This is a genomic window from Pseudomonas alliivorans (assembly GCF_017826695.1).
Taxonomy (GTDB): Bacteria; Pseudomonadota; Gammaproteobacteria; order Pseudomonadales; family Pseudomonadaceae; genus Aquipseudomonas; species Aquipseudomonas alliivorans.
Genome location: NZ_JAFFZW010000003.1, coordinates 621,892 through 679,562, shown reverse-complemented (window position 1 = coordinate 679,562; position 57,671 = coordinate 621,892). Strand labels below are relative to the sequence as shown.

Genomic DNA, 57,671 nt, shown 5'->3' with positions numbered 1-57,671 from the left:
AGCGCGCCTTGAAGGCTTCGACGAACGCCAGCGGGTCTTCGGACTCGTGAGTTTCGATCTCGACGCCGTCGTGGGTAATGCTGACGCGATGCCCATGGACGCGCATCACGGTGCGGCATGGCAAACCGATGATCGAGTAACGCCCCCACTTCTCGCCGCCCTGCACAGACTCCAGCAAATAGGAGTTCGGCTGATCGGCAAGCTTCAGGTAGATCGACAACGGCGTGTCGAAGTCAGCCAGGGTTTCGCGGGCAAGCGGGATGCGGTTGTAGCCGTCAGCGGCCAAACGCAGGAATTCTTCACGGTTCATGAGCAACCTCGTGGTTTGAGGATAAAACGGTCAGTAAGGCAACGTACCGGCAGGCCGGCCAGGAACAAGTCAGGCGCGCCAACGCCAGCGGGCCAGGGCCTTCATGACTTTCATCCAGAGTTTGCGAGTGACCACCACGATGGAATCTCTAAAGGAGGGACGTTCGATGTCGGGCAACAGTATCTCAGCGTCCTGATCCAGGCAACCGGGAATCAGCTTGCGCAGATCATCGATCACCATCGCCGGACACTCCTCGGCAATCGGACGCCCGTGGTTGTAGCCATAGCTCAACGCAACGCAGGCTACACCGGCAGCCTTGGCAGCCTGTACGTCGGTCCGCGAGTCGCCTACAAACAGAGACTGCGAAGCCGGAACACCCGCCATCTTCATGACGAAAAACAACGCCGCAGGATCAGGTTTTTTCTGGGGCATGGTGTCGCCACCGACGATCCAGCGAAAGAACCGGCCCAGCTTCATTTCATCGAGCAACGGCGCGACGAAGCGCTCCGGCTTGTTGGTGATGAGCGCCATCTGCACGCCCATTTTCTGCAACCATTTCAGGGTTTCACGAACGCCTGGATAGACCACAGTGAACTCGTGTTTCTCCGCGTAGGCTTCCATGAAGATGTCGAGACCGCGCTCGGCCAGGGCATCATCGACATCGCTGTGATCGATGTCGTTGGCCAGCGCGCGGCGCACCAGCACCGGCGCGCCGTTGCCGACCCAGGCACGCACCGACTCGAGACCGGCCGCCGGGCGCCCGAGTTCAAGCAGCATTTTGTCCACGGCGACGGCCAGGTCCGGGACGGAGTCCACGAGGGTTCCGTCCAGATCGAACATGATCAGCCTGGGCAGTTGACCTGCGAACAGCTGCTCGAAGCCGCTCATGCGCGGGCTGACGCCAGTTCGGCACGCATTTTTTCGATCACTTCGCGGTAATCCGGAGCGTTGAAAATGGCAGAGCCGGCCACGAAGGTGTCAGCACCGGCGGCAGCGATCTCGCGGATGTTGTTGACGTTGACGCCGCCGTCGATTTCCAGACGGATATCACGACCCGACGCATCGATCAGCGCCCGTGCTTCACGCAGCTTGCTCAGCGTGCCGGGAATGAACTTCTGGCCACCGAAGCCGGGGTTGACGCTCATGAGCAGGATCATGTCGACCTTGTCCATGACGTATTCCAGCAGGTTCAATGGCGTCGCCGGATTGAACACCAGACCCGACTTGCAGCCGCCCTCACGGATCAGTTGCAGTGAGCGGTCAATGTGCTGCGTGGCTTCAGGGTGGAACGTGATGTATGTGGCACCGGCCTCGACGAAATCGCCGATGATGCGGTCGACCGGGCTGACCATCAGGTGCACATCGATGGGCGCTGTAACGCCATACTTACGCAGCGCGCTGCACACCATCGGACCAATGGTCAGGTTCGGCACGTAGTGGTTGTCCATGACATCGAAATGCACGAAGTCCGCACCTGCGGCCATTACATTGTCGACTTCCTCGCCCAGGCGGGCAAAGTCAGCGGAAAGAATCGATGGGGCAATAACGAAGGGCTGCATGACGCACCTGTTTGAGCAGAATCACGGTGGCGCGCATTGTACTCCAACGTTTCTGGATATGTCGCAGATGCACTCTGGATGTTTTTGTGAAGCATTCAGCGGCTTACTATCAGAAACCGCTTCATGCCTGACACAGGTCCTCCCATAACCTGGTGTCTGTTGCGCAACGCCATCAAGCCGCCTGCGTCCTCAACTTCTCGCTACGGCCACGCAGCCACTCCAGCACCAGCAGCAACAGGACAGAAAAACCGATCAGCAAGGTCGCGGCAGCGGCAATGGTCGGGCTGAGGTTTTCGCGAATGCCGCTGAACATCTGACGCGGCAGTGTCGCTTGCTCGGGACCCGCCAGAAACAGCGTCACCACCACTTCATCAAATGAGGTCGCGAAAGCGAACAGCGCACCGGAAATCACCCCCGGCGCAATCAGGGGCAAGGTCACGCGGCGAAACGCAGTCAGCGGCGACGCCCCCAGGCTGGCCGCTGCACGCACCAGGTTGTGGTTGAAACCCTGCAACGTCGCCGACACCGTGATGATCACGAACGGCACACCCAGCACCGCATGCACCAGGATCAGCGAGGTGTAGCTGTTGCCCAGCCCGAGCGGTGCGAAAAACAGGTAGCTGGCAACCCCGACGATGACTACTGGCACGACCATCGGCGAGATCACCAGCGCCATGACCAGCGCCTTGCCGGGGAAATTGCCCCGAGTCAGGCCAATCGCCGCCAGCGTGCCGAACACCATGGCCAGAAGGGTCGCGGCCGGGGCGACAATCATGCTGTTCTTCAGCGCACGCATCCACTCGGCGGAATTGAAGAAGTCCTGATACCACTGCAAGGAAAAACCCTGCAGCGGATAGACCAGAAAACTGCCGGAGTTGAACGACAGCGGAATGATGACCAGCACCGGCAGCACGAGGAACAGCAGCACCAGCGCGCAGATGATGCGCAGCGCGAAATACCAGATGCGCTCGATCGGCGATGTATAGGAATTCAGCATGGTGACGCTCCTCAGCTCAGACGCAGGCGGCTGGCGCCGACCAGCCAGCTATAAATCAGATACAGCACGATGGTCGCCAACAGCAGCAGACCGCCCAGCGCCGTGGCCATGCCCCAGTTGATGCTGGTGTTGGTGTAGAACGCGACAAAGTAGCTGACCATCTGATCGTTCGGGCTGCCCAGCAGGGCCGGGGTGATGTAGTAGCCGATCGAGAGAATGAACACCAGCAGGCACCCGGCACCGATCCCGGCGTAGGTCTGCGGGAAATACACGCGCCAGAAGCTGGTGAACGGATGACAGCCCAGCGAAATCGCGGCGCGCATGTAGGTCGGAGAGATGTTCTTCATCACGCTGTAGATCGGCAGGATCATGAACGGCAGCATGATGTGCACCATCGAGATGTACACGCCGACCCGGTTGAAGACCAGCTCCAGCGGCTTGTCGATGATCCCCATCGCCAGCAACGCGCTGTTGATCAGTCCGCTGGACTGGAGCAGGACAATCCAGGCCGCAACCCGCACCAGAATCGAGGTCCAGAACGGCAGCAGCACCAGAATCATCAGCAGGTTGCTTTGCCGTGAAGGCAGACTGGCGAGCAGGTAGGCCAGTGGATACGCCAGCACCAGACAGATGACGGTAATGACCAGCCCCATCCAGAAGGTGCGGGCAAAAATGTCCAGATAGATCGCTTGATCAGGGGTCGCGGGGGCCACTTCACCGAGGTCGTCGATGCGATGATCCAGCGCGGCCAGTACGTAATAAGGCGTGATGCTGCTGGTATTGCGGCGCACCGCCTGCCAATAGGCGGGATCGCCCCAGCGCTCATCCAGTGCTTCAAGCGCTTCTTTATAAGAGGCAGGCTCAGTCTTGAACGGCAACGCACGAGCGGTCTTGCTCAGCAGGCTGCGATAGCCGGCCAGCTCAACGTTCAGCCGCTTGGACAGATCGCCCAGCGTCGAATTCTTGCGGGTTTCAGCCAGGTCCAGGCTCATTGCCTTGTAGACCGACTCGGGCGGCAGCCCTTTTCCATCCCATTTCTGGACTTCGATCACGGTGCTCGGCAAGGCGGCAACGACTTCCGGGTTATCGACACTCTTGTAGAGCAGCGCGGCGATAGGCACCAGAAACACCAGCAACAGGAAGATGACCAGCGGAGCGATCAGTGCCTGGGCCTTCCAGCGGTTGACACGCTCTGCACGAGCAAGACGTTGCTTCAAGTTGGGGCTGGCGCCTTCAGTCAGGGGCACGGCGATGGCCATAGCAAACTCCGGAATCTTTCAACGAAGGGTGCTCCCCTTGATACTGGGAACACCCGGATCTAACGCAACGTGACGCGGTTACCTGGCAGCCCAGGCAGTGAAACGCTGCTCCAGGGATTCGCCGTTGTCGGTCCAGAACGACACGTTCATCTGCACCTGATCCTTGATGTTCTCAGGGGTCGTCGGCATGTTCTGCAGGGTTTCCTTGTCCAGCAACGGAACCGCCTGAGTGTTGGCCGGCCCGTAGGCAATGTTCTGCGAGTAGACCTTCTGCTGTTCCGGGCTCAGGCTGTAAGCGATGAATTTTTTCGCCGCTTCAGCATTTTTCGATCCCTTCGGAATGGCCCATGCGTCGAAGTCGTAGACGCCACCGGTCCATACCACTTTCAGGTTGCTTTCTTTCTGCACGGCGGCGATGCGACCGTTATAGGCCGAGCTCATCACCACGTCACCGGAGGCAAGGTACTGGGGTGGCTGTGCGCCCGCTTCCCACCATTGAATGTTCGGCTTGAGCTCATCGAGCTTCTTGAACGCGCGGTCCTGGCCGTCTTTGCTGGCGAGCACTTTGTAGACGTCTTTCGGCGCTACGCCGTCGGCCATCAGAGCGAATTCCAGGGTGTACTTGGCGCCCTTGCGCAGGCCACGCTTGCCAGGGAATTTCTTGGTGTCCCAGAAATCCGCCCAGCCGCTCGGTGCGCTGGCAACCTTGTCAGCGTTGTAGGCAAGCACCGTGGACCAGACGAAGAAACCGGCACCGCAGGTCGTGACGGCGCCCGGGACATAATCGGAAGCCTTGCCCAGCATGGCCGGGTCAAGTTCCTCGAACATGTCTTCGTCACAGCCACGCGCCAGTTCCGGCGACTCGACTTCTACCAGGTCCCAGGAAACGCTCTTGGTGTCGACCATGGTTTTGATCTTGGCCATTTCACCGTTGTACTCACCGGCGATGATCTTGCCGTTACCCGCCTTTTCCCACGGCGCGTAAAAGGCTTTTTCCTGCGCGGACTTGTTGGCGCCGCCGAAGGAAATGACCGTCAGGTCAGTGGCTGCCATGGTCTGCGCTGCGCACATCATGCCCAGTGTGATGGCGGTGAACTTCAATGATTTCAGCATTAATTCGTTTCTCCACGAGCAGTGTTGGTAAGCGATTGGAATGGGCGATTGATTCGCCTCTGTTATTGCTTTTATCGATAGATCAATGCACTTGCTGCAAGGGGTCGAGCGCGCGAACGTGCTCGACTTGCCATCCGATGGGCACCACGTCGCCCACGCTCAGCGCCGGGTCCAGCTCGGCAATGGGCTGCTTGACGAAGAAGTCGGTCTTGCCTGCCACCTCCAGACGCACACGTACATGGTCGCCCAGGTAGATGAATTCGGCCACGCGACCCGAAAAACGATTGGTGCAGCTCTCACTGCGGCCATTGAGGTGAATGCGTTCGGGACGAATGGACAGCGTGACCGGACCGCCCGGCTGACCCACGTTGATTGCCAACGCATGGACTTTCTCGCCGCGCTCCAGCTCGACGACACAACGGTCGCCGTCCTGACTGACCAGACGGCCGTTGAGGCGGTTGTTCTCGCCGATGAAGTTAGCCACAAACGTGTTTTTCGGCTCTTCATACAGGCTGCGCGGCGGCGCGATCTGCTGGATTTCGCCCTGATGGAACACCGCCACGCGGTCAGACATGGTCAGGGCTTCGCCCTGATCGTGGGTCACATAGACCACGGTCACGCCGAGGCGTTGGTGGAGGTGCTTGATCTCCATCTGCATGTGTTCGCGCAACTGCTTGTCGAGCGCACCCAGAGGTTCGTCCATCAACACCAACTGAGGCTCGAAGACCAGCGCGCGGGCAAGGGCCACGCGCTGCTGCTGCCCGCCCGACAACTGGGCCGGGTAGCGATGGGCAAAGGTGTCCAGCTGGACCATGCCCAGCGCACGTTTCACTTTCTCGCCAACGTCGGTCTTGCTCATGCCGCGCACCGACAGCGGGAACGCCAGATTCTCGGCCACCGTCATGTGCGGGAATAATGCGTAATTCTGGAACACCATGCCAATGTCGCGTTTGTGCGGCGGAACGTTGTTGATGGCACGGCCGCCGAGCAGGATTTCACCGGCAGTCGGGGTTTCGAAGCCGGCCAGCATCATCAGGCTGGTGGTCTTGCCGGAACCGGAGGGTCCGAGCAGGGTGAGAAACTCGCCTTTGCGAATATCCAGGTTGAGGTCTTTGACGATCAGTGCTTCGCCGTCGTAGCTCTTCTGCACACCACGAAAGCTGACCAGAACATCATTTGCTCCAGCGCTTGTATCGACGTCGCTCATTACCCACACCTTTGTTTTGTCTGCGTGGCATCAAGACTAGAACAGCCTCGAGGCCCCGGAAATCGGGGGTAAGGAGAGATTAGCCTAGGCGGGCTGGAAGGCCAGGTGTAGGGAATGCCCTACAGTGATGGCGGGCATGGATATGTCGTCGAACGTGCGTGGAATCGTAGGGGAGCGGACCGGACGGCGCCCCGCTTGTCCGCGAGGGGTCGCCAACCCTGCCCATCTGCGTTGCCTGACCTGTTATTCGCGGACAAGTCAGCTCCCACAGGTCGGTATCAAGAACTCTGAAGCATGTCGCTTTCAGACTCAGAGCAGCTTGTGTTCCATTGCGTATTTCACAAGATCAGCCAGCGAGTTGAGCTTCATTTTCTGCATCAGGCGCGCCTTGTGGGTGCTGATGGTCTTGCTGCTCAGTGCCAGTTGCTGGGCAATGTCGTTGACGTTCGCGCCCTGGGCCAGTCGTTCGAATACCGAAAATTCGCGCTCGGACAGCAGCGAGTGCAACGGACGGTTGTCGGTGAGGCCCACTTCGAAGACCATCCGGTCGGCCAGCTCGGGGTCGATGTAACGCCCGCCTGCCGCCACGCGACGAATCGCCGTCAGCAGCAGCGCCGGGTCGCTGTCCTTGGTGGCGTAACCTGCGGCACCGACTTTCAGGGCGCGGGCTGCCATCTGCGCCTCGTCGTGCATCGACAGCACCAGAATGGCCGGCGGATTGTTCAGGGCACGAATTCTCGGGATTGCTTCCAGTCCGTTGACGCCCGGCATGGAGATATCCAGCAGCACCACTTCGCACGCCACGTGGCGCAGCGTCTCCAGCAGCTGCTCGCCATTGCTCGCCTCGCCCACCACCTGCAGGTCCTTGGCCAGACCGATCAACTGCTTGATGCCCTCACGCACGATGGTGTGGTCTTCGGCTACCAGTACACGGATCACTTTGCTCGCTCCTGTCCAGCGGGGTCCAACGGAATGTAGGCGCGCAAGGTTGTGCCCTCACCCAGCTCGCTGTCCAGCTCCAATCGGCCGCCCAGCATCAATACCCGCTCGCGCATCCCGACCACGCCAAACGACGCCGACCTGCCGGACTCGATGACGAAGCCCTGCCCGTCATCGGCGACGGTCATGCACAGCCTGTCGCGCTCAAGCGTCAGGCTGATCTCGACCGTGTGCGCCTGTGCATGACGCATCACATTGGTCAGCGCTTCCTGAAGAATCCTGAACATCCCCGTCGCCTTGGCATCGCTGAGCGCTGGCAGATTGTCCGGGACCTGAACCAGGCAAGGGATCTGCGTGCGCGCCTCGAAGCGCCGGGCCTGCCACTCGATCGCCGACGCAATGCCCGCATCGAGAATCGGCGGCCTCAGCGCGGTTGCCACATCGCGCACCAGTTGGAACAACTGCGCGATCAGCTTCTTCATGCTGCCCAGCCTTTCGCTCAGTCCTGGGTCCAGATCAGCGTAAGCCAGTTCGCACATTGAGGTTTCCAGTTTGAGCACGGTGAGCATTTGCCCCAGCTCGTCGTGAACCTCGCGGGCAATTCTGGCTTTCTCTTCTTCACGCACGCTTTCCAGGTGAGCCGACAGTTCACGCAGCTGATCATGGGCACGACGTCGCTCGCTGACATCGCTGAGGAAAACCACCAGATATTCCGCCTCACGAAAGCGTAGAAAGCTCAGCGACACATCGACTGGCAATACGCTGCCATCGGCGCAGACACAATTGGTCTCGAACAGCTGCGGGCTTTCTTCCGTCGAGCGAGCGTTTTTCCACAGGTTGAGCCAGCGATCCATGTGCAGGCTGGGGTCGAAATCGATCAAGGGGCGTTCGACCACCTTTCCGGACGCATAACCGAGCATGCTCTCCGCCGCCCGGTTGGCGTAACGCACGCGGCTGTCCCAATTGACCCAGAGAATGCCGACGGTGCTCTGATCGATGGAAAACTGCGCCAGCCGCAGCGATTCCTCCCCTTGCACCCGGCGTGCGATGTCATCGCGGGCCGTGAGCAATTCCTGCTCAAGTGCCTGCTGCTGGCGCCGCTGCCAGACCACGATGGCGAAACAGGCCAGCAGCATCACCAGCAGCAGGATGCAGAGGTTCTGCCAGAGGCCCGGTGATTCACTGAACTGCGAAGGCGTCAGCGGCATCCAGCGAGTGTGCAACTGATCCAGTTCTCTGGCCGGTATGGCCCGCAACGCTTCACCAATGATGTCCGCCAGTTCAGGGGCATCCCGGCGTGATGCCACCCTCAGCAACAGTGGCAAGCCGATGTCGCCCACGACCGCAAGCCCCGCAAACTCGGGCTCGCGCAGCAGACGACTGAGCTGGGCTTCGTCAGCCACGGCGTAGCGCGCCTGCTGACTGAGCAACAACTGCAGCGCCTGACGCTCCAGCGGTACGCCTTGCAGATTCAGGTGCGGGTAATTGGTGCGCAGGTAATCGGCCGTGACACTGGGCATGCGCACCGCAACCCGCGAAAGGCTGTCGAGCTTGTCCAGATCCACGGCAGTGCTGCCGTCCCGTTCGCCGATCAGCAACTGGGACACACGCAAATAGGGATCGGAAAACAGCCAGAGTTTCAGTCCTGCAGGCGTCTGGGTCAGACCGGGAGCGACGTCCACCTCACCATCGGCCAGCGCTTTCTCGAGCGCAGCCTGATCAGGGAAGTTTCGCCACAACAGTTCCACCGGCAGCGTGGCCGCCAGGGCGTTCATGAACTCGACGTTGGCACCCGACAACTGCTGCAGGCGCTGATCGAACTGCGCATAGGGCGCACGCAGTACAAGACCGACGCGCAGCGGGCCATGTTGTTCCAGCCACTCGCGCTGCACCGTATTCAATTGAGCACGCGCGGCAATATCAGGCGCATCGAGCTGTGCATTTGCCGTCTGCGCCATCAAGAGCACAGACAGGCAGCCGATAAAACCGATGCGCCGAAGACGAGTTAGCAACGTGTCGTTCTCATGTAGAGGTCATGCGCCCAGGCTCACGCCTGACAAAAGCCGATCAACCCATTAGGCTGCCGGTATAGTTTCTGGCTTGGAATATCCGATGTCCCACACCATTCGCGCAATGTTTCCTGCATTGTTTTTGTCATTGATCGTCCCTTGTGCCCTGCCCGCCCTGGCAGCCGACGCGCCAAAGGACGCTGCCAAAGATGCGCCCGTAGAACGTGCGCCACTGCCCAGTCGGGCGCAGGAAGATGCCATCGCGCTTGAGCGTCAGTTACCCAAAGAGGATCAGCAGCAGTTACAGGCGGGCGACGAAAGCTTTCTGGCGCTCTGGAAACCGGCCAACACCGATGAGCCCAAAGGTGCCGTCATTATTCTGCCTGGCGCAGGCGAATCGCCGGACTGGCCCGACGTGGTCGGCCCGCTGCGACGCAAGTTCCCCAACGTTGGCTGGTCCAGTCTGAGCGTTACCTTGCCGGACGCACAGGATAATGCGCTCATGCCCCGCGAGACTGACGCAGCGACCGGCGACGCCAGTGCTGAAAAACCCAAGGAAGCGCCAAAGGACGCGCCCGCCAAAGATGCGGCCGCCGAGGCAGAGGCCCAGGCCAGTGCCGACACGGCCAAGGCAGCGGCTGATGAAGAACGCAACAAGGCTCAGGCCGAACGTGTGTTTGCCCGTATTGATAGTGCGATTGCCTTCGCGCAGCAGAACAAGGCGCATAGCATCGTATTGCTCGGCCACAGCAGCGGCGCTTATTGGGCGACGCGCTACATGAGCGAACGCCCGTCGCCTCTGGTGCAGAAACTGGTGATGGTGGCCGCACGTGAACCACTCGACACTCCACCGTCACTGCTGGACATGGTGCCCACGCTGAAGGTCAACACAGCCGATTTCATCTACAAGAACCCGCCTCAACAGGCCGCAACCGCCCGCCTGCAAGCCAGCAAACGCGAGAAGGGACCGGGGTTTACGCAAATCGGGCTGATCAACATTGCAGGCAATGCAGAGACCGAGCAGGAACAGCTGTTCCGCCGGGTTCGCGGCTGGGTAGAAGCCAAATAAGGCCCGTGATGCTGCTTACTGTCTTGAGACGCGTTGCCCTGTAGCAATCACCAGACCGTGGGCGCGGCTTGCGGGCGATGCGTTTTTCAGGCGTTGTGTCAGTGAATGACACTACGCCTTCGCCGGCAGGCCGCCTCCCACGAACAGTGCTATTCAGCACACCGCCCATCACTGAAACCCGCGACGCGCCTTGATGACTCGATAGGCGTTGTGCAGTTCGCTGGTTTTCTCGGTGGCCACACGAACCTGCAACGAGCTGGCGCCCGAGCCTGCAATCTTGTCCGGGTGATGACGGCTGAGCAGCCGCCGATAGGCACGCTTGATGGTCACAGGATCCGTGTCGGCCTGCACGCCCAGTAACAGCATTGCCCCCTTGTAAGCGTCAGTACTGCCAATCGGCGGCCGCTTCATCGGATCATGTTCAGTTGCCAGCGCTTCGATCTGCGGCTCGGTCCAGCCCAGCCACATTCCCCATACACCAATCAGCTCACGCTCGGCACGTGACGCCTTGCCGTCGGCCCACGCCATTCGCCAACAGGCACGTAACAATCCTTCGGCCTTGTCCGGTTGATCGCGCAAACCCCGCAGATAACTGCGCAGCCCGTCGGAGCCGTCCTTGCCACGCTTGAAGGCATTGATTGCACGAAGCTGACCCGCCTTGTCCATGCTCAGGCGTTGCATCTCGACCCGCGCCTGATGGATATGACTGGCAACCACACGCCCGTCACATTTGGCCAGGCGTCCCAGTAACACAAACAGCAGCTCATCGTCATGAACGGCCGGGCGACCACCCAGACGCTCACGCAGATGCGCCCAGCTGTACAACTTCAGTCGACGGTCCAGCGCCTGCCCCAGCAAGGCACCCAGCATCGCACCGGGTATGTCGGCAATCGCGTAACCGATGCCGGCACCGGCCAGTGTGCCCGGCCAGATCATTCAGTACGTCCCGCCAGCAACTGTTCCACTTCAGCCAGCCGTTCATGAGTACCGACATCCACCCAGCGCCCGCTGAAATGCTCGCCGCTCACCTGCCCTTCACGCATGGCATCACGCAGCAACGGCGCCAACTTGAACGCGCCTGCCTCGCACCCGGCGAACAGTTGAGGATGCAGAATCGCGATGCCGCTGTAGGTGAGGCGCTGCCCGGTCGAGTCGTCATCGCGAACCTGACCGTCGACCAGAGAAAAATCCCCTGTCGGGTGATGCGCCGGATTGTCGATCAATACCAGATGCGCAAGCCCCGCCAGCGGCCGACGAAGCGAAACGAAATCGTAATCTGTCCAGATGTCGCCATTGACCACCACAAACGGCTCTTCGCCCAGCAAAGGCAGGGCGCGAAAAATACCGCCACCCGTCTCAAGCGGCTCGCCTTCAGGGGAGTAACGGATGTTCAGGCCGAAGCGCCGGCCGTCGCCGAGCCAGTCTTCGATCTGCTGCCCCAGCCACGCATGGTTGATCACCAGATCATGAAACCCGGCCTCGCGCAGGGCATTGAGGTGATATTCGATCAAGGGCACACCGCCTGCACGCACCAGAGGTTTTGGCGTATGCAGGGTCAGCGGGCGCAAGCGCTCGCCTTTCCCGGCAGCGAGAATCATCGCTTTCATGCAGTCCTCTTCAACACAATCGGTACCTTTTTCAGAATGAGTCAGACGGCTGTCTCGACGGGCTGCTGCAGACTGGTGAGCAACTGGCCCAGTTGCGCCAGTTCCGGACGTCGCGAAAGAACGGCTTCTATATAGGCGAAAAAGCGTGGAACGTCGCCCAGATAACGAGGCTTGCCATCGCGGTGGCAGATACGCGCGAAAATCCCGATGACTTTCAGGTGACGCTGTACGCCCATCAGATCGCTGGCCCGCTCGAACGCGGCGAAGTCTTCATGGACCGGAATGCCCAGCGCCCGCGCCTTGTTCCAATAGATGTGCAACCAGTCGCTGACACGCTCCTGCGGCCAGCTCAGGAACGCATCCTTGAACAGGCAGGTGATGTCGTAAGTGACCGGACCGTACACGGCATCCTGAAAATCCAGCACACCCGGATTGGGCTCACTGATCATCAGATTACGGGGCATGTAATCGCGGTGCACCAGAACCTTGGGCTGTATCAGCGCACTTTCGATCAACAGGTCGCTGGCCTGCTGCCAGTCAGCCAGCTGAGCCTCGTCCATGTCGATACCCAGATGGCGCTTCACGTACCACTCGGGAAACAGCTCCAGTTCGCGACGCAACAAGGCAACGTCATAGCTGGGCAACGGCGCATCCATCGGCAACTGTTGATAAGCCAGCAACGACTCGATGGCGTCGGCAAATAACGCATCTGCGTTATCGGCATCGATGACGTCCAGATACGTCTGGCGACCCAGGTCATTGAGCAGCAAAAAGCCCTGCGCGAGATCTTCCGCATAAATTTTCGGAACATTTATGCCGGACTTTTCCAGCAAATGAGCGATATCCACAAACGGTTTACAGTTTTCCTGGGGTGGCGGCGCGTCCATCACAATAAAAGTTCGCCCTTCGCCCTCCCAACGGAAATAACGACGGAAACTGGCATCACTACTGGCCGCAGTCAACGTGGCCGGGGGTACGGCGCCCCAATTCTGCGCAGCGAACAGCGCTGGCAACTGCTCATCGAGCCAAACTTTCAGGGATTGCAGGCGTATATCTTGATCTGGCATTACAAGGGTCTCCGACGGCGCTAGCCGTCAAGCGGGTCATGCTTTATTATCCGGAATCTTTTTCAGCCCATCGAGAGGCGTGCGGCCCCCCCGCGGGCAGATGGCGCGCAGGAAGCCCGGACTAATAAGATGGCATTGAAATCCCCCGCGTTTCGTAAAAAATTTCCGTTGCTCGTAACCGGCAGTCTGCTGGCGATGCAACCTCTGGCCACTCAATTCGTGGTTGCCGCGGAACAGTATGACTGCTCAGTCTCTGCTTCGGGTGCCTGGAATTGTGCGCCTAAATCCGGCACCGCTGCCGTTGACCTGCCTCCGCGTCCCGTGCACAGCACGACGTCGGTCAGTTCCAACGGTACTGTGACCTCGGAAAGTACTTCCGCCGGCGAACCCGTTGCGACCACGCAACTGGTGACCGAAGCCAAGGGCAAAGGCCTGAGGTCGCGTAGTGCTGACTACAGTCACCTCGATTGGGTTCCTCGTGAAAAGCTCACCGCAGCACAACTGGCCGAAACCGGTCCGTATTGCTCGGGCGCCTACGTAGAACCGATTCGCCCGGGCATGGACGACAAGACGCCGATGAGCGAAGCGCCGATGTTTGTCGGTGCCAAGGCCTCGCGTTACGAGCAGGAAGCACAGGTTGCGACCCTCGCTGGTGACGTCGTCCTGCGTCAGGGCAGCATGCAGGTACAGGCTCAGGAAGCCGCCCTGCATCAGGCCGAGAACCGTGGCGAGCTGAACGGTGACGTGCGTCTGCGTGACAATGGCGCACTGATCGTCGGCGACAAGGCCGAACTGCAACTCGATACCGGTGAAGCCCGTGTCGACAACGCCGAGTATGTCCTGCACAAGTCGAACATTCGCGGTAATGCGCTGTACGCCAAGCGTGCCGAGAACGCGATCATTCGTCTCAAGGACGGCACGTACACCACGTGCGAACCGAACAGCAACGCCTGGACGCTCAAAGGCAACAACATCACGCTGAACCCGGCCACCGGCTTCGGCACCGCGACCAACGTGACGCTGCGGGTCAAGGACGTACCGGTACTCTATACGCCGTACATCTACTTCCCGATCGACGACCGTCGCCAGTCAGGCTTCCTGCCACCAACCATCGGCACTAGCACCGACACCGGCTTCACGCTGGTCACGCCTTACTACTTCAACCTGGCGCCGAACTACGACGCCACGCTGTACCCACGCTACATGGCCAAGCGCGGCATGCTGATGGAAGGCGAGTTCCGCTACCTGACCAAGAGCAGCGAAGGCCAGTTCGGCGGCGCGTACCTGAACGACGAAGACGACGAGCGCAAGCTGCAGTCCGACTACGACAAGACGCGCTGGATGATCAACTGGCAGCACAAGGGCGGGCTGGATTCGCGCTGGCTGACCCAAGTCGATTACACCGACATCAGCGACCCGTACTACTTCCAGGATCTGGAAACCGATCAGATTGGTGTGAGCAGAACTGATTACATCAATCAGCAGGGTTCCCTGACCTACCGCGGCGACAACTACACCGCGATGTTCAATGCCCAGGCCTACAAGCTCGCGACCATTGCCAACATTACGCCTTACGACCGCCTGCCGCAGATTACCTTCAACGGTACCTTGCCTTACAACCCGGGCGGTTTGAAGTTCGATTACCAGACCGAGGCCGTTCGTTTCGAACGTGATCTGCGATCCGGCTCATTTGTTGATCAAGACGGTAACGTCTCCAGCCGTTTGGACAACAATATTACTGGGCTTGATCGAGCCGATGGAGATCGTCTGAATCTCGCACCATCGGTCAGCCTCCCAATGTACGCGACTTACGGTTACGTTACGCCGAAGCTCAAATATGTTTATACCCAGTACGATTTAAGCCTCGACGGCACGGGTAAAGGCCAGCTTGCTAACGCAGGTACGAACTTTGACAGCAGCGTCAATCGCAGCGTGCCGGTTTTCAGCGTCGACAGCGGCTTGTATTTCGACCGTAACACTCAGTGGTTCGGTAAAAATTATCGCCAAACCCTGGAGCCGCGCCTGTTCTATCTTTATGTTCCGGAGAAAGATCAGACCGACATTCCTTCATTTGATACCGGTGAGAGCACCTTCAACTTTGCGTCCCTGTTCCGCGACAACCGGTTTACCGGTTCTGACCGTATCGGCGACGAGAACAAGCTGTCGTTGGGCGTCACAAACCGCTGGATCGAAGACAACGGCTTCGAGCGTCAGACCTTCAGCATCGGTCAAGCGCTTTACTTCAAAGACCGCAAGGTCCAGTTGCCTGGTATTTCGTTCGATGAACGTGACGACGCCAAGGCACGGGTTTCGCCATACGCGCTGGAATACGCCTACCGCTTCAACCGCGACTGGCGCTTCAACTCCGATTTCAACTGGGATCCGGACAGCAAAAGCACCCGTTCGGGCAGCGCGATGTTCCACTACCAGCCTGAAGACAATCCGAACAAGGTCATCAACGCTGGCTATCGGTATCGCAACGACCAGGTCCGCTTCGACCAGACCACTGGCCGCTGGACTGTGGGTGGTGGCGACTACGGCACCCCGGGGACTCCGGGCTACGTGAAGGACTACTACAAGATCCAGCAGCATGATTTCTCGGTCATCTGGCCGATCATCCCGCAATGGAGCCTCATCAGCCGCTGGCAGTATGACTACAACCGCGACCGTACCATCGAAGCCTTTGGAGGTTTCGAATACGACAACTGCTGCTGGAAGCTGCGCCTGATCAACCGTTACTGGATTGATTACGACGAGTTCAGCCAGGAAGCGCCTCAGAACGAAAAAGGCGACCGCGGCATATTCCTACAAATCGTGTTGAAGGGACTCGGCGGCGTGACCGGCGCCAAGGTAGAGAGCTTCCTCGACAAAGGCATCCAAGGTTATCGTGAACGTGAAGACCAAGCTTTCTGATTGTCTGCGCCCGCTGATGCTGGGCGCGTTACTCCTGAGCGGTGCTGTGCATGCAGCGGTTCAACCTCTGGACAGTGTCGTGGCCATCGTCGACAACGACGTGATCATGAAAAGCCAGATGGACCAGCGTGTTCGTGAAGTTCAGCAAACCATTGCCAAACGCGGGTCGGGCGTACCGCCTGCCGAAGCACTGCAGCAACAGGTTCTGGATCGTCTGATCCTGGAAAACCTGCAGCTGCAGATCGGCGAGCGTTCCGGCATTCGCGTCACTGACGAAGAACTGAACCAGGCTATCGGCACCATCGCTCAGCGCAACAACATGAGCGTTGACCAGTTCCGTGCAGCGTTGGCCCATGACGGTCTGTCGTACAACGATGCACGCGAGCAGGTCCGTCGCGAGATGATCATCAGCCGTGTGCGCCAGCGTCGTGTGGCCGAACGTATCCAGGTCTCCGAGCAGGAAGTGAAAAACTTCCTGGCTTCCGACTTGGGCAAGGCTCAGCTGTCCGAAGAGTTTCACCTGGCCAACATCCTGATTGCCACGCCTGACAGTGCATCGTCCGATGCCATTCAGGCTGCTGCGCGCAGGGCCAAGGACGTTTACGACCAGTTGAAGAAAGGTGCCGACTTCGCTCAGATGGCGATTGCCAAATCGTCGAGCGAAAGCGCGCTGGAAGGCGGCGACATGGGCTGGCGCAAGGCGGCCCAATTGCCACCTCCATTCGGCGACATGCTCAGCTCGATGCCGATTGGTGACGTGACGCCTCCGGCGCGCACACCCGGTGGCTTCATCATCCTCAAACTGCTGGAAAAGCGCGGTGGACAAGGCCAGGCACAGATGCGCGATGAAGTGCATGTGCGCCACATCCTGATCAAACCAAGCGAAATCCGCAGCGAAGAAGAAACCAAGCGCCTGGCTGCCAAGATCTATGACCGCATCGAAAACGGCGAAGACTTCGGCGAACTGGCGAAAAGCTTCTCGGAAGATCCCGGCTCGGCACTCAACGGCGGCGACCTGAACTGGGTCGATCCCAATTCGCTGGTTCCAGAGTTCCGCGAAGTGATGACCGAGACGCCTCAGGGTGTGGTCTCCAAACCGTTCAAGACCGCTTACGGCTGGCACGTTCTGGAAGTCCTGGGCCGTCGCGCCACGGATGCCACCAGCCAGGCTCGTGATCAGCAAGCGTTGAACGTGCTGCGTAACCGCAAGTACGACGAAGAGCTGCAAACCTGGTTGCGTCAGATCCGTGACGAAGCCTACGTTGAAATCAAGCTTCCTGGCGCAGCCCAGGCTGCTCAGTGAAATCAAAGCGCTTCGCCCTGACACCCGGCGAGCCGGCCGGCATAGGCCCTGACCTTTGCCTGCTGCTCGCCACGCAGCCTCAGCCACACCCCCTGATCGCCATTACCAGCCGCGACCTGCTCAATGAGCGGGCCGCGCAACTGGGCGTGGCCGTCAACCTGCTCGACGTTACGTCAGACGCCCTCCCCGACTTGCCTGCACCTGCCGGCAGCCTGTATGTCTGGGACACGCCACTGGCAGCGCCGGTGGTCACGGGTGAACTGAACACCGCCAACGCCGGGTTCGTGCTGCAAACCCTGACACGCGCCGGGCAAGGCTGCCTCGACGGCCTGTTCAGCGGCATGATCACCGCCCCGGTGCACAAGGGCGTGATCAACGAAGGGGGTTTCGCCTTTTCCGGACACACCGAATTCCTCGCTGAACTGACCCACACCGAACAGGTAGTGATGATGTTGGCCACTGGCGACTTGCGTGTCGCACTGGTCACCACCCACCTGCCGTTGCGCGACGTGGCCGACGCAATCACCTCGGACCGGCTGGAACGCGTCACGCGTATCCTGCATGCCGATCTGGTGAACAAATTCGGCATTCCTCACCCGCGCATTCTGGTGTGTGGTCTGAACCCGCATGCTGGCGAAAGCGGGCATCTGGGACGTGAGGAAATCGACATCATCGAACCGACTCTGGAGCGTCTGCGCAGCGACGGCCTGGACCTGCGTGGTCCGCTGCCTGCCGACACTCTGTTTACCCCCAAATATCTGGAGCACTGCGATGCGGTGCTGGCGATGTACCACGATCAAGGCCTGCCCGTACTCAAGTACAAAGGCTTCGGCGCAGCCGTCAATGTGACACTGGGCCTGCCGATCATCCGTACGTCCGTCGACCACGGCACCGCGCTGGACCTGGCGGGCAGTGGCAAGATCGACACCGGCAGCCTGCACGTCGCACTGCAAACCGCCTACCAGATGGCCGAGACCCATTCATGACCGAGCTATACCAACACCGGGCGCGCAAGCGTTTCGGGCAGAACTTCCTGCACGACGCAGGCGTCATCGACAAGATCCTGCGTGCGATTCGTGCCAAACCCGAAGACCGTCTGCTGGAAATCGGGCCGGGCCAGGGCGCACTGACGGAAGGCCTGCTCAACAGCGGAGCCCGTCTGGACGTCGTGGAACTGGACAAGGACCTGATCCCGATCCTCAACAGCCAGTTCGCCGGCAAGCCGAACTTCAATCTGCATCAGGGTGATGCGCTGAAGTTCGACTTCAACAGCCTGGGTGCCGAGCCGCGCAGCCTGAGAGTCGTCGGCAACCTGCCGTACAACATTTCGACGCCGCTGATTTTCCACCTCTTGCAGAACGCCGGTCTGATCCGCGACATGCATTTCATGCTGCAGAAGGAAGTGGTCGAGCGTCTTGCCGCAGGCCCTGGCGGCGGCGACTGGGGTCGCCTGTCGATCATGGTTCAGTATCACTGCCGCGTGGAACACCTGTTCAACGTCGGCCCCGGCGCGTTCAACCCGCCGCCCAAAGTGGACTCGGCCATCGTGCGCCTGGTGCCTCATGAAACCCTGCCCCACCCGGCCAAGGATCATCGTCTGCTGGAGCGCGTCGTACGCGAAGCCTTCAACCAGCGCCGCAAGACCCTGCGCAACACCCTGAAACTGCTGTTGAGCAGTGACGACATCACCGCTGCCGGCGTAGACGGCAGTCTGCGTCCGGAGCAACTGGACCTGGCCGCTTTCGTTCGTCTGGCCGACAAGCTGGGCGAGAAAGCCGTCGCCGAGTGAGTATGGGTAACAGGTAAACGGCGGACGGCCATTGGTCATTTTCCGTTTACTTGTCCTAGACTGATGCTGCTGTTAAGTGCTCCGTTTTTTTCGTTATGGATTTCAAGGCCTACTGAATGTCCGATTCCCGTTATCAGGTCGACGTCAGCGTCGTCACGCGCTTCCTCGCAGAACAGTCCCAGCCCGAGCAGAATCGCTTCGCGTTCGCCTACACCATCACGGTCCAGAACAATGGCCAGCTGCCCGCCAAGCTGCTGTCCCGACATTGGGTCATCACCGATGGCGACGGTCACGTCGAAGAAGTCCGTGGCGAAGGCGTGGTGGGTCAGCAACCGCTGATCAAGGCCGGGCAGAGCCATACGTACAGCAGCGGTACCGTGATGACGACCAAGGTCGGCAACATGCAGGGCTCGTATCAGATGCTGGCCGAAGACGGCAAACGCTTCGACGCCGTCATCGCCCCGTTCCGCCTTGCCGTACCCGGTGCCCTTCACTGATGGCGGTATATGCCGTCGGCGACCTGCAAGGTTGCCTGGATCCGCTGAAGTGCCTGCTTGACGATGTGCGGTTCGACCCTGAGAAGGATCAACTCTGGCTGGTGGGCGATCTGGTCAACCGCGGCCCGCAGTCGCTGGAGACACTTCGGTTCCTGTACGGCATCCGGCAATCGGTGGTCTGCGTACTGGGCAATCATGACCTGCACCTGCTGGCCGCCGCATGCAGCATCGAGCGCCTGAAAAAAGGCGACACACTGCGCGAAATCCTTGAAGCACCGGATTGTGACGAACTGCTGGGCTGGGTGCGCCAACAGAAACTGATGCATTACGACGAGTCGCGTAACGTGGCCATGGTCCATGCCGGGATCGCACCGCAGTGGTCGCTAAAGAAAGCGCTCAAGCATGCGGCCGAGGTCGAGCAGGCCCTGCAGGACGACAATCTGTACGAACCGTTTCTGGATGGCATGTACGGCAACGAGCCAGCCAAGTGGGACAATGACCTGAACGGTGTCACACGTCTGCGAGTCATCACCAACTACTTCACGCGCATGCGTTTCTGCACCAGCGATGGCAAGCTCGACCTCAAGGGCAAGGAAGGCGTCGAGACCGCGAAGCCTGGCTACGCGCCCTGGTTCAGCCACAAGAACCGCAAGACCCGCTCGGTAAAAATCATCTTCGGCCATTGGGCGGCACTTGAAGGTCGCTGTGACGAACCGGACGTCTTTGCCCTCGACAGCGGCTGTGTGTGGGGCGGCGCCATGACACTGCTGAACGTCGACACCCTTGAACGTCATCAATGCAATTGCGATGCTGTCGGTCATGTTGCGACACCGACCATTACCCGAATACCGGCGCACGCCAGCCGTCATCAGCAGCCACAGGCTCAGGAGCCCACGCAATGACCGATTTCAAACGCATCCCCCCCGAACAGGCTCAGGCACTGCGCGAGCAAGGCGCGGTCGTGGTCGATGTTCGTGACGCCCAGACCTTCGAGAGCAGCCACATTCCCGAATCGCTGCACCTGGACAATCACTCGATCGCCGACTTCATCGCCAAGGCCGATCTGGACAAACCCCTTGTGGTGATCTGCTATCACGGCAACTCCAGCCAAAGCGCCGCAGCCTACCTCGTGGGTCAGGGATTCTCAGACGTGTACAGCGTGGACGGCGGCTTCGAGCTCTGGCGCTCGACTTTTCCGGCGGAAACCGTGCAAGGCAACTGAAAAAAATTTTTATGACAGTCGATCCCGCGTTCTACGCGGGCTCGCGCCCCAACTGACGAACGGTCAGCCCGTCTTCTCGCTCATCCCTTCTTTATCTTTCCGAATCCGAACTATCCTTAGCCTAGGCCATCCGAAATCAGGGGAGAGCCGGTACACCGGCGCGTGGGTCATCGGTAGTTACTTTTATGGTGTTCTGGGGGGTAAACGGCATCTGGATACTCAGCTGCTGCCAGCATCGACTGACGATCCGCCGCCGGCTCAACGTATCGAGCGAGGTGACGTCATGAGTATTTTTAGCCACTTCCAACAACGCTTTGAAACCACACGTCAGGAAGAGCTCTCGCTGCAGGAGTATCTTGAGCTCTGCAAACAGGATCGCAGCGCATACGCCTCGGCGGCAGAACGTCTGCTGCTGGCCATAGGCGAACCTGAGCTGGTGGATACCTCCGCCAACTCGCGGCTGTCGCGGATTTTCTCCAACAAGGTGATACGTCGCTATCCGGCGTTTGCAGACTTCCATGGGATGGAAGAATGCATCGACCAGATCGTCTCGTATTTCCGCCATGCCGCCCAAGGCCTGGAAGAAAAGAAGCAGATCCTCTATCTGCTCGGCCCGGTTGGCGGTGGTAAATCGTCTCTGGCTGAAAAACTCAAACAACTGATCGAAAAAGTCCCCTTCTACGCCATCAAGGGCTCGCCGGTGTTCGAGTCGCCATTGGGCCTGTTCAATGCCAATGAAGACGGTGCCATTCTCGAAGAAGACTTCGGCATCCCGCGGCGATACCTGAGCACCATCATGTCGCCTTGGGCGACCAAGCGTCTGGCTGAGTTCGGGGGCGACATCAGTCAGTTCAAGGTCGTGAAACTCTATCCGTCGATTCTCAACCAGATTGCTGTAGCCAAGACCGAACCGGGTGACGAGAACAACCAGGACATCTCGGCACTGGTCGGCAAGGTCGATATCCGCAAGCTGGAAGAATTTCCGCAGAACGACGCCGACGCCTACAGTTACTCGGGCGCACTCTGCCGGGCCAACCAGGGCCTGATGGAATTCGTCGAGATGTTCAAGGCGCCGATCAAGGTCCTGCACCCGCTGCTGACCGCCACTCAGGAAGGCAACTACAACAGTACCGAAGGGCTGGGCGCGATTCCGTTCACCGGCATTCTGCTGGCGCACTCCAACGAATCGGAATGGCACAGCTTTCGTAACAACAAGAACAACGAAGCGTTCATCGACCGTATTTACATCGTGAAGGTGCCTTACTGCCTGCGAGTCAGCGACGAGATCAAGATCTACGACAAGCTGCTGTTCAACAGCTCACTGTCCAAGGCCCATTGCGCACCGGACACGCTGAAGATGCTGGCGCAGTTCACCACCCTGTCGCGCCTCAAAGAGCCGGACAACTCCAACATCTACTCCAAGATGCGCGTGTACGACGGCGAGAACCTCAAGGACACCGACCCGAAAGCCAAGTCGATCCAGGAATACCGCGACAGCGCGGGCGTCGACGAAGGCATGAACGGCCTGTCGACCCGATTCGCGTTCAAGATCCTGTCCAAGGTGTTCAACTTCGACCCGCATGAAATCGCGGCCAACCCTGTACACCTGCTTTACGTGCTGGAACAGCAGATCGAACAGGAGCAATTCCCCGCCGAGACCCGCGAGCGTTATCTGCGCTTCATCAAGGAATACCTGGCACCGCGCTACATCGAGTTCATCGGCAAGGAGATTCAGACCGCTTACCTGGAATCCTACAGCGAGTACGGGCAGAACATTTTCGACCGTTACGTGCTGTACGCAGACTTCTGGATTCAGGATCAGGAATACCGCGATCCGGAAACCGGCGAGATTCTCAACCGCGTGGCACTGAACGAGGAACTGGAAAAGATCGAGAAACCGGCCGGCATCAGCAACCCGAAGGATTTCCGCAACGAGATCGTCAACTTCGTGCTGCGCGCCCGTGCCAACAACAACGGCAAGAACCCGACCTGGCTCAGCTACGAGAAGCTGCGCGTCGTGATCGAGAAGAAAATGTTCTCCAACACCGAGGACCTCCTGCCGGTCATCAGCTTCAACGCCAAGGCCAGCAAGGAAGACCAGCAGAAGCACAACGACTTTGTCACTCGAATGGTTGAACGGGGCTACACCGATAAACAGGTACGTCTACTCTCCGAATGGTATCTGCGCGTACGCAAGTCGCAGTAATGGCAGCGGCAAGCGGCAGGCTGTAAGCCTCAGACGGGCGTAGGTTCGTCTGAGGTGCTGTTTTGTGCCAGCGCTTGCTTTTAAGCTTCAGGCCTACGGCTTGAAGCTTGTAACTTGAAGCTGCCCGGAGGGCCTATGAGCTATGTGATTGACCGACGTCTCAACGGCAAGAACAAAAGCACGGTAAACCGGCAACGGTTTCTGCGGCGTTACCGTGACCATATCAAGAAGGCGGTGGAGGAAGCCGTCAGCCGCCGCTCCATTACCGACATGGAGCATGGCGAGCAGATCAGCATCCCCGGCCGAGACATCGACGAACCTGTGTTGCACCACGGACGTGGTGGCAAGCAGACCGTCGTTCACCCTGGCAACAAGGAATTCACCACCGGCGAGCACATTGCACGGCCGCAGGGCGGTGGTGGCGGCAAAGGGCCTGGCAAGGCGAGCAATTCCGGCGAAGGCATGGATGAGTTCGTGTTCCAGATCACCCAGGAAGAGTTTCTCGAATTCATGTTCGAGGACTTGGAGTTGCCCAATCTGGTCAAACGCAACCTGACCGGCACGGACACCTTCAAAACAGTACGCGCGGGGATCAGCAACGAGGGCAATCCCTCGCGTATCAATATCATCCGCACGTTGCGCTCCGCACACGCGCGACGCATCGCCCTGTCGGGCAGCAGCCGGGCAAAACTCAAGGAAGCGACCAGCGAACTTGAGCGCATGAAGCGCGAAGAACCCGACAACTTCGGCGACATTCAGGCGCTTGAGGTGGAAATCGAACGTCTCAAGTCGCGCATTCGTCGCGTGCCATACCTGGACACCTTCGACCTCAAGTACAACCTGCTGGTCAAACAGCCCAATCCCAGTTCCAAGGCCGTGATGTTCTGTCTGATGGACGTTTCCGGCTCCATGACCCAGGCGACCAAGGACATCGCCAAGCGCTTCTTCATCCTGTTGTATCTGTTCCTGAAGCGTAACTACGACAAGATCGAAGTCGTGTTTATTCGCCACCACACCAGTGCCCGCGAAGTGGACGAGGAAGAGTTTTTCTATTCACGGGAAACCGGCGGTACCATCGTGTCCAGTGCCCTGAAATTGATGCAGGAGATCATGGCCGAGCGTTATCCGAGCAGTGAATGGAATATCTATGCGGCCCAGGCTTCCGACGGCGACAACTGGAACGACGATTCGCCGATCTGCCGCGACATCCTGACCAGGCAGATCATGCCGTTCGTGCAGTACTACACCTACGTGGAGATCACACCGCGCGAACATCAGGCACTTTGGTATGAATACGAGCGCATCGGCGAAGAATACGCTGACACGTTCGCCCAGCAGCAGCTTGTCTCTGCCGGTGATATCTATCCGGTATTCCGCGAACTCTTCCAGCGAAGGTTAGTGTCATGACCGCCAGAGAGCAGAAACGCCAACCCATTTCCACGGGGTCAGAGTGGACGTTCGAACTGATCCAGACCTACGATCGCGAAATCAGCCGTATCGCTGATCGTTACGCACTGGACACCTATCCCAACCAGATCGAAGTGATCACCGCCGAGCAGATGATGGACGCCTATGCCTCGGTCGGCATGCCGCTGGGCTACCACCACTGGTCCTACGGCAAACACTTCCTCAGTACCGAGAAATCCTATACGCGCGGTCAGATGGGGCTGGCGTACGAAATCGTGATCAACTCGGACCCGTGCATCGCTTACCTGATGGAAGAAAACACCATCTGCATGCAGGCTCTGGTGGTCGCGCATGCCTGTTACGGGCACAACAGCTTCTTCAAGGGCAACTACCTGTTTCGTACCTGGACCGATGCCAGCTCGATCATCGATTACCTTGTGTTTGCCAAGCAGTACATCATGCAGTGCGAGGAGCGCCATGGTATCGACGCGGTGGAAGACCTGCTCGACTCCTGCCATGCACTGATGAATTACGGCGTGGACCGTTACAAGCGTCCGTATCCGATTTCTGCCGAAGAGGAGCGGCGTCGGCAGAAGGATCGGGAAGAACACCTGCAACGCCAGATCAACGACCTGTGGCGCACCATCCCGAAAAGCGCGAAGGAAGGTGGCAAGGAAGACAATGCGCGCTTCCCTGCAGAACCGCAGGAAAACATTCTCTACTTCATCGAGAAACACGCGCCGCTGCTGGAGCCTTGGCAGCGTGAAGTGGTGCGCATCGTGCGCAAGATCGCGCAGTACTTCTATCCTCAGCGCCAGACCCAGGTGATGAACGAAGGCTGGGCCACGTTCTGGCACTACACGCTGATGAACGATCTCTATGACGAAGGTCTGGTGACCGACGGCTTCATGCTGGAATTCCTGCAATCGCACACCAGCGTTATCTACCAGCCAGGCTTCGACAGTCCCTACTACAGCGGCATCAACCCCTACACACTGGGCTTTGCCATGTATCAGGACATCCGCCGGATGTGCGAACACCCGACAGACGAAGACCGTCAGTGGTTTCCGGAGATTGCCGGCACCGACTGGCTGACCGCGATCAAGTTCGCCATGAGCAGCTTCAAGGACGAGAGCTTCATCCTTCAGTACCTGTCGCCCAAGGTCATACGCGACCTCAAGCTGTTCAGCATCATGGACGACGACCTGAAAGATGATCTACTGGTCCCCGCCATCCATGACGAGAACGGCTACCGCACCATTCGCGAAATACTGGCCGCGCAGTACAATCTGGGCAACCGCGAGCCCAACATCCAGATCTACAGCATCGACCGGCGTGGGGATCGCTCCCTGACCCTGCGTCATCAACAGCACAACCGCAAACCACTGGGCGACTCCACCGACGAAGTGCTCAAGCACCTGCATCGGCTCTGGGGTTTCGATATTCATCTGGAAACCCTGCAGGGCGATCAGATCGTGAAAACCCACCATGTACCACCGAGAGGCGAGCACGCCGACAGTGAATATCCCCGGCTCGATTTGGCGGTTGTACACCTCTAGACCTTGAAGACGTGAAGCCTTAAACGGGTCATCGTTCGGTTTTAGCCTCCGCAAGCACGACGCAAGGTTTATCCTGTCGCGCTTACGGAGGTTTTTTATGCAGATTTATAAAGTTGGTGGCGCCGTACGCGACCGCCTGCTGGGTCAACCCGTCACCGACATCGACTGGGTGGTCGTCGGTGCTTCGGCCGAAGACATGCTGGTCAAGGGCTATCGCCCGGTCGGCACAGACTTCCCGGTTTTTCTCCACCCGCTGACGGGCGAGGAATATGCGCTGGCACGTACCGAGCGTAAAAGCGGTGTGGGCTATGGCGGCTTCGTCTTTCATGCCAGCCCCGACGTTACGCTTGAACAGGACCTGATCCGTCGCGACCTGACCATCAATGCGATGGCCGAAGACAAGGACGGCAATCTGACCGATCCCTTTCATGGCCAACAGGATCTTGAAGCGCGCATTCTGCGTCACGTTTCCCCCGCGTTCGCCGAAGATCCCCTACGCGTACTGCGCGTCGCCCGTTTCGCCGCTCGTTATGCGCCGCATGGCTTCACCATCGCTCCCGAGACGCTGGACCTGATGCGTCAGCTCAGCGAATCCGGCGAGCTCAAGGCGCTCACGCCCGAACGAAGCTGGAAGGAAATCTCTCGTGCGCTGATGGAAAAACAGCCGCAGGTGTTCATTCGCGTGCTGCATGAGTGTGGTGCGCTCAATGAACTGCTACCCGAGGTCGAAGCCCTGTTCGGCGTGCCCCAGCCAGCCGCGCACCACCCGGAAATCGACACCGGCGTGCATGTGCTCAGCGTGCTGGAGCAGGCCGCCATTCATGAGCATCCGTTGAGCGTGCGCTGGGCCTGCCTGCTGCATGATCTGGGCAAAGGGCTGACGCCGGAATCGGAATGGCCAAGGCACATCGCCCATGAGCACACCGGTTTGCGCCTGATCAAAGCCGTCAATGAACGTTTCCGAGTGCCAAGGGAATGTCAGGAATTGGCCTTGCTGGTCGGCCAGTACCACACCCACGGACACCGGGCGCTGGAACTCAAGCCCTCGACCGTGCTGGAACTGCTGCACAGCTTCGACGTGTACCGCAGGCCGCAGCGCTTCGAGGAATTCATCGCCGCGTGCGAAATGGATGCGCGGGGCCGTCATGGTTTCGAGCAGCGCAGTTATCCACAGGCAGAGTACCTGCGCGGCGCGGCAGAGGCGGCACGGGCAGTGTCGGTACAGCCGCTGCTTGAAAAGGGTCTGAAGGGCCAGGACCTGGGCAACGCCTTGAAAAACGCCCGGCTGGATGCGCTGAAGGTGTACAAGGCGGAGTATGGCGGATAAGTGATGTGATCCTTCCCGACGCCGCACGCAGGCGAAGCGAAAGTGCCTGACTGGACGTAACCGCGGGAGGCGGCTTGCCGGCGATGGCGTCCGTTCAGTCACTGACGTGTCGCGCAAGAAAGAGAATCGCCGGCGAGCCGCCTCCACCATTCGTTGGCGCGGGCACGATCATTGTGGAATCAGCCCTTGAGCAACTCCCCAGGCGTCAGAGCCTGGCCTTTCCATTCGAACGCCACAGGCCACAGTTGCTGATCGATCTGCGCATCGGCCCACAATGTACTGAACGGCTCGCCGACACCTGGATGCAGACGATCCGGAGCGATCAGCGACAACGGCCACAAGACGAAGGCGTTCTTGAGGATCTCGGCACGGGGCAGGATCAGCCCGTCGAAGTTGCCGACCTGCTCTCCATACAGCAGCACGTCGATGTCCAGCGGCAGTCCCTTGCGATCCGGGGCGTAGCGGCCATTGTCGGCCTCGATGAATTTCAGACGGCGGTCCAGCTCCATCAACGGCAGGTCGGTCAGAGCCGATACCACCAGATTGAAAAACGGGCCGCTCTTGATGCCCACCGCATGGCTCTCGAATACGGGCGAACAGCTCAACTCGCTGAGAAAACTGTCCAGCGCATCGAGCCCGGCATGCAGGTGCCTTTCGCGCTCGATGTTGCTGCCGAGCCCGAGAAAAATCCGCGTCAGCGACATCCGCGCTCGATCTCCACGCCCACACCGGCAGCGGCAGCGACCGCACCGGGCTTGGTCAGCCTCAGGTGCAGCCAGGGAATAGTGAACTCTGCCATCAGCACCTCGGCCAGGCGCTCGGCGAACGTCTCGACCAATTGGAACTGCGCCTGCTCGGCAAAGGCCTGGATACGGGTCGACACACTGGCGTAGTCGAGTGCCTTGCTCAGGTCATCGCCCGCGGCGGCGGGTCGGTTGTCCCAGGCAAAACTCAGGTCAAGACGCAGGCACTGACGAATGCCGCGCTCCCAGTCGTACGCGCCGATCACGGTATCGACCTCAAGACCCTTAATGAAAACTCTGTCCAAGCACTACTCTCCACTGCACGACAAGGGCGCGATGCGCCGTTAGAATCAGGGCATCCTCGCCCGGAATGGTTAGCATGTTTTGGTTACTGGCGACCTTCGCCTACCTGCTCGGCTCACTGTCCTTCGCCATCCTGCTCAGCCGCCTCAGCGGTGGTCCCGACCCGCGTGACAGCGGCTCAGGCAACGCAGGCGCGACCAACATGCTGCGTCTGGCCGGCAAAAAAATGGCCATCCTCACGCTGATCGGCGATCTGTGCAAAGGTCTGGTTCCGGTGCTGATCGCCAGCACCCTGGGCCTTGATCCTTCACAACAGGGCTGGATCGGCGTATGCGCCGTATTGGGCCATCTGTTCCCACTGTACTTCCGCTTTCGCGGTGGCAAGGGTGTCGCCACGGCTGCCGGCGTGCTGCTCGGTCTTTATCTTCCTGCAGCCATACTGGCCATCGCCGCCTGGGTGCTGACGTTCCGTCTGACCCGCACCAGTTCGCTGGCTGCCCTGATCGCCACACCCCTCACACTGCCATTGCTGGCCTGGCAGGAGCCCCGGGCATTACTGCCCATGAGCGTCCTGACCCTGCTGATCGTCTGGCGACATCGCGGCAATCTACGCGACCTGCTCGCCGGGCGCGAACGGCATTTCTGACCGGCGCTTCACAGCCCCGACAGTTGCTCCATCGGCCAGCGCGCCTGCACGCTGATGCTCAAATCTTCTTTCTGGCCCGCCTGCAAACGCTGGCAGCCCGCATAGGCGATCATCGCGCCGTTATCGGTGCAGAACTCGGGACGTGCGTAAAACACTTGCCCTCGCAGATCGCCCAGCATGCTCTCCAGCGACAGACGAAGCGCCTTGTTGGCACTGACGCCGCCCGCGATAACCAGGCTCTTGAGCCCGGTCTGCTTCAGCGCACGCTTGCACTTGATGGTCAAAGTCTCCACTACCGCCTGCTGGAAGGCCAGAGCGATGTCGCAACGGGTTTGCTCACTGTCGTCCCCGGCACTCTGGCACTGCTGCCAGGTGTTGAGTGCAGAGGTTTTCAGACCGCTGAAGCTGAACATCAGGCCCGGACGATCCGTCATGGGCCGCGGAAAGGCGAAGCGCCCCGCCACACCCTGAGTCGCCAGCCTGGAGATTTCCGGACCGCCAGGGTATTGCAGCCCCATCATCTTGGCCGTCTTGTCGAACGCTTCGCCTGCCGCGTCATCCAGCGTCTCACCCAGTAACTCGTACTGGCCGATGCCATCGACCCGAACCAGTTGCGTATGGCCGCCGGACACCAACAAAGCGACGAACGGAAACTCGGGCGGATTTTCTTCCAGCATCGGCGCCAGCAAATGGCCTTCCATGTGATGCACGCCCAACGCCGGAATGTCCCAGGCGAACGCCAGGGCCTGAGCGCATGACGCACCGACCAGCAAGGCACCCACAAGGCCCGGCCCGGCGGTGTAGGCAATGGCGTCGATGTCGGTCGCGACGCAGTCGGCCTCGGCCAGGGTCTGGCGAATCAGGGGCAGCATGCGCTTGACGTGATCACGCGAAGCCAGCTCCGGCACCACACCACCGTAGGCGCGGTGCAGGTCGATCTGACTGAATAATGCGTCGGCCAGCAAACCGCGCTCACTGTCGTAAAGCGCGACGCCGGTTTCATCGCATGACGTTTCCAATCCCAGTACTAGCATGGGTTTGCGCCTTGTAGGGGGTAGATTCGAAGGCGCGCATAATAGTCGCCGACCGAGGTGCCGACCAGCGGTTTTCGATCAGAGGCTTTGCATTCCTCTCAATGAGGGGTTAACATCCGCAACCCTTAAAAACCGACGTACTTTTGTGCAGTGTTTGCACGAAGCGTTGACCCCGGTAATGAATGAAGGTAGCTCTGGATGCCAGCCGTCAAAGTTAAAGAGAACGAACCCTTCGACGTAGCTCTGCGTCGTTTCAAGCGCTCCTGCGAAAAAGCCGGTGTTCTGGCTGAAGTTCGTAGCCGCGAATTTTACGAGAAGCCGACTTCCGAGCGTAAGCGTAAGGCAGCTGCTGCTGTCAAACGTCACGCCAAGAAAGTTCAGCGCGAGCAGCGCCGCGCCGTTCGTCTGTACTAATACAGACTTACGTCGAAAGCTTCTGCCTTGCCCGGCCTTACAGTCGGGCTGTCGGCAGTTGCAGTGACAGCATCACGCTAGATTGACCGAACAGTCCAGGTAGCCCATGCGACCCAGGATTCAGTCAAGCACGTCCCGCCTGCTTACAGGCAACATTGGTCATGCCCACTCGGGCAGCACATCGATCAATGGACAAGACGAGTATGCCTTGATGACTTCGCAAGAAGCTCAGCCAAGGCAGCGTCTCGTGCACATGAAAATCCCTTTTCAGGCCCAAGCACCGACCTTCGGATGCCAAGACGTGCCCGCTTGTTGCAGTGCCTTTCAAAAAGGCGGCTGACAGGCCGACGGAACGCTCGTAGAGTCACCACGATAATTTCGCGACACGCTTGATATGAGAATGCCATGGCCGGGCTGATTCCCCAGAGCTTCATCGACGACCTTCTGAACCGTACCGACATCGTCGACGTGGTCAGCTCACGCGTGCAGCTCAAGAAAACCGGGAAGAATTACAGCGCCTGCTGCCCGTTCCACAAAGAGAAAACACCCTCTTTCAGTGTCAGCCCGGACAAACAGTTCTATTACTGCTTCGGCTGCGGCGCAGGCGGCAACGCCCTTGGCTTCATCATGGACCACGACAACCTGGACTTTCCCCAGGCCGTCGAAGACCTTGCCAAAGCCGCCGGCATGGAAGTGCCCCGCGAGCAGGGCGTCAAAGGCCAGAAACCCCGTCAGCCCACTGACTCACCGCTCTACCCGCTGCTGACCGCTGCCGCAGAGTTTTACCGTCAGGCCCTGAAAAACCATCCAACGCGCAGAGCCGCAGTGGACTACCTCAAGGGTCGCGGCCTGTCAGGCGAGATCGCAAGGGACTTCGGTCTGGGCTTTGCGCCACCGGGCTGGGACAACCTCTACAAACACCTGAGCAGCGACTCGTTGCAGCAAAAGGTGATGATCGACGCCGGCCTGCTGATCGAAAACGCAGAAACCGGCAAACGCTACGACCGCTTCCGCGATCGGGTCATGTTTCCGATTCGCGACTCACGCGGCCGGGTTATCGCCTTTGGCGGGCGAGTACTGGGCGACGACAAACCCAAATACCTGAACTCGCCAGAAACGCCGGTTTTCCATAAAGGCCAGGAGCTTTACGGCCTGTTTGAGGCGCGCAAGTACAACCGCAACCTTGATGAAATCATCGTCGTCGAAGGTTACATGGACGTCATCGCGCTGGCCCAGCAAGGCCTGCGCAACGCCGTGGCCACGCTGGGCACGGCTACCAGCGAAGAGCATTTGAAGCGCCTGTTCAGGGTCGTGCCCAACGTGCTGTTCTGCTTCGACGGCGACCAGGCAGGCCGCAACGCAGCCTGGCGAGCGCTTGAAGCGACACTGTCGAGCCTGCAGGACGGAAGACGGGCACGCTTTCTGTTTCTTCCCGAAGGCGAGGACCCGGATACCCTGGTGCGCTCGGAAGGTACCGACGCATTCAGGGCGCGCATCAACCAGCATGCGCAGCCGCTGGCAGATTACTTTTTCGAGCAACTGACCAAGGAAGCCGACCCGCGCTCGCTCGAGGGCAAGGCCCATATGGCCACCCTTGCCGCCCCGCTGATCGACAAGGTGCCCGGCGCGAACCTCAAGACCCTGATGCGTCAGCGCCTGACCGAAATCACCGGCCTGACTGGCGAGGCCGTCAGCCAGCTGGTGCAGAGCGCGCCATCGGAAGCGCCGCCCAGCTACGACCCGTATGTCGATTATGACGCCATGCCTGATTTCGCCGACTATCAGCCGCAAGGCGGTTATGAAGCGCAGCAGGAATGGACGCCGAAGAAAACCGGCGGTCCGAATCAGAAAAAATGGGAAAAGAAGCCTTGGGACAAAAAAGGCAAGCGCGGGGACTTCGAACCGCGCGCGCCACGCGTGCCGACTGCGGTTGAACCGCCGATGCAGGCTGCACTCAGAACCTTGCTGCATCACCCCGAACTGGCCGAGAAAGTCGAAAATGCCAGCCATTTCGCGGCAGAAGACCAGTCTCAGGCCCAATTATTGGTTTCTCTTATTGAAGCCCGGCAAAAGAATCCCAATCTTCGGTCGTTACAGTTGATAGCGCGGTGGCATGGAACCGAACAGGGCCGTTTGCTGCGCGCACTGGCCGAAAAGGAATGGTTGATCGAGGCCGATAACCTTGAACAACAGTTTTTCGACACTATAACTAGCTTATCCGCTCGCCAACGCGAGCGTAGCCTGGAACATCTGATCAGCAAGGCACGTCAAACCGAACTGAGTGCAGAAGAGAAAATTCAGCTTCGGGACCTGCTAAATCGCAATGTTCCTGCACAAACCCCGACCTCAACTGGCGCGTGAGGTCATAGCTCGGGTATAATCCTCGGCTTGTTTTTTGCCCGCCAAGACCTTCAGTGGATAGGGTGTTATGTCCGGAAAAGCGCAACAGCAGTCTCGTATCAAAGAGTTGATCACCCTGGGTCGTGAGCAGAAGTATCTGACTTACGCAGAGGTCAACGACCACTTGCCCGAGGATATTTCAGATCCCGAGCAGGTGGAAGACATCATCCGCATGATCAACGACATGGGGATCCCGGTACACGAGAGTGCTCCGGATGCGGACGCCTTGATGCTGGCCGACGCCGATACCGATGAGGCAGCCGCAGAAGAAGCGGCCGCAGCATTGGCAGCGGTTGAAACCGACATCGGTCGTACCACCGATCCCGTTCGCATGTACATGCGTGAAATGGGTACCGTTGAACTCCTGACCCGTGAAGGCGAAATCGAAATCGCCAAACGTATCGAAGAAGGCATCCGTGAAGTGATGGGCGCAATCGCGCACTTCCCTGGCACGGTTGACCATATTCTTTCCGAATACACACGTGTCACGAGCGAAGGCGGTCGCCTGTCCGACGTTCTCAGCGGTTACATCGATCCGGATGACGGCATCGCGCCGCCTGCCGAAGTGCCTCCTCCTGTCGACCCCAAAGCCGCCAAGGCCGAAGGCACCGATGACGATGAGGAAGAATCGGCAGACGCTTCCGATGAAGAAGACGAAGTCGAAAGCGGTCCGGATCCGGTCATCGCTGCACAGCGCTTCGGTGCTGTCTCCGATCAGATGGAAATCACCCGCAAGGCCCTGAAGAAGTTCGGTCGCGAAGACAAGCACGCCATTGCCGAAATGGTTGCCCTCGCCGAACTGTTCATGCCGATCAAGCTGGTGCCAAAACAGTTTGAAGGTCTGGTAGAGCGTGTACGCGGTGCGCTTGACCGCCTGCGTGCCCAGGAACGCGCCATCATGCAGCTGTGCGTACGTGATGCACGTATGCCGCGCGCCGACTTCCTTCGCCAGTTCCCTGGCAACGAAGTGGACGAGAGCTGGACCGATGCGCTGGCCAAGGGCAAGAGCAAGTACGCCGAAGCCATCGGTCGCCTGCAGCCGGACATCCAGCGTTGCCAGCAGAAGCTGTCCGCGCTCGAAGAAGAAACCGGCCTGAAGATTGCCGAGATCAAGGACATCAACCGTCGCATGTCGATCGGTGAGGCCAAGGCCCGCCGCGCGAAGAAAGAGATGGTTGAAGCGAACCTGCGTCTGGTGATCTCCATTGCCAAGAAGTACACCAACCGCGGTCTGCAATTCCTCGATCTGATTCAGGAAGGCAACATCGGCCTGATGAAGGCGGTGGACAAGTTCGAATACCGTCGTGGTTACAAGTTCTCGACATATGCCACATGGTGGATCCGTCAGGCGATCACTCGCTCGATTGCCGACCAGGCGCGCACCATTCGTATTCCGGTGCACATGATCGAGACAATCAACAAGCTCAACCGTATTTCCCGCCAAATGCTGCAGGAAATGGGTCGCGAACCGACCCCGGAAGAGCTGGGCGAACGCATGGAAATGCCTGAGGACAAGATCCGCAAGGTGCTGAAGATCGCCAAAGAGCCGATCTCCATGGAAACCCCGATCGGTGACGACGAAGATTCGCATCTGGGTGACTTCATCGAAGACTCGACCATGCAGTCGCCAATCGATGTCGCCACCGTCGAAAGCCTGAAAGAAGCGACACGCGAAGTGCTGTCGGGCCTCACGGCTCGTGAAGCCAAGGTTCTGCGCATGCGTTTCGGCATCGACATGAACACCGACCACACGCTGGAAGAGGTTGGCAAACAGTTCGACGTGACCCGCGAGCGGATCCGTCAGATCGAAGCCAAGGCACTGCGTAAACTGCGTCACCCGACCCGTAGCGAACACTTGCGTTCGTTCCTCGACGAGTAACACGCGCAGCACGCAACGCGTTAAAACAGAACCCCCGGCCTGCCGGGGGTTTTGCGTTTCTGGCCCGCCGTAATGTTCGCAGCGCTCTATTTCGCAAGTCTTGTTGAAAACCTCTTCGAAACACGCCTGTCAGCCGTCGCCCGGCAGGAAAAATTCCGAAACCTGGCCTACAACTATGTGTCACCGCAGGCAAAAAGCCTGCTCGTGATCCTTTGGCCTATCGGTTGTTGCCAGGATTTTTACCGCAGCATCGTGCGCAGACTTGCCGCGATGTTGAGACCTTCTGCTAGCAATAAATCAGCAGCGGTAATGACCACAACCCTGGCCCGCTCGTGCGCAACGATACGGAGCAAGTGCTGTGGCCCCCGCGATATCGGCAGCCAGACCAAGCACGGACGTGAGCACTTATGCGTGGATTAATGACCGACATCAGTGACAGCAAAAAAACCGAAGAAGCGTTGCGTGTGTCCGAAGACCGATTCGCCTCAGTCTTCGCCCATTGCCCGGACATCATGGTGATCGCCAGCCTCATCGACGGTCAGATCCTTGAAGCCAACAAAGCCTTTGTCGAACAGACCGGCCTCACCGCCGAAGAAGTGATTGGCAAGACGCCGACCCAGATAAACATCTGGGCCGTGCCGGGCATCGGCCCCGGCCTTCTGGAACAACTGCAAAAGGGCCACATCCGCAACCTCGAGCTGCCCTTCCGCCGCAAGGACGGAGAGACCTTCTCAGGACTGATGTCCGCGCAATCTTTCGAACTCGGCCCGGAGCCGGCCGTTCTGGTGGTGGTTCGCGACATCACCCCGCTCAAGCAGGCGCAGCAACAACTCCAGCTTTCCGAAGAGAAATTCGCCAAAGCCTTTCACGCCTCCCCCGACGGTCTGACCATCAGTCGCATCCACGATGGGGTGATCCTCGAGGTCAACGACGGCTTCTGCCGCATCACCGGCTACAGCGAAAAACAGTGCCTTGAACGCTCCACGCTCGACCTGGGCATCTGGGCCGACCTGGGTGAACGCCAGACCATGATCCAGCACATCAGGCAGCACGGCTCTGTTCGCGATTTTTACGCCAGGATTCGTGGCTCCGAAGGCAATATCCGGCTCTGCGAGCTGTCTTCGCACCCGGTGTTGATCGATGGCGAAGACTGCCTGCTGACCATCTGCCGGGACGTCACCGAACGCCAGTACATGCAGGAAAAACTGCACCTGGCCGCCACCGTATTCGAAAGCACCGCCGAAGGCGTGCTGATCACCGACACGCGCCAGCGTATCAATGCGGTCAACCGTGCCTTCAGCCAGATCACCGGCTACAGCGAGGCCGAAGCCATCGGCCATACCCCTCGCCTGCTTGCCTCGGGTCAACACGACAGCGCGTTCTATGCCGCAATGTGGCACCAGTTGACCGCTGAAGGCCACTGGCAAGGCGAGATCTACAACCGGCGAAAGAACAACGAGATCTACCCAAGCTGGCTCACTATCAGCGCCGTACGCAACAAGGATCACCTCATCACCCACTTCGTCGCCGTCTTCGCCGACATCTCCAGCCTCAAGCACGCTCAGGCACGTCTGGACTACCAAGCGCACCACGACCCCCTCACCGGCCTGCCCAACCGCACCCTGTTCGAGAACCGTCTGCAGACGGCGCTGCTGCACAGTGAGGAGTCCGGCAGCCTCGGCGCGGTGTTGTTTCTGGACCTGGACCGCTTCAAACACATCAACGACAGCCTCGGGCACCCGGTCGGCGACCTGCTGCTCAAAGGCATCGCTCAGCGCCTCAAGGAGCACCTGCGCGACATCGACACCGTCGCCCGGCTCGGCGGCGACGAATTCATCGTTCTGCTGCCCGGCCTGCTGCAACCCAGCGACGCCGTCAGCATCGCCAACAAGCTGCTGGCCTGCTTCAGCGCGCCCTTTCAGGCGGGCGAACACGAATTCTTCATCAGCTCCAGCATCGGTTGCAGCCTGTTTCCCACCGACGGTACAGACGTCGCCACGCTGGTCAAAAATGCCGACGCCGCGATGTACCGCTCAAAAGCCAAGGGGCGCAACCGCGTCGAAAGCTACACCCGCGACCTGACCGTCCAGGCCAGCGAACGCATCGCCCTTGAGCAGGAACTCAGGCGCGCACTGGACCGCAACGAGCTGAGCCTGTCGTTCCAGCCAAAAACCAGCCTGCTGACCAACACCCTGGTCGGCGCCGAAGCCTTGATTCGCTGGAACCACCCGACCTTCGGCGAAGTACCGCCCGAACACTTCATCCCGCTGGCCGAAGAAAACGGCATGATCCTGCAGATTGGTGAGTGGGTCATCGAACACGCGTGCCGTCAGATGCACCAATGGCGCAAAACCCACAAACCGTTCGGCCCGCTGTCCGTCAACCTCGCCGGCGCACAACTGCGCCAACCGGGCCTCGTCGAACGCATCGAACACCTGCTGAGCAACCACGGCCTGGAGCCGGGCAGCCTGCAACTGGAAATCACCGAAAACTTCATCATGAGCCAGACCCAGGAAGCCCTGGCCGTGCTGCACAAACTCAAGAAACTCGGCGTGCAACTGGCCATCGACGACTTCGGCACCGGCTACTCATCACTGAGCTACCTCAAACGCCTGCCGCTCGACATTCTCAAGATCGACCAATCCTTCGTCCGCGGCCTGCCCGAAGACACCCACGACGCCGCCATCGTCCGCGCCATCATCGCCCTGGGCCGCAGCATGCAACTGACCGTCATCGCCGAAGGCGTGGAGAACAGCGACCAACAACAATTCCTCGCTGCAGAAGGCTGCGAACAGATCCAGGGCTACATCGTCAGCCTGCCCCTGCCGCCCGAGGAATTCTGCGCCAGGTTCCTTCTTATGAACGTTTCGGACTTTTCGGATAGCACAGCCGCGAAACCACCGTTATAATCCGCGTCCTGCTGAGGGCCCATAGCTCAGTTGGTTAGAGCAGAGGACTCATAATCCTTTGGTCCACGGTTCTTATGTGGTATGAACATCGGTGTGGTATTTAGACCTCACCTCTGGTAGCTTTGCATCTCCTCAGTGCCACTGTAGCTCAATTGGTTAGAGCAACCGACTCATAATCGGTGGGTCGCGGGTTCGATTCCCGCCGGTGGCCCCAACTCCTTGTATATCAAGCACTTAAAAAACCTGCATATGCCCTCTGACCACGGTGTCGGAGTTTTTTGCGTGCTAAAAAAATCCTCAACTCAGGAATTTTTCTTGACATGCCATGTGCAACACCGAAAGCTATGAGGGTGTTGTATTTGGAAATAGACTCTTGAAAAACTTCATCCTGGTCGAGGCACCGCTCACAAGCGAAGCCAGATACCTATTGCTTCACCTTGACCCGGATATGCCCGACGAGTTGCGGGAATTCAAGCCTTTCACCCACTACACAACCTGGCTGGCTAGTAGGGGCTACGCCCCCAACACGGTGAAGCTTTATGCCGAGCACGTGGGGCGGTTTGTGGATTACGTGTATGAGGCATCGCAGACCCCATTCGCGGCGGATGTCGAGGTCACTATTGAGACCGTCATCAATAGCTACCCGGCGTATCTGTTGTTCGGTAAGGGCGCTGCGAATCCTATAGCACTGAAGTTGGCTGGCAGCCTGGGCAAGGAGAAGCTAACAGGCCACAACTCCATCGCGGAGACCATCGAATCGTCGATCAACTGGTTTCTTCAGGTATCGGAAACGAAGAACAGAATTACGCCTGACAAGTTATTCAGTCCGTTTTACACAAAGCGAGCTGAGTATCGTAGTCAGTATGAGATCTCGGCTCACAAGGCCAATTCGTGGCTGGCCGCAGTCATTCGTGACTCGATTAAGTCAGTGCTGCCTAAGCGCAAGAGAGACAAACTCTTTCCCCAGGCAGCACGCAGGGACAGGAAGAACGACCAAAAACCGTTCAAGACCTTAGCCTTCCCCATCGAGCAATCCGTGAATCTCATCAGGCAGGCAAAGCCAGCGAAGTCCAAGACTTTCTATAGGGACATGACACTCTATTCCCTACTCGCGGCAACAGGTGCTCGTTCGAGCGAGGCTTTGCAGGTGAGGATGCCCGATATCGACGATGATGAGTTCGCAGTTTTCCTCCGCGACCCTTTTGCACGCAAAACGCCTGGAATTACAGAGGATGAGTACCAGTTCCTTTCCTGGAAGGGACGGGTGACTGAAATGACGTTCATGATCGAACCCTTTGCCGGGATGTTCTGGGAAAACCTTGAGAAGTATTTGACCCGTGAGTACAACTCGAGCGTCGGCCATGACTTCCTCTTTCAAAACCTCGATGGCAGGCCATTCTTCGCTAGCGACCGAAGCAGTCGAGACAAGACCTTCAAAAGTTACGCCAAAAAAGCAGGCGTAGAGGACGTCACAAGCATTAGCGCTCACTCGCTACGGCATATGTACGGAACCTACACACTTAATTATTTGCCAGTTCCTGGACAGAGCATCCCCGGACTCCCTCTGACGTATGTAAAAATCTTGATGGGTCATGCTAGCGCCTCTTCCACCATGAAGTACGCCAAGCACGACACTGACATAATCGAAGCCTATATCCAACACGCCAATCAGTACGTATCACAACGTGGTGAAGCATCTTTCAGGACGATTCGAGCAGACTTCCACTTCCGGCAGTTAGAGTTACTCGAGGAAGAAGCCAAGCGTATTGAAGGAGAAAAAAATGATTAATCTCACCAAAGATGTTCTCATTATCAAGTCAGGAGAGGACTTGGAGAGATCGATCAAGGAGGCTATTGCCAAAGCTAAGGCATGTGTTGCAAAGGCACTTTTTGAGTCCAAGCACATCGCTCCTAGTAAAATCTCAAGCGGCTCCGTTAATGAGTATTACCAGGCCTCCGTCCTACGTTTCTTTAACGACCACCTGGATCCAGTTAACGCCCCGGTATACGATGAGGATTGGGTACACAATCTCTATACCTGCACGAAAAAAACCCCGGACGCGAAAGTCGCAAAACAGGTGATTCCAAAGACCGCACACGACTGGATTAACAAGTCTTCACTGGAAAGGCTTGCTAAAGATTCAATATTGATTTTGCATTTTCTCTGGCAGGAAAAAGCCGTACTTCTTCCTTTAGATACCAAGAAGCCTACTGGCGGTCACCAAACTAAAAAGAAGCATTTCGAATTTGCTGCAGCTGATTACACCGAAGTTCTCGCTCTAGTCAGCAAGCCTTTCGTTCCTCATATCACGTACGAGAACATTCTTGATATAACCACTGTAATGAAACCCAGTGCCATTAAAAATTTTGAGTGGTATGCTTGGCGTATGATTCGTGCCACCGATTGGCACCGGATTGAGGACATCAACCCGAAAGACATATCCGACGTTGTTGATCATTTAACTAAGACACGCCGTGGCGAAGTTAGCTGGTTCATGTATCCAATTGCACCTGGGGCATTCCTGAGCTACGTGCAGAAGCTATACCCTGAAAGGTGCCAGCAAACCACCTCCCTTCCCAAAAATGATCTGAGGGCCAGTACAAAGGCTTTAAGATCTGGTGAATTCAGTTTCCCTGCTGAACACCAAAAAAGTGTCGACCTCTGGCTGAAATATCAAGGCAAGTTTATTCAACTGCAAAAATCCAGGGGAATGAAGACGTTTAGACACTACGAAAGCAGCTTCACGGTCTTAAACACCTACCTATTTAGTGAATATCCTGAAAAAACTGGCCTGCCTCCACCTGGGCCGCAAGATCTCAATCGCACTCACCTGGAAGGAGACGGCTACGTTGGATTACTCAGTTATCTTCGCAAGGGACGCTCGGGCTCAGCCATTCAAAAGTCCCTCTACCATATCGAGGCCTTGTTTGACTACCTGACAGTTAACTCTAGCGCAGATGATGAGCTGGCTGGATTCGTCAATCCAATTTCTGACATTGATTATCCAATCGTAAGCAGAAGCTCTGGCACCAACAAGCCAGCTTTCGAGTCCGAGCATTTCCCCATTCTGCTTCAATACTGTTACGCAGTCGAATCTTTCACAACACACCTTGCCGACAGGGTTTATGAGGAACAGATAAATCTGTACGACAAAAAATTTAGAGCAGATATCCCGACGAAGAACTGGAACGAAGCCCAAAAAGTTGTCCAGACCGAAAAGCTTGGATATGTACCGGTTGTTTTTTATCGCAACCCAGACTTTGATGCTAGTCAGCCAAAGTCAGACACTAACCGTCCGATGAAATATGAAGCTCTACACCTTCTGCCTCGGTTCGTAGTGCCTATCATAGAACACAGTGTCGAAAGGAAAGGGGAATGGGTTTTCTATCCTCAGCTGAACTACATTCGTCACAATATCATCGCGCTGGAAACCGGCGTTCGAAGCATACATATTCGGTGGCTGGAAAGGCTCACCTATGACATGCACATTGATCGATCTAGACCGCTACCTCCTCTTTGTAAGTTGCGGATCAATACAGACAAGGCAAATGGCCCTTGGGACTCCACTGTTTCGAGAAGTGTAATTGATGTTCTAGATCGACAAAAGGCCATGATTAAATGGTTCAACGATCCGGCAATGGATGTCCCGGTGTGGTACGACTACCATGAAGAGAGCCCATTTGGAAAGATCACCTCCCTGTTTCCTAAGGGCGAAACTCCTGGTGTACTGACAGGAGAAGCTTACGGCAAATACTTCAAGAGGCTCGTCTATTCTTTTGATTTGTTCTGCCGATTCCAGCTGGGGATCAATACTACGAACGCTATGCCAGAAGCTGTGGGCGACCTGGACTCAATTGATGAGCCTGTCGACTACCTGGCGGCACTGAAGCTCGAAGCGCAGGCCTGTAAGCTCATCGAGCATACTCCGCACTCTTGTCGGGTTTCAGTGGTGTCCGAGTACATCAGGGTATTGCCGCCACATATCATTGGCGCATTCATCACGGGGCAAGCCACTGAAGAACACGTTATGTATTACGCGAAAGTCGACCCTGCCTACCTTAAATCGGTAGCTCAGTATCAGAAGATGAGTGTCGAGCAGGGTTGGCTCATTGATCGTCCAGCAATGTCCAATATCAAAGCCGAAGATATTTCCTCAAAGCTCCAGCAGGCTTTCCGACGAGACAAGGACAAGTCTCTGATTGATTTCGGTGCCATTTCCTTTGACCGTGAGATGAAAGACGATGTCCTGTCTGGCGTCAGGGCCGCAAAACAGCGCCCAATTGACTCGCTGGCTTTCATGCCTACTCACATCTGTCCGTTCGGCAATCACTGTCCAGCGGACGTTGTGAAAGACCTGGGTGCCATCCCAGGACTGAGTACGCCATGCGGTGGTTGCTACTACTCAGTCAAAACTGTCGACCACCTGCCCAGGATTCACGGCCATATCCGAGCCTTGACTGATGAATGCAGCGAGCTAGAGGCGTACATCGCGGAGGCCAAAAGGAATGGTGCATCGGTAGAAAGCCTTGTACAGAAAGCCAGCCGTCGCAAATTCCTGGCTACCGAGATCATCTCTTGGAGCGTAACCGCCCACTGTCTCGAACAGATGTATAGCGAGATTAAAACGCGTGAAAGCTTCTTGGTAGAGAAGCCTGAAATCGTGTCAGAACATCTGGAGCGCCTGGAGCTGAAAGAGCACTCGCTTTCCAATCTGATCGCCCGTACTGCGGAAGCTAAGTCACATGCAGAGTATTTCACTCCACAGCTGAACCAACAGCTCAAGGTTGCCAGGAACAAGCTTCTAGCGTTTACCGGAGACTTCAACCGCATGCTGGAAGAAGCACCTACTGGATTTACGCTGATCGATGAATTCAGGGGGCTGATTCGATCTGCCTGTGAAGTCCTCGGCATTTCGCTGCATGACCTGAGCGATGCAATGTCCAAGCCCATGGCTCTGAATCGCCCTGATTCGATTCTGAAGCTAATTTCGAGCCCTGGGAGTGTCACAGCATGAGCAAGGGCGCAAAACCTGGCCAAAATCGCTTTGCAGGCTCCCAAAAGAGGAATCGCGAGTTCAGGATCTGCCGGATAAAGGATGAAGTTGTCCCGAGACTGAAATCGTTCGTAGGGAAAACATCCTTTGACGGCATTACCCCTTTTTCCAGGTTTTGTGCAGAGCTTTACAACGCCGATCTGCCCGTAAACGAAAAGAAGATCGGCTATCGCACACTCGTTCAAAGCACCGATTATTGGGCACTGATCGGCCCACTGTTCCATAGGTACTGGGACTCCGCCGGCAACATGGAGTCCACGAAGAACAAGCTAGTGGGGAAGCTGGCTGCGCAAAGGGCAGATGGGCTCCAAGCAGAGACAGAAAGGCTTAAGAAAGAGATCGACGCTCTCAAATCAGCGCTTCGTATTCATGGGGCCACCCTGGCCCCCATTCCGGATTCAAAGCAAAGCGATCAGGCCTTCATGGCGAAGTTTGATAAGACCTGCCGTGCCCTTATGCTGGTGCTCAACGCGAGCGACGGAATGTTCGATGTTGACTTGAGGGCCGGAAAAATCACCTGCACGTTTGATGATCTTGAACCTGCTGAAGGGCTTGTCCCCAAAGAGATTGCCGAACCTTTCGTCCTTTGGATGAAAGCCAAGGAAAGCAAAAATGGCGATCAGTGATCAAAAGCGCTCTCCGTACGACCGCTACAGGGACTACGTGCTGCAGCTGGAACAGGCTGGGAAAAAATTTCCTGTGAACCAGTTTGGCGCCGTCAACTTCAGCAAAATCGCTGATGAATGTGGTAATCGTAGGCAGTGGTTTTCTGAAAGCGCCAAGAAGGTTTTTTGCCCCCAGGGCCAGACCCTAGAACAGGTCATCGCGAAGGATATTCGCCGCATAGGCAGTGAGTTTGTCGCGGCCAAAGACCCCGAGTCTTTGGCGGTTGATATGGCGGATTCGAAAAGTCGCGAAGCCAATCGCTTGCGAGTAATGCTTGAGCAAAAGTCGAAGGAAAACGAACTGCTGCGCGAGCAAGTTGAGCGACTATCTGCCGAGCTACGGTTGCTTCGGACATCTGCACAGGAAATCAGTAGCCAGCAGGATTTGATGATCGACTCCGGGCGGTCATTCATCCTATGAGCAATCTGTCGAGCGTGATCCAGGTGAGCTCGGTGAAGCCTGGCAGTTTCGGTGGTGCAGTCTTCTCCGGGCGCATCATTGGCCAAAACAAAATTTACACCTGCAGAGCCAGTTATAAAATCATCACCCGCATTCCTCAACCCGGCGAATGCTGGCAGTTCAAAGGCTCGATCACAGGGCATGATCAATTCAGGGATTTCGTTCTGATCGAGAGCTGCCATATCGTAAACCTGCCCATAGCGGCGTATGTGGAACGATTGCTGGTAAAGCATCCTGCATTTCGCGGGCTGTCTTTTGGCAAAGCGAAAGTCTCGAAACTGGTCAAGGCGTTCGGCGCAGAACACCTTGCTCAGGCATTGACTGCAGGCAGAGTCACCCACCTGGCGGAATTGATTAACCCTGATCTCGCCCAAAAGATCGTGGATGCCTGGAGGACGCTGCAGGATGAAATTTCAACGATTGAATTTCTCATGGAGCACGACTTCGACCCTGGGCTCGCCAAAAGCATTCTCAAGGTTTGCCAGACCAATACGGTAGAGCGTCTGAAGCTCAACCCGTACAGCCTCGTTGCGTTTCAAGGCATCCACCCGAACATATGGAAAATCGTAGACGCCGCCGCAGCCAAGCTAGGCATACCTCGTGATGACCCACGCAGGCTGGCCGGCCTTGTGGAGAACTTTCTGTATGTGCGCCTGGATCAGGGTCATACGGCATACCGAATCGAAGAACTAAAAACCGCCCTGATGCAGAAGCTTCCATCCGCCAGACTGGTAGACCAAGCTATCGACTGTGCCTTACAAAGGCGTGCTGTGTGCGTCAAGAAGCATCAAGGGACGACCCTTATCCAGCCACTGGGCGCGGCCCTTATCGAAAGTAAACTTGAGCAGCGAGTCGCTACTCTACTGTCCGCTCAGGCCTCATTGCTTCACGGTTCTCCGCAGGAACTGGAGCAAGCGATTGAAGATCGCTGCGCACATAGCGAGAGCGCGTCTGGATACCCACTCACCCGAGACCAGAAAAATGCAGTGCTGATGGCACTTACTAATCGCATCAGCACGCTGACTGGATTTGGCGGTACGGGCAAGACAACCGTGCTGAAAGCCATCGTGGATATAGCCTCTCGGCACCGCCCTGTGCATGTCCTAGCATTGAGCGGAAAAGCCAAGGAGCGTGCCAAGGAGTCTGTTGGCCGAGACACCTACACAATCCACAGCTTCTTGATAAAAATTAGTAGTGCAAGCTCGGGGCTCAATACTGGTGGCGACCCCCTCGTAATCATTGACGAATCCAGCATGGTAGACGTCGCCTTGATGCTGAAACTGCTGAATGCCTTCGCTAAGAAGGAACTGTCTCTCTTGCTCGTAGGCGATACCGGTCAGCTGTCACCGGTAGGGTATGGAATCTTCTTCCATGCTCTGGCCAAATCGAAGGCGATACCGTCGACCCACCTGATCAAGGTTCACAGGTCTATCGACAACAGTCACCTTCAGAACATCTCAATGAAGATTAGATCTGGTCATCTGGACACCTTGCCATTCTGGAATGGCGAGCGCGATGGGGTTTATCTGATCCCGTGCACAAACACGAAGGACATGCTGACACACCTCGCGAAGATCAAGCAGATCATCCCTGACGCTCAGATTCTGACGCCACACATGTCTGATCGCATGCCGGATTCCGGGCACAAGATAAACAACCACCTGCAAACCGCCCTCCAGCACACCGACGAGACGCAAGGCATCTGGATGGGCAAATACTGGCTGCGCGTTAACGACCCCGTCATCGTCACGCAGAATAGCTATGAGCATAATCTGTTCAACGGCAATACCGGGATCATGACTGGCGTTACGTCAATCGATGGTCAGATTTATGGTGCATTTCTCTTCAATGGGATCGAAGTCACCCTGTCCAGGATTGACTTGTTCGTGCTGGGGATGAAGCTTGCCTACGCCATATCCATTCATAAGGCGCAAGGCAGCGAGTACGAGACGTCCATCCTGTGCACTCTGAGTCAAAGCGAATTTGTGGAACGAAGCATGCTGTACACAGCCGTCTCACGATCTAAGCGGCTGGCCTTGATCCTCAGCACCCAGGACATCATGCAGCAGGGTGTGGCTCGCCCAAACCGCAGCGACACCCTGTGTGTAGGTTTCTCGGTTTGAATCAAAAATCGCTGGGTAGCCCTGCAATATTATGGGCAGGGCTTATCTTCAGGCACCTTACCCTCCTTGTATGATCGCAGGATCCGCGCCCAATGGCCTCAAGGTAGGAGAATGTCATTGAAGTTGCTAACAAGCCTTTGGAACCTCATCAGCCCCGACCGCCGCCCCGAGCGTGAAAAGGCGCGTGAACGCGAGTTCATTCGGGCGGCGAACTCCTTGAAGACCCTCTCGGTTACTGACCGGGGTGGCATGTCTATCGACCCCGAAGAGATTCGCGACCAGATCGTCGCCTCACGTGAGCAGCTCAAGCATCTCGTTCACAAACCTGGGGCGGCTGACAGGCCGTTAAATGTGTCGGCAGACCGAGAGGTGGAGCAGGAAGCAAGTCCCGTCGTGAAGCCCTCAGCGAACGCCTTGGATTGTATTGAAGTGGTGGCTTGGCGTCGACTCGTTGGTGGCTCTGCAGTGCGCTACGTGTGCCTTCAGTCCACGCATACCGGTCGATACTCTGTCGCGACGGCTAGTCTCTTCTCTGGTGGTCAGGAGAGTCTCCCAGCATGGGTCGACGGCAATACCAACAACCAAATCGCGAATGCCCTACAGCTTGGTGAACTCCACTGGTGCGCGACTGTGGGAGAGGCCATGGACGCCTGGGATGCGGAACTCTAATAGTCGCCGGTGGTTCACCGGCACCATGGGCCCCAGGAGGGCGGATTTTCGATGATGTCGATGGACGTGCTGAGTTCGTACTGCATGCGCTCAAACACTCTTTCGAGCCTCGGATGAGCGTTCGACTCCCTTAATGTCGTGATCAGCCGCAACAGCTCATGGCCCTGAGCTAGGGGCATCTGGACATCGCAATACACTGTGTCGTCATCGTCCGTTATACCCATCGAGTTCACCAGTTGGTCTAGTCGTTGGCCTCACAGCCATCATGTAGGTTGGTGCGTGCCCTTCGGGAAAGGCTGTCGTTAACCGAGTCTGCGCCTCGGCCCTTCGGGCTTCCATCCTACACGCCGGCGCGCTCCGCTTGCCCTCCCGCAGCTTTCATCTCACAACCCGAGGTCTAGCTCCTATCGTACAGCCTGCGCGGCTCGATGCTCTTTCAGATGCAGCATATCAGCCTCCCACGTGGACAGGAATTTATACCAGTCTGCAGCATAAGGGCCATCAGGAACTCTGGTTGACCCAATGCTGGCTTGGAGGAAACGCTCTCGCCAAGGTTGCGGGATGCTCACCTCACGGACGATGCGGCATCCTATCGGATGGGGCTCGGTAGGTATCACACTTCGGAGCTGCTCTGCAGTAAGTACGGATTCCGGGCTTGAAATGAGATGTGCCTCGCGCAACTCGACATTTTCGAGGACATGAAGGACTTCAAGCGCCTGAGTGTCTCCTGGCGATAAGGGGGCAAGAGCCCACAGGGCCTTGCGCCTAGCTTTCTCTAGATGTCGAAGCTCTTCATCATGATTCATCGCAATCAATCTCCAATCAGCCTGGAAGCCGCTGAGATTTGCTGGTACAGCTCATTAAGGAGCCGTGCATCCAGCAAAGCATGATGAGGAAGCTCGGGAAGCACTACTTCTGCGATATCGCTGGCTTCAAAATTTCTGAACAGGCGAATTAGGTTGGTGGGCCTGTTCGCCACATGGCTTGGCCATCGGTTATCAACATAGGCCAGCTGACAGAAGAATTCCCAATCCCAATCTGGGGCATCCGAGCACACCTCCAGCGGGCCCTCGATGCCTGTTAGGAAAATCCCCAGTGCAGCTTGAGCCTCCACGAGGCTCATCCCATAGCGGGCCAAAGCCAATTGCGGCAGGACGTTTTTGATTACGAAGTCACTGCAATCCGCGACCTGGTAGGTATCCGTTAGCTCCACGTAAAACTCGTGGCCACGTTCCGAAACCAATGCCAGCGAGATCAGCTTCGTGCTCGCGTTTAGCTGACTGAACTCAGAGTCCAAAAAAAGCTTCATTCCGTTACCACATGCGACGTCTCAACCTGGGCCATGACTAGGGTGTATGGCTGTGTGTATCTTAGCGAAATGAGAGAGACGGTTGGATGAGTGAGTGTCTGATTGATAAAACATGTCCGATTAGTTCGCCACGGGGAAAGTGCCGCTAACGCCGGTGCAGCCAGCGCGGATCACGCCACGATTCCCCTCACGCCGAAGGGCTTGAAGCAAGCGCGTTTGGCTGCCATGTCGTTTACGCGTGCGCCGGATCTAATCATTGCCTCGCCGTTTGCCCGAGCGCAGGGAACTGCTATGGCCACCGTGGCGGCCTTTCCCGGTGTTCCTGTTGAGACTTGGCCCATCCAGGAATTCACTTACCTTGAGCCTGCCAGATGCGCAAACACCACTGTCGACCAACGCCGCGCTTGGGTCGATGCATATTGGTCGAGGTCAGATCCTACGTACGTGGATGGTGCAGGCGCCGAGTCGTTCCGGGACTTCATTCATCGAGCTCAGTCATTCCTAGATAGACTTGCAGAGCATCCTGCTCAGGATATAGCGGTGTTTTCTCATGGGCAGGTTATCAATGCCATCGCATGGCTGATCGAGCGTAAGCCGCAGGTAATAGATCGCCAGATTATGGCGAACTGGCGTGAGTATGAGATCGCGAATCACGTGCCTAACTGCTGCGGCTACAAGCTAACCAAGCATCCATGCGAAGCCGATTGGATAGTGAGCCCGTCAGTTCCTGATGCGCCTCTAATGACCGAGCCTGGATACATACCAGGGAGAACCTACCAACCCGCGCGCAATCCTGAGCATCTGCTGATTGAAGCACGCGCCGACGCCCTATCAGCCGCAGGCTATCCGCTGACAGCTGATGACCCGGCTATGTACGCTGAGCAAAGGCTGAAAGAGGCCAGAGCGGCAGCTTGTTCATCCCAGGCAGATATCGTTATCGGAAACACGGCGGCTGAGCTCTCCGCAAGAGAGGTATCCCAGGTACTGAGGGAGGCGATTTTCGGTCGATGTGTCATGAGTAAGGTAGGGCATGAATCGTGGGACGAGGTTTATGCCGGCCACTTCCACGTCAGCATCGAGGGTTGGCGGATATCGCTCTACAACGACTGCGATCAGCTCGACTATTGTGTGCAAGGCGTAAGTCCAGATGGGCAGCGCTGGTCGTTTGATTCCGGGGATCGATTTGGCACTGATCCAGTTGCACTGCTCAGCGCCTGGGAGCATCAAACACTTGAGCGGCTTTTGAAAACATTATGAGAGTTCGTTTCGGGGCGTGCCCAGCTGGGGCGGCTGTCGTAAACCAAGCCAACGGTGCCCGCTGTCTTGGCCCGTTGGGCTTCCATCCTCACGCCTTCGGCTGCCGCCTGCGCGCTCTGCTTGCTTCGATGGTTCCCGGTGCCATGCGGTAAGCTGAAGTCCTGCGAATAATGTGCAGAGGATGCGACTCGCTTTGGTCAAAACGGAACAACCCGCCACGATCATAAGGTTCAAGGCATGACCGGCACGGAGTGCCGATCATTCTCATCAATACGGCCCTATTTATTAATGGAAACAATTGCGGCTTTGCCATCCACCAGCTTAAAGAAGAACGATACCCGGTCACCAACCGCCAGCCCTTTCATCTGATCCTCCGTTACGGAAAAGGCCATGGTCATCGGCGGCCATTGCACGGCTGGAACAGCTCCATGGGAGAGGGTCACCGTATGCTTCGTAGTATCTATAGCCTTGATCGTTCCCTCGGCATTGGCAACTTGAGCCTGTCTTGCATTCTGCTTCATTTCCATGCCCGCCGTGCCGTCCATTTTCATGCCTGGCATGTCCTCCGCATGGACAGAAAGTGAAAGCGCAAATACGGTGCTTGCAACCGCAATCATGGTCAGTTTCATACGACTTTTCCTTGAGGCTTGATGGGTGCAACTGAGAGGTGCCGACGACGCATCAGACGATAGGCTGCCGGAATGACAAACAGGGAAAGCAAAGGTGCCGTGACCATACCGCCGACCATAGGCGCGGCAATGCGGCTCATCACTTCGCTACCAGTACCGCTGCCCAACAAGATGGGTAAAAGGCCGGCAATGATCACGGCAACGGTCATGGCCTTGGGTCGAACGCGCTGCACAGCGCCTTCGCGAATGGCCGCAACCAGCCCACGTTCAGTGTTGTCGCCGAGGTCTTCACGTTCGGCCCAGGCGTTCTTCAGGTAGAGCAGCATGATCACGCCAAATTCGGCAGAAACACCGGCCAGTGCGATAAAGCCGACCCCGGTTGCAACCGACAGGTTGAACCCCAACAGATAGAGGAACCATGCCCCGCCAGTCAGTGCGAATGGCAGAGTGGCCATGATCAGCATTGCCTCATCGAATCGGGCAAAAGTCAGGTAGAGCAGCACGAAGATGATCAACAGCGTGGCAGGCACCACCAGTTTGAGGCGTGCGTTAGCGCGTTCCAGAAACTCAAACTGTCCCGAGTAGTTCAGGCTCATGCCAGGCTGCAACTTGACCTGTTCATCTACCGCTCGACGCAAATCAGCAACAACCGAGGCAATGTCCCGTCCACGCACATCGATGTACACCCAGCCTGAGGGCCTTGCGTTCTCGCTCTTAAGCATTGGTGGGCCATCCGTGACCTTGACCTTCGCGACCGTGCCGAGCGTAATCTGGCTACCCAACGGGGTATAGATCGGTAATTGCTCCAGGGCACCGACCGAATCACGCCACTCCCTTGGATAACGCACGTTGATCGGGAAGCGTGCGAGCCCTTCAATAGTCTCCCCGACGTTTTCACCGCCGATAGCACCGGCCACAATGGACTGCACATCGGCGATATTCAGTCCGTACCGGGCTGCGGCTTTACGGTCGATATTCACATCGATATAACGGCCACCGGTTAGTCGCTCAGCTAAGGCCGAACTGACACCGGGCACGCCTTTGGCAACGCGCTCGACGGCCTGAGTAGCGGCATCGATGTCCGTCAGGTTGGTGCCAGCAACTTTCACTCCGATGGGACTTTTGATCCCAGTGGCCAGCATGTCGATACGGTTGCAAATCGGTGGTATCCATATATTTGTAAGGCCAGGTACTCGTACCACTCGATCCAGTTCCTCCACCAATTTTTCCTGCGTCATGCCTGCACGCCATTGCTCATGCGGTTTGAACTGAATGGTGGTTTCAAACATTTCCAGCGGTGCCGGGTCGGTGGCAGTTTCAGCACGTCCTGCTTTACCAAAGACGTGTTCGATCTCTGGAACAGTCTTAATTAGGCGGTCGGTTTGTTGCAGCAACTGCGCCGCTTTCTGCGCCGACAATCCCGGCAGAGCTGAAGGCATATAGAGCAGATCGCCCTCGTCCAACGGGGGGAGAAACTCGCCGCCCAAGCGCGACATCGGCCATAGCGCGCTGACAAATACCAACAACGCAATAAGCAGCGTGATCCTTGGTCGACGCAAGACTGCGTCTAGGGCAGGCTGATATATCCGAATCAACCACCGGTTCAACGGGTTCTGTTGTTCAGTGGGGATTCGCCCCCGAATCCAATAGCCCATCAGCACTGGCACCAGGGTCACTGACAATCCCGCCGCTGCGGCCATGGCGTAGGTTTTGGTGAAAGCCAACGGGCCGAACAACCGTCCCTCTTGCGCTTCCAGGGTGAACACCGGAATGAAAGACAGGGTGATGATCAGCAGACAGAAGAATAGCGCAGGGCCTACCTCTGCCGCTGCTTCGGTCATCACGTGCCAATGCCGCTCGCCCTTCAGTTCCTCCCCAGGATTGGCCGCATGCCAGGCCTCGATCTTTTTATGGGCGTTCTCGATCATCACCACGGCGGCATCGACCATGGCGCCGATGGCGATGGCAATCCCACCCAAGGACATGATGTTGGCGTTGATCCCTTGGTAACGCATTACGATGAAGGCAATCAGCACACCCACCGGCAGGGAGATGATCGCCACCAGCGATGAGCGCAAGTGCCACAGGAATATCCCACAGACCAATGCGACAACGATGAACTCTTCGATGAGCTTCTGACTGAGGTTTTCCACAGCACGGTCGATCAGTTTGCTGCGGTCATACGTTGTGACGATTTCTACTCCAGCCGGCAAACTGCTTTTCAGTTCGTCGAGCTTCGTCTTGACCGCCGCAATGGTCTCGCGAGCATTCTTGCCGCTGCGCAAAATCACCACGCCGCCGACGGTCTCGCCTTCGCCATCGAGTTCGGTAATGCCACGCCGCATTTCCGGCCCCAACTGGATCGTGGCGACATCGCCAAGACTCACCGGTACACCTCCTGCACCGAGCTTCAAAGGGATAGCACGAAAGTCATTGAGTGTTTTTAGGTAGCCTGAGGCCCGCACAATGAACTCGGTCTCAGCCATCTCCAGCACGGCACCACCGGTTTCCTGATTGGCCTTGCCGATGGCCTCGGTTACCTCAGCTTGAGTGATACCGAGGCTGGCCAGTTTGAGCGGGTCAAGCTGCACCTGGTACTGCTTGACCATACCTCCCACAGTGGCCACCTCCGCAACGTTCGGCAGGGTTTTGAGTTCAAACTTTAGAAACCAATCCTGAAGCGCGCGAAGCTGTGCCAGATCGTGTCCGCCGCTGCGATCCACCAGTGCGTACTGATAGATCCAACCCACGCCCGTCGCGTCCGGCCCCAACGCGGGTTTGGCGCTGGCTGGCAACCGACCTTGTATCTGGCTCAGATACTCCAACACTCGTGACCGGGCCCAGTACAGGTCAGTCCCGTCCTCGAACAGCACGTAGACGAAGCTGTCACCGAAGAAGGAATAACCACGGACGGTCTTTGCGCCTGGCACCGAGAGCATGGTGGTCGCCAACGGATAGGTCACCTGATTTTCGACAATCTGCGGTGCCTGGCCTGCGTAAGGTGTCCGGATGATTACCTGCACATCGGAGAGATCCGGCAGCGCATCGATGGGCGTGCTCTGCACCGACCAAATACCCCAAGCCGTGACGAACAGTGTCGCCAGTAGTACCAGGAATCGGTTGGCCACCGACCAACGAATGAGGGCAGCAATCATGGCTGGCCTCCCGATTTATCCAGGCGCTCAACACGCAAGCCATCGTCAGTCTGGCTCACCGCGACCCGAACCTTGTCACCCGTTTTGAGGCCCTGCATCAGGGCCGGGTTCGCGAGTGGGAAAGTCATCGTCATGCCAGGCATGCCCAGCGTCTTGAAGGGGCCATGGGCGAGTGTGACTTCTTTGTCGTTGATCTCAACGATCTGCCCATCCGCCTCATGAAAACTGGAGGTTGCTGCGCTGGGCAGTGACTCTTCCTCCGAGCTTGCAACGATTCCCTTGAGACTGGCCTCCGAGTCGAGCAGGAACTGGCCAGACGTAACAACCTTCTGGCCTTCTTCCAGACCTTTCACTATCGCCGTCTTGCCATCACTTTCCTGCCCGAGATGCACCTCCACTGGACGGTAGCGGCCCGCGCCTTCGGCGAGCATCACCAAGGCACGTCGGCCAGTGCGGATGACGGCCTCGCTCGGCACCCACAACACGCTTTGCCCGGTCGAGTGAGTCAGGCGTACCTGCGCCGTCAAACCCGGTCTGAGGCGTCCGTCGGGATTGGGGAGCTCCACTCGCACGCGAAGAGTCCGGCTGTCCTGGTTGGTCTCGGGCAACACCGCGCTGACTTTGCCACTGAGTGTTGCACCTGGGAAGGCTAGTAGATGCACTTCGACTACCTGCCCCTCGGTGATCGATCCGGCATCCGATTCTGGAACGGCCACGGCAAGCCAGACACTGCTCAAGCCATTGACGCGTGCCAGCGTGTCGCCAGTCGCCACGGTCATACCCGTTCGTACGTTCAGCTCTTGCAATACACCGGCAATGGGGCTGGTAAGCGTCAGGTAGGGCTGAACCTTACCGCCACGCTCTAACTGAGTAATCAGTGCTGCCGGCATCCCTGTGAGCCGCAGTCGCTCGCGGGCCGCAGCCAACAGGTCAGCATCCCCGCTGCGCTTCAATGCTAGAAATTCTGTCTGGGCAGCCACCCATTCAGGCACCAGGATATCCGCCAACGCCGCGTTGGCTTTGAGCACATCACCGGGAGCGTGGGCATAAACCCGCTCCACAAAGCCCGTGGTGCGCGCCTGAATTACAGCGACATCACGTTCGTTGAATCCCAAGACACCCGTCACATCAAGGCTGGAGTCAAAGATTCCACGGGTGACTGTTGCAAAACGCAGGCCGAGATTCTGGGTCAGACTCGGATCGATACTAACGGTCGCCCGATCCCCTGGGCCACCGGCGTACTGAGGAACCAGTTGCATATCCATGAAGGGTGATTTACCTGGCTTGTCGAACTTTTGCTGCGGGTACATGGGGTCGTACCAATACAGTGCTTTGCGTTCGCCCGGTGAATTTAGGCTCTGCTCCTGTGTGGTATTTGGTAGTCCACTCATGCGCTGATGCGCCAACCAAAAACCACCGGCAACACCCAATGCCAGCGAGATGCCTACCAGCAATGCCCCGTTCCCTTTTTTAAGGATCATTGGCTGAACTCCCCATAAGCAAAATACAAACGCGCACTGGTCAGCGCTCGCTGCTCCTCCACGTCGATCTGTTTGAGGCGGGCCTCGATGAGTTCACGTCGGGCGGCAACAACGGCGTTTAAATCGCCTTTGCCCGAGCGATAACTGGCCATGCTGAGTTCGACCTTTTCCTTAGCCAGCGGCAACAGGCTTTCCTGGTTACGGCGTACCGCACGATTCAGGCGCTCATAGTCAGCCAGTTCGTTTTCCAGTTGCTGGGTATGCTCGCGTGACAGGGCTTCGCGCTCGGCCTCAAGCTGACTGAGTTCCGCCTGTTTGGCTGCGATTTTTGGGTTCTGGCGAGAGTCAGGAAACAGCGGCAGATCCCAAGAAAATTGCACGCTGACCATATCGCCGAACTCACGGCCACGGCGCTGGTAATCCAGTTCCCAGCTCCAGTCTGACTGTTTCTCCGACACGGCTTCACGAACCTTGGCTTGCGCTTCGCGGGTCATCGGCGCATACGCTGCCAACTCGGGATGGTGTTGCAGTTTATGGGAGTAACTTGAGGTGTCGACTGCCCATTCAGGCAAGCTGCCCACAGGCTTGTCGTTGGCGGCGGAGCCAATCCAGCGTTTGAGGGCCGCTCGGGCCTGTGCTCTCTGGAGAATCAGATCGTCCTGTTGCTCTGCCAGTTGAGCTGCTTCCTGCTTGGGTGTCACCGCATCGGCGGGCTGAGCGCGGCCCCCGGCGATTTGGGCTCGGACGGCATCGGTCAATAATCGGTTTTCTTTGTAGAAGTCCTGGAACAGCGCATCTTTACGCTCAACTGCATAGCTACTGATCCAGGCCAATGCCGTGGACTGGCGTACCTTCAGACGTTCGACTCTACGCTCCGCAACAGCGCGATCAACAGCAGCATCGGCGACCTCGATGCGCGCTTTGCGCTTGTCGCTATTGGGCATCTCCTGCCTGACCCCGACCATTTGCATGGTCATGAAGTCCTGGTCGATGCTCCAGCGATCCGGGCCGCCAATGGGGTAGTTCTGCACACCCACCAATAACTTGGGATCAGGTAATTCACCAATGGGGATGGCTGCACTGCTGGCAGCCTGAATTTTCGCGTCTTGTGCGGCTAGTGACGGCGCATTGCTCTCGGCCAGCCGCAACGCCTCATCGAGCGTCAAGCCGGCAGCGAAACCCGGCAATGCCAGCACGCCCGCCGCCAAGCCAGTCACGAGAGACCAGCCTATGCGATTGCACTTGGAGTTCATGTTTACGATTCCTGTGATCATCCACTGCACGCGTCAAAAGACATGCGCACAGCCAGTCCATCCCGCTTATGCGGAATGAGGCTCAATGCGGGACAGGAATCAAATGCGTGGCGGTCGCCACACCCCTGACGGGGTCTGTACAGGCAGGGTATCGCTGGAAAAGGAAAGCACTACAGGACTAAACAGATTTACGGGGGGCTTGAAGAACGACACTTGCAACATGCCACCTGTCTTGCATTCCTGGCCTGGCTTGCAAGGGTTACCGTGCTCGGTAGGGCTTTTCATATCGTTACAGCAGTCCATTCCCATGTCGTCCATCATCGCCATGCCCATCGCTTTCATAGGGCAAGGCTCTGTGGGTGCCTGAACGCCCGCCATCCCACTGAGGGGAAGCGCCAAGCTAATCATGAAGATAATGCAAAACCGCAGGTAGCGTTTCATGCGTTGGAGTGTAGTTGCTGAAAGTGGCTCGTACAATTGAACATACCAGCATCGACCTGACTTCAAAGCATCTCGAGATCTATTGCACCCGAAACGGGTTAAGCCAACATTACGATTAGAAGATCAAGAATAAATCAATGATGGTGATGAACTCATTCACCCGCACGGCGCCTTAGCCGAAAGCTCACTCAGAGCCAGCACGCCACGCGGGTAAACGGATCACAAAAGCCGTATGACCGTCGCTGGAGACGCATCCGACGGTGCCGTCATGGGCCTCAACCAACGATTTGACGATTGCCAAACCTAATCCAGCATTGCTCGTAGCGCCCTCTCTCCGTGCAGGATCGACTCTGAAAAAGCGGTCAAACAGGCGCGGCAGATGCTCTGCAGCTATCTCCTCTCCAGGGTTCGTCACTGACAGGCTGATCATGCTCCCCAGCGACTCGATTTTTACAGAGATCGTGCAGTCAGGTGGCGTATACCTGAGCGCATTTGACAGTAAATTAGAGATCATCCTATCCAACATAGTCCCGTCACCGTAGACCGTGCCGTGTCCGGAGACCTGCAGCTTTACTCGAGTATCATCAGCCAGCAACTGGTAATACTCGAAGAGTTTCTCAACGACGGAACGCAACTCAATTTTCTCTTTGGCGGGTAGAACCAAGCCGTTGTCCGACTTTGCCAAGAACAGCATGCCATCAATAATCCCGGAAAGCCGGTTGAGATCTTCCAGATTGGAATATAGGTTCTCCTCGTAATCCTCTGGCGCACGTTTCTTCGTGAGAATGACCTCAGTGTGTGTGCGCAGATTGCTGATAGGAGTCCGTAATTCATGCGCGATATCAGCTGAAAAATTGGATAGCCTGACAAATGAATCCTCAAGGCGACCTAGCATGGCATTGAACGAAGATACGAGAAGCTCAAGTTCGCGGGGCACTGATTCCAGCGGGATGCGCTCTTTTAGCGATCCGACTGACATCGAAGCTGCGACCTGTGTGACTTGCGCGACCGGCTTAAGCCCACTACGCGCCACCAGCCATCCTAAAGCCGCGCTGACCAAAGCGCTGATAGCCAGCCCGATTACCAACCACCAGCGCAAGGTTTCGACGAAATGCATATGACTGGTGATGTCCAAGCTCAACCATGCGGTCAGTGGCTCAGCCTCACTCACCAATCGAACCTGGGCTTTCATGCCTCGGTACATATGGCCGCCAGCCGTCCACTCGAGCATATCCTGCCCAGCCTCTTGAGCGCTGAAGGGAGGTTGTGCAGCTCCGTTGGAAGTAGCGAAGATTGTCCTCCCGCTTTCAGTGACAATCGATGCTGAAAGCTCCTGATGGGCGCCTAATAATGCTTGCAGCTGTAGCACCACCTCTGAAGAGTCTACGGAGCCAGCTTCGCCATCCATGATTTGCCGAATGGATTCGAGCTTTTCGAGCATGAGTTGACGGTCGAGGCCTTTGAAGTGATGACGACTGAACGCATCGA

The 57,671-nt window shown here is 57.6% G+C and carries 48 protein-coding genes, 1 tRNA gene and 1 pseudogene (2 of these 50 only partly in view); 27 read left to right on the top strand and 23 right to left on the bottom strand.

Annotated elements, in window-relative coordinates:
* The 9 genes from trpE to JTJ32_RS12255 all read right to left on the bottom strand — a co-directional run.
* Positions 1-310, bottom strand: the 5' end (the start) of a protein-coding gene (gene trpE, locus JTJ32_RS12295; protein ID WP_184322183.1) for an anthranilate synthase component I. Its footprint begins 1,172 nt before the window's first position; 310 of the gene's 1,482 nt are visible here — the first part of the coding sequence; its start codon is at positions 308-310; the stop codon falls past the left edge of the window.
* A 69-nt stretch (positions 311-379) separates the two neighbouring features.
* Positions 380-1,198: a phosphoglycolate phosphatase gene (locus JTJ32_RS12290; protein WP_184322184.1), complete on the bottom strand. Its 819-nt coding sequence runs from the start codon at positions 1,196-1,198 to the stop codon at positions 380-382.
* Positions 1,195-1,869: a ribulose-phosphate 3-epimerase gene (gene rpe, locus JTJ32_RS12285; protein ID WP_210042173.1), complete on the bottom strand. Its 675-nt coding sequence runs from the start codon at positions 1,867-1,869 to the stop codon at positions 1,195-1,197. Before rpe ends, JTJ32_RS12290 begins: the two co-directional genes overlap by 4 nt.
* A 172-nt stretch (positions 1,870-2,041) precedes the next feature.
* Positions 2,042-2,866, bottom strand: coding sequence for an ABC transporter permease (locus tag JTJ32_RS12280; protein WP_099228580.1), 825 nt, complete (start codon positions 2,864-2,866; stop codon positions 2,042-2,044).
* Between the two features lie 11 nt (positions 2,867-2,877).
* A complete protein-coding gene (locus JTJ32_RS12275; RefSeq protein ID WP_210042171.1) occupies positions 2,878-4,125 on the bottom strand; it encodes an ABC transporter permease in 1,248 nt (415 codons plus the stop codon).
* A 78-nt stretch (positions 4,126-4,203) separates the two neighbouring features.
* Positions 4,204-5,238: a polyamine ABC transporter substrate-binding protein gene (locus tag JTJ32_RS12270; RefSeq protein WP_210042170.1), complete on the bottom strand. Its 1,035-nt coding sequence runs from the start codon at positions 5,236-5,238 to the stop codon at positions 4,204-4,206.
* Between the two features lie 82 nt (positions 5,239-5,320).
* Positions 5,321-6,445 (bottom strand): ABC transporter ATP-binding protein, encoded by a 1,125-nt coding sequence (locus tag JTJ32_RS12265; RefSeq protein WP_099228583.1) that lies wholly within the window; start codon positions 6,443-6,445, stop codon positions 5,321-5,323.
* A gap of 309 nt (positions 6,446-6,754) precedes the next feature.
* Entirely contained in the window at positions 6,755-7,384 is a 630-nt protein-coding gene (locus tag JTJ32_RS12260) for a response regulator (protein WP_004885362.1), read from the bottom strand.
* Positions 7,381-9,342, bottom strand: a complete 1,962-nt coding sequence (locus JTJ32_RS12255) for a sensor histidine kinase (RefSeq protein ID WP_236059287.1) — start codon at positions 9,340-9,342, stop codon at positions 7,381-7,383. Before JTJ32_RS12255 ends, JTJ32_RS12260 begins: the two co-directional genes overlap by 4 nt.
* Before the next feature lie 154 nt (positions 9,343-9,496).
* Here JTJ32_RS12255 and JTJ32_RS12250 point away from each other — a divergent pair, with 154 nt between their 5' ends.
* A complete protein-coding gene (locus JTJ32_RS12250; RefSeq protein WP_210042168.1) occupies positions 9,497-10,462 on the top strand; it encodes an alpha/beta hydrolase family protein in 966 nt (321 codons plus the stop codon).
* Positions 10,463-10,630: 168 nt separating this feature from the next.
* On the opposite strand, the gene JTJ32_RS12245 is transcribed toward JTJ32_RS12250, so the two are convergent.
* From JTJ32_RS12245 to JTJ32_RS12235, 3 genes are read right to left on the bottom strand one after another with little or no spacing between them, the layout of a single operon-like run.
* Entirely contained in the window at positions 10,631-11,398 is a 768-nt protein-coding gene (locus JTJ32_RS12245; protein ID WP_099228586.1) for a TerB family tellurite resistance protein, read from the bottom strand.
* Entirely contained in the window at positions 11,395-12,069 is a 675-nt protein-coding gene (gene murU, locus JTJ32_RS12240) for an N-acetylmuramate alpha-1-phosphate uridylyltransferase MurU (RefSeq protein WP_210042167.1), read from the bottom strand. The genes JTJ32_RS12245 and murU overlap by 4 nt, the downstream gene beginning before the upstream one ends.
* 41 nt (positions 12,070-12,110) lie before the next feature.
* Entirely contained in the window at positions 12,111-13,136 is a 1,026-nt protein-coding gene (locus JTJ32_RS12235) for an aminoglycoside phosphotransferase family protein (protein ID WP_210042166.1), read from the bottom strand.
* A gap of 129 nt (positions 13,137-13,265) precedes the next feature.
* On the opposite strand from JTJ32_RS12235, the gene JTJ32_RS12230 reads away from it, so the two are divergent.
* The 11 genes from JTJ32_RS12230 to JTJ32_RS12180 all read left to right on the top strand — a co-directional run bounded on the left by JTJ32_RS12230 (position 13,266) and on the right by JTJ32_RS12180 (position 27,359).
* Positions 13,266-16,049, top strand: coding sequence for an LPS-assembly protein LptD (locus tag JTJ32_RS12230; protein WP_210042165.1), 2,784 nt, complete (start codon positions 13,266-13,268; stop codon positions 16,047-16,049).
* On the top strand, positions 16,030-17,352 hold the full coding sequence (locus JTJ32_RS12225; protein ID WP_184322191.1) for a peptidylprolyl isomerase: 1,323 nt from the start codon (positions 16,030-16,032) through the stop codon (positions 17,350-17,352). The genes JTJ32_RS12230 and JTJ32_RS12225 overlap by 20 nt, the downstream gene beginning before the upstream one ends.
* Positions 17,349-18,338, top strand: coding sequence for a 4-hydroxythreonine-4-phosphate dehydrogenase PdxA (gene pdxA, locus JTJ32_RS12220; RefSeq protein ID WP_210042163.1), 990 nt, complete (start codon positions 17,349-17,351; stop codon positions 18,336-18,338). The genes JTJ32_RS12225 and pdxA overlap by 4 nt, the downstream gene beginning before the upstream one ends.
* Positions 18,335-19,141, top strand: a complete 807-nt coding sequence (rsmA, locus tag JTJ32_RS12215) for a 16S rRNA (adenine(1518)-N(6)/adenine(1519)-N(6))-dimethyltransferase RsmA (protein ID WP_099228591.1) — start codon at positions 18,335-18,337, stop codon at positions 19,139-19,141. Before pdxA ends, rsmA begins: the two co-directional genes overlap by 4 nt.
* A gap of 116 nt (positions 19,142-19,257) precedes the next feature.
* Positions 19,258-19,638 (top strand): Co2+/Mg2+ efflux facilitator ApaG/CorD, encoded by a 381-nt coding sequence (gene apaG, locus JTJ32_RS12210; protein WP_025993453.1) that lies wholly within the window; start codon positions 19,258-19,260, stop codon positions 19,636-19,638.
* Complete coding sequence (locus tag JTJ32_RS12205; RefSeq protein ID WP_210042162.1) at positions 19,638-20,540, top strand: symmetrical bis(5'-nucleosyl)-tetraphosphatase; 903 nt, start codon at positions 19,638-19,640, stop codon at positions 20,538-20,540. The genes apaG and JTJ32_RS12205 overlap by 1 nt, the downstream gene beginning before the upstream one ends.
* Complete coding sequence (glpE, locus tag JTJ32_RS12200; RefSeq protein WP_099228593.1) at positions 20,537-20,860, top strand: thiosulfate sulfurtransferase GlpE; 324 nt, start codon at positions 20,537-20,539, stop codon at positions 20,858-20,860. The genes JTJ32_RS12205 and glpE overlap by 4 nt, the downstream gene beginning before the upstream one ends.
* Before the next feature lie 283 nt (positions 20,861-21,143).
* The gene (locus JTJ32_RS12195) at positions 21,144-23,066 is read left to right on the top strand and encodes a PrkA family serine protein kinase (protein WP_099228594.1); all 1,923 of its coding nucleotides are present in this window, start codon (positions 21,144-21,146) and stop codon (positions 23,064-23,066) included.
* Between the two features lie 135 nt (positions 23,067-23,201).
* On the top strand, positions 23,202-24,473 hold the full coding sequence (locus JTJ32_RS12190) for a YeaH/YhbH family protein (protein ID WP_099228595.1): 1,272 nt from the start codon (positions 23,202-23,204) through the stop codon (positions 24,471-24,473).
* A complete protein-coding gene (locus tag JTJ32_RS12185; RefSeq protein WP_099228596.1) occupies positions 24,470-26,032 on the top strand; it encodes a SpoVR family protein in 1,563 nt (520 codons plus the stop codon). Before JTJ32_RS12190 ends, JTJ32_RS12185 begins: the two co-directional genes overlap by 4 nt.
* 97 nt (positions 26,033-26,129) lie before the next feature.
* Positions 26,130-27,359 carry a multifunctional CCA addition/repair protein gene (locus tag JTJ32_RS12180; RefSeq protein ID WP_210042161.1) on the top strand — a complete coding sequence of 410 codons (1,230 nt, stop codon included), beginning with the start codon at positions 26,130-26,132 and terminating at the stop codon, positions 27,357-27,359.
* Positions 27,360-27,538: 179 nt separating this feature from the next.
* Here the strand turns inward: JTJ32_RS12180 and folK are convergent, their stop codons facing one another.
* Positions 27,539-28,063, bottom strand: coding sequence for a 2-amino-4-hydroxy-6-hydroxymethyldihydropteridine diphosphokinase (folK, locus tag JTJ32_RS12175; RefSeq protein ID WP_099228598.1), 525 nt, complete (start codon positions 28,061-28,063; stop codon positions 27,539-27,541).
* Positions 28,054-28,407 carry a dihydroneopterin aldolase gene (folB, locus tag JTJ32_RS12170; RefSeq protein ID WP_099228599.1) on the bottom strand — a complete coding sequence of 118 codons (354 nt, stop codon included), beginning with the start codon at positions 28,405-28,407 and terminating at the stop codon, positions 28,054-28,056. The genes folK and folB overlap by 10 nt, the downstream gene beginning before the upstream one ends.
* Positions 28,408-28,481: 74 nt before the next feature.
* Here folB and plsY point away from each other — a divergent pair, with 74 nt between their 5' ends.
* Complete coding sequence (gene plsY / locus JTJ32_RS12165; protein ID WP_184322198.1) at positions 28,482-29,051, top strand: glycerol-3-phosphate 1-O-acyltransferase PlsY; 570 nt, start codon at positions 28,482-28,484, stop codon at positions 29,049-29,051.
* 8 nt (positions 29,052-29,059) lie between these two features.
* Here the strand turns inward: plsY and tsaD are convergent, their stop codons facing one another.
* Complete coding sequence (tsaD, locus tag JTJ32_RS12160; RefSeq protein ID WP_099228601.1) at positions 29,060-30,085, bottom strand: tRNA (adenosine(37)-N6)-threonylcarbamoyltransferase complex transferase subunit TsaD; 1,026 nt, start codon at positions 30,083-30,085, stop codon at positions 29,060-29,062.
* Between the two features lie 198 nt (positions 30,086-30,283).
* Between tsaD and rpsU the strand changes: the two genes are divergently transcribed.
* From rpsU to JTJ32_RS12100, 12 genes are all read left to right on the top strand, one after another.
* Complete coding sequence (gene rpsU, locus JTJ32_RS12155) at positions 30,284-30,499, top strand: 30S ribosomal protein S21 (RefSeq protein WP_002551877.1); 216 nt, start codon at positions 30,284-30,286, stop codon at positions 30,497-30,499.
* A gap of 405 nt (positions 30,500-30,904) precedes the next feature.
* Positions 30,905-32,860: a DNA primase gene (gene dnaG / locus JTJ32_RS12150; RefSeq protein WP_099228602.1), complete on the top strand. Its 1,956-nt coding sequence runs from the start codon at positions 30,905-30,907 to the stop codon at positions 32,858-32,860.
* A 67-nt stretch (positions 32,861-32,927) separates the two neighbouring features.
* The gene (gene rpoD / locus JTJ32_RS12145; RefSeq protein WP_099228603.1) at positions 32,928-34,778 is read left to right on the top strand and encodes an RNA polymerase sigma factor RpoD; all 1,851 of its coding nucleotides are present in this window, start codon (positions 32,928-32,930) and stop codon (positions 34,776-34,778) included.
* 72 nt (positions 34,779-34,850) lie between these two features.
* Positions 34,851-35,198 (top strand): hypothetical protein, encoded by a 348-nt coding sequence (locus JTJ32_RS12140; RefSeq protein WP_143518973.1) that lies wholly within the window; start codon positions 34,851-34,853, stop codon positions 35,196-35,198.
* Entirely contained in the window at positions 35,198-37,687 is a 2,490-nt protein-coding gene (locus JTJ32_RS12135) for a GGDEF domain-containing phosphodiesterase (RefSeq protein WP_210042218.1), read from the top strand. Before JTJ32_RS12140 ends, JTJ32_RS12135 begins: the two co-directional genes overlap by 1 nt.
* 137 nt (positions 37,688-37,824) lie before the next feature.
* A tRNA-Ile gene (locus JTJ32_RS12130) sits at positions 37,825-37,901 on the top strand.
* A gap of 159 nt (positions 37,902-38,060) precedes the next feature.
* Positions 38,061-39,476, top strand: a complete 1,416-nt coding sequence (locus JTJ32_RS12125; protein WP_236059263.1) for a tyrosine-type recombinase/integrase — start codon at positions 38,061-38,063, stop codon at positions 39,474-39,476.
* Positions 39,469-42,702, top strand: coding sequence for a hypothetical protein (locus JTJ32_RS12120; RefSeq protein ID WP_210042160.1), 3,234 nt, complete (start codon positions 39,469-39,471; stop codon positions 42,700-42,702). The genes JTJ32_RS12125 and JTJ32_RS12120 overlap by 8 nt, the downstream gene beginning before the upstream one ends.
* Positions 42,699-43,367 (top strand): hypothetical protein, encoded by a 669-nt coding sequence (locus tag JTJ32_RS12115; protein WP_058428064.1) that lies wholly within the window; start codon positions 42,699-42,701, stop codon positions 43,365-43,367. Before JTJ32_RS12120 ends, JTJ32_RS12115 begins: the two co-directional genes overlap by 4 nt.
* Positions 43,354-43,827 (top strand): hypothetical protein, encoded by a 474-nt coding sequence (locus tag JTJ32_RS12110; RefSeq protein WP_058428063.1) that lies wholly within the window; start codon positions 43,354-43,356, stop codon positions 43,825-43,827. Before JTJ32_RS12115 ends, JTJ32_RS12110 begins: the two co-directional genes overlap by 14 nt.
* Positions 43,824-45,989: an AAA family ATPase gene (locus JTJ32_RS12105; RefSeq protein WP_210042159.1), complete on the top strand. Its 2,166-nt coding sequence runs from the start codon at positions 43,824-43,826 to the stop codon at positions 45,987-45,989. Before JTJ32_RS12110 ends, JTJ32_RS12105 begins: the two co-directional genes overlap by 4 nt.
* 111 nt (positions 45,990-46,100) lie before the next feature.
* Positions 46,101-46,658, top strand: coding sequence for a hypothetical protein (locus tag JTJ32_RS12100; RefSeq protein WP_058428061.1), 558 nt, complete (start codon positions 46,101-46,103; stop codon positions 46,656-46,658).
* A 14-nt stretch (positions 46,659-46,672) separates the two neighbouring features.
* Here the strand turns inward: JTJ32_RS12100 and JTJ32_RS26425 are convergent, their stop codons facing one another.
* Positions 46,673-46,882 carry a hypothetical protein gene (locus JTJ32_RS26425; RefSeq protein WP_236059262.1) on the bottom strand — a complete coding sequence of 70 codons (210 nt, stop codon included), beginning with the start codon at positions 46,880-46,882 and terminating at the stop codon, positions 46,673-46,675.
* A gap of 587 nt (positions 46,883-47,469) precedes the next feature.
* Entirely contained in the window at positions 47,470-47,967 is a 498-nt protein-coding gene (locus JTJ32_RS12095) for a 3'-5' exoribonuclease (RefSeq protein ID WP_058428058.1), read from the bottom strand.
* Between the two features lie 105 nt (positions 47,968-48,072).
* Between JTJ32_RS12095 and JTJ32_RS26420 the strand changes: the two are divergent.
* Positions 48,073-48,681: pseudogene (locus JTJ32_RS26420) on the top strand (histidine phosphatase family protein); the annotation flags it as partial.
* Positions 48,682-48,708: 27 nt separating this feature from the next.
* A complete protein-coding gene (locus tag JTJ32_RS26935; protein ID WP_456239181.1) occupies positions 48,709-49,224 on the top strand; it encodes a DUF7693 family protein in 516 nt (171 codons plus the stop codon).
* A gap of 278 nt (positions 49,225-49,502) precedes the next feature.
* On the opposite strand, the gene JTJ32_RS12085 is transcribed toward JTJ32_RS26935, so the two are convergent.
* The 6 genes from JTJ32_RS12085 to JTJ32_RS12065 all read right to left on the bottom strand — a co-directional run.
* Positions 49,503-49,853 carry a copper-binding protein gene (locus JTJ32_RS12085; RefSeq protein WP_200986551.1) on the bottom strand — a complete coding sequence of 117 codons (351 nt, stop codon included), beginning with the start codon at positions 49,851-49,853 and terminating at the stop codon, positions 49,503-49,505.
* Positions 49,850-53,008 carry an efflux RND transporter permease subunit gene (locus JTJ32_RS12080; protein ID WP_210042158.1) on the bottom strand — a complete coding sequence of 1,053 codons (3,159 nt, stop codon included), beginning with the start codon at positions 53,006-53,008 and terminating at the stop codon, positions 49,850-49,852. The genes JTJ32_RS12085 and JTJ32_RS12080 overlap by 4 nt, the downstream gene beginning before the upstream one ends.
* The gene (locus tag JTJ32_RS12075; RefSeq protein ID WP_200986553.1) at positions 53,005-54,489 is read right to left on the bottom strand and encodes an efflux RND transporter periplasmic adaptor subunit; all 1,485 of its coding nucleotides are present in this window, start codon (positions 54,487-54,489) and stop codon (positions 53,005-53,007) included. The genes JTJ32_RS12080 and JTJ32_RS12075 overlap by 4 nt, the downstream gene beginning before the upstream one ends.
* On the bottom strand, positions 54,486-55,742 hold the full coding sequence (locus JTJ32_RS12070) for a TolC family protein (RefSeq protein WP_200986554.1): 1,257 nt from the start codon (positions 55,740-55,742) through the stop codon (positions 54,486-54,488). The genes JTJ32_RS12075 and JTJ32_RS12070 overlap by 4 nt, the downstream gene beginning before the upstream one ends.
* A 99-nt stretch (positions 55,743-55,841) precedes the next feature.
* The gene (locus JTJ32_RS26415; RefSeq protein WP_058428053.1) at positions 55,842-56,183 is read right to left on the bottom strand and encodes a hypothetical protein; all 342 of its coding nucleotides are present in this window, start codon (positions 56,181-56,183) and stop codon (positions 55,842-55,844) included.
* A 184-nt stretch (positions 56,184-56,367) separates the two neighbouring features.
* Positions 56,368-57,671 carry the 3' portion of a heavy metal sensor histidine kinase gene (locus JTJ32_RS12065; RefSeq protein ID WP_058428052.1) on the bottom strand. 85 nt of this gene lie beyond the right edge of the window, so 1,304 of the gene's 1,389 nt are visible here — the last part of the coding sequence; its start codon lies beyond the right edge, outside the window; the stop codon is at positions 56,368-56,370.

Bases quoted from the DNA above. Each gene is read 5' to 3' on its own strand.
- JTJ32_RS12290 (WP_184322184.1), bottom strand. From the start codon at position 1,198: ATGAGCGGCTTCGAGCAGCTGTTCGCAGGTCAACTGCCCAGGCTGATC.
- rpe (WP_210042173.1), bottom strand. From the start codon at position 1,869: ATGCAGCCCTTCGTTATTGCCCCATCGATTCTTTCCGCTGACTTTGCC.
- JTJ32_RS12280 (WP_099228580.1), bottom strand. From the start codon at position 2,866: ATGCTGAATTCCTATACATCGCCGATCGAGCGCATCTGGTATTTCGCG.
- JTJ32_RS12275 (WP_210042171.1), bottom strand. From the start codon at position 4,125: ATGGCCATCGCCGTGCCCCTGACTGAAGGCGCCAGCCCCAACTTGAAG.
- JTJ32_RS12270 (WP_210042170.1), bottom strand. From the start codon at position 5,238: ATGCTGAAATCATTGAAGTTCACCGCCATCACACTGGGCATGATGTGC.
- JTJ32_RS12265 (WP_099228583.1), bottom strand. From the start codon at position 6,445: ATGAGCGACGTCGATACAAGCGCTGGAGCAAATGATGTTCTGGTCAGC.
- JTJ32_RS12255 (WP_236059287.1), bottom strand. From the start codon at position 9,342: ATGGCGCAGACGGCAAATGCACAGCTCGATGCGCCTGATATTGCCGCG.
- JTJ32_RS12250 (WP_210042168.1), top strand. From the start codon at position 9,497: ATGTCCCACACCATTCGCGCAATGTTTCCTGCATTGTTTTTGTCATTG.
- JTJ32_RS12245 (WP_099228586.1), bottom strand. From the start codon at position 11,398: ATGATCTGGCCGGGCACACTGGCCGGTGCCGGCATCGGTTACGCGATT.
- murU (WP_210042167.1), bottom strand. From the start codon at position 12,069: ATGAAAGCGATGATTCTCGCTGCCGGGAAAGGCGAGCGCTTGCGCCCG.
- JTJ32_RS12235 (WP_210042166.1), bottom strand. From the start codon at position 13,136: ATGCCAGATCAAGATATACGCCTGCAATCCCTGAAAGTTTGGCTCGAT.
- JTJ32_RS12230 (WP_210042165.1), top strand. From the start codon at position 13,266: ATGGCATTGAAATCCCCCGCGTTTCGTAAAAAATTTCCGTTGCTCGTA.
- rsmA (WP_099228591.1), top strand. From the start codon at position 18,335: ATGACCGAGCTATACCAACACCGGGCGCGCAAGCGTTTCGGGCAGAAC.
- apaG (WP_025993453.1), top strand. From the start codon at position 19,258: ATGTCCGATTCCCGTTATCAGGTCGACGTCAGCGTCGTCACGCGCTTC.
- JTJ32_RS12205 (WP_210042162.1), top strand. From the start codon at position 19,638: ATGGCGGTATATGCCGTCGGCGACCTGCAAGGTTGCCTGGATCCGCTG.
- glpE (WP_099228593.1), top strand. From the start codon at position 20,537: ATGACCGATTTCAAACGCATCCCCCCCGAACAGGCTCAGGCACTGCGC.
- JTJ32_RS12195 (WP_099228594.1), top strand. From the start codon at position 21,144: ATGAGTATTTTTAGCCACTTCCAACAACGCTTTGAAACCACACGTCAG.
- JTJ32_RS12190 (WP_099228595.1), top strand. From the start codon at position 23,202: ATGAGCTATGTGATTGACCGACGTCTCAACGGCAAGAACAAAAGCACG.
- JTJ32_RS12185 (WP_099228596.1), top strand. From the start codon at position 24,470: ATGACCGCCAGAGAGCAGAAACGCCAACCCATTTCCACGGGGTCAGAG.
- JTJ32_RS12180 (WP_210042161.1), top strand. From the start codon at position 26,130: ATGCAGATTTATAAAGTTGGTGGCGCCGTACGCGACCGCCTGCTGGGT.
- folK (WP_099228598.1), bottom strand. From the start codon at position 28,063: ATGTCGCTGACGCGGATTTTTCTCGGGCTCGGCAGCAACATCGAGCGC.
- plsY (WP_184322198.1), top strand. From the start codon at position 28,482: ATGTTTTGGTTACTGGCGACCTTCGCCTACCTGCTCGGCTCACTGTCC.
- tsaD (WP_099228601.1), bottom strand. From the start codon at position 30,085: ATGCTAGTACTGGGATTGGAAACGTCATGCGATGAAACCGGCGTCGCG.
- rpsU (WP_002551877.1), top strand. From the start codon at position 30,284: ATGCCAGCCGTCAAAGTTAAAGAGAACGAACCCTTCGACGTAGCTCTG.
- dnaG (WP_099228602.1), top strand. From the start codon at position 30,905: ATGGCCGGGCTGATTCCCCAGAGCTTCATCGACGACCTTCTGAACCGT.
- rpoD (WP_099228603.1), top strand. From the start codon at position 32,928: ATGTCCGGAAAAGCGCAACAGCAGTCTCGTATCAAAGAGTTGATCACC.
- JTJ32_RS12140 (WP_143518973.1), top strand. From the start codon at position 34,851: ATGTTCGCAGCGCTCTATTTCGCAAGTCTTGTTGAAAACCTCTTCGAA.
- JTJ32_RS12135 (WP_210042218.1), top strand. From the start codon at position 35,198: ATGACCGACATCAGTGACAGCAAAAAAACCGAAGAAGCGTTGCGTGTG.
- JTJ32_RS12120 (WP_210042160.1), top strand. From the start codon at position 39,469: ATGATTAATCTCACCAAAGATGTTCTCATTATCAAGTCAGGAGAGGAC.
- JTJ32_RS12115 (WP_058428064.1), top strand. From the start codon at position 42,699: ATGAGCAAGGGCGCAAAACCTGGCCAAAATCGCTTTGCAGGCTCCCAA.
- JTJ32_RS12110 (WP_058428063.1), top strand. From the start codon at position 43,354: ATGGCGATCAGTGATCAAAAGCGCTCTCCGTACGACCGCTACAGGGAC.
- JTJ32_RS12105 (WP_210042159.1), top strand. From the start codon at position 43,824: ATGAGCAATCTGTCGAGCGTGATCCAGGTGAGCTCGGTGAAGCCTGGC.
- JTJ32_RS12100 (WP_058428061.1), top strand. From the start codon at position 46,101: ATGTCATTGAAGTTGCTAACAAGCCTTTGGAACCTCATCAGCCCCGAC.
- JTJ32_RS26425 (WP_236059262.1), bottom strand. From the start codon at position 46,882: ATGGGTATAACGGACGATGACGACACAGTGTATTGCGATGTCCAGATG.
- JTJ32_RS12095 (WP_058428058.1), bottom strand. From the start codon at position 47,967: ATGAAGCTTTTTTTGGACTCTGAGTTCAGTCAGCTAAACGCGAGCACG.
- JTJ32_RS26935 (WP_456239181.1), top strand. From the start codon at position 48,709: ATGACCGAGCCTGGATACATACCAGGGAGAACCTACCAACCCGCGCGC.
- JTJ32_RS12085 (WP_200986551.1), bottom strand. From the start codon at position 49,853: ATGAAACTGACCATGATTGCGGTTGCAAGCACCGTATTTGCGCTTTCA.
- JTJ32_RS12080 (WP_210042158.1), bottom strand. From the start codon at position 53,008: ATGATTGCTGCCCTCATTCGTTGGTCGGTGGCCAACCGATTCCTGGTA.
- JTJ32_RS12075 (WP_200986553.1), bottom strand. From the start codon at position 54,489: ATGATCCTTAAAAAAGGGAACGGGGCATTGCTGGTAGGCATCTCGCTG.
- JTJ32_RS12070 (WP_200986554.1), bottom strand. From the start codon at position 55,742: ATGAACTCCAAGTGCAATCGCATAGGCTGGTCTCTCGTGACTGGCTTG.
- JTJ32_RS26415 (WP_058428053.1), bottom strand. From the start codon at position 56,183: ATGAAACGCTACCTGCGGTTTTGCATTATCTTCATGATTAGCTTGGCG.